This window comes from Streptomyces sp. NPDC054887 (assembly GCF_053610585.1).
The window spans coordinates 109,213-165,585 of sequence record NZ_JBSGYQ010000006.1; the positions used below are offsets into that span (position 1 = coordinate 109,213).

The window sequence follows — 56,373 nt, forward strand, 5'->3', positions numbered from 1 at the left end:
GGAGTGCTCCTCGGCGGAGAGGTCGGCCACCGCGTCCGCCACGACGAACGGCTGTATGTCGTGCAGGGAGGCGTCCGCGGCGGTCAGCAGGACGCCGAGGTGCGCGTACACACCGCAGATGATCAGCTGGTCGCGGCCGGTGGACCGCAGCAGTCTGCCGAGATGGCCGCGGAGGAAGGCGCTGTGGCGGGCGTTCGCCATCAGGTGTTCGCCGGGCCGTGGCGTGAGCGGCTCGACGATCGCGGCGGCGTCGTGGTCGTCGCCGGAGCCCGGGCCCCACACGTCGGCCGGCAGACCGTTCTGACCGGGAGGCCGGACGGCCGGTTCGGCGCTGAAGACGACCGGGATGCCGAGCGTCCGCGCGCGTTCGCGCAGGGCGGCGATGTTGCCGACGAGTTCGACCACGGGCGGGCGCTCCGGCGGGAAAGCCCGGACGAAGTGGTTCTGCATGTCGTGGACCAGCAGCGCGGCCCGTGCGGGATCGATCCTCCACGGAACGCACGAGGCAGGGATCGCCGCACGGTCGGGCATGGGGTAGGAGCCGATGACCGGCAGTCCCATGCGTGTTCTCCTCCCCCGTCGACGGCGTGTCCGCGTGCGGACCGTGAGCGCCCCCCGGGACCGGGGGACGCGCGCGGACAGCGCGTGGCGCGGCCGTCCAACCCCGTGCCGCGGCGGGCCGGTTGGTCACTTAGCTTAGCCTAACCTTATGGGGGGTCCGATCCAGGCCCCGCCCCCGGCTTGAGGAGACGAAGAGCATGACGGTCACCACGTACCGGGACGCCTGGGGCATCCCGCATCTCCGGGCGTCCGACCCGCTCCAGCTGGCGTACGGCCAGGGCGAGAACGCCGCGGCGGACCGGGCCTGGCAGATCGAGGTCGAACGGCACCGCTCCCGGGGCACCACCGCCTCGTTCCTCGGCGCGGGCGCCGTCCCGTGGGACGTGCTCGCCCGCCGGGCCAGGCTCGACGACACCGCACGGCGCTGCTTCGACCGGCTCGACGGGCACACCGCGGCCTGGGTGTCGGCGTACGTCGACGGGGTCAACGCCGGTCTGGAGCGGGGCGCGGCGGCCGCTCCGCAGTTCGCGCGGACCGGACTCGCCCCGCAGCCGTGGGAGCGGTGGACCCCGCTCGGCGTCTGGCTCGCCCACCACATCCTCTTCGCGGGTTTCCCGACCAAGCTGTGGCGCGAGGAGGTCGCCCGGCGGCTCGGCGACGAGGCCGTCGACCTGTTCGCCACCGACGACCCCGGCACCGCGGGGTCGAACGGCTGGATGGTCGCGGGCGAGCGCACGGCAGGCGGCGCGCCGCTCATCGCGGGCGACCCGCACCGCTTCATCCAGGACCCCGGCTTCTACCAGCAGATCCACCTGTCCTGCCCGGAGTTCGACGTCGTGGGCCTCGCCGTTCCCGGCGTACCCGGGATCGCCCACTTCGGCCACACCGGGACGGTCGCGTGGGCCATCACCAACGCCATGTCCGACTACCACGACCTCTACCGGGAGCGGCTGCGCCGTGCGGAAGGCGGCATCGAGGCGCTGGGGCCCGGCGGCTGGCGGCCGGCGGCCCTCCACCGGGAGACCGTCGAGGTCGCGGGAGGCGAACCGGTCCGGATCGACGTGATCGAGACGGAGCGCGGCCCGCTCGTCGTCGACGGCCTCGAAGACGCCCCGGACCCGGGTACGGAACCGACGGACATGCCCGGGGGGATCAGCCTGCGCTACCCGCCGCGGGTCACCGCGGACCTCGGGTTCGACGTGCTCCCCGACCTGCTGAGGGCACGCACGGTCGCGGACGTGGACCGGGCCCTCGACCGCTGGATCGAGCCCGTCAACGTGGTGCACGCCGCCGACTCGTCCGGCGGGCTGCTGCACCGGGTGGCCGGGCACGTACCCGCCCGGCACCGCGACAACTGGCTGCGGGTGGTGCCCGCCTGGCAGCCCGGCCACGACTGGGACGGCCGCGTCGGCACGCCCCGCGCCCCGATCGACGGCGTCGCCGTGATGGCGAACGCCCGGGGCATCGCCGCCCCCCTCGGGGTCGAGTTCGCCCCACCGCACCGCGCCGACCGTATCGACGCCCTGCTGCGCGCGTCACGGGACTGGACGGCCGCCGGCATGGCGGCCGTGCACATGGACACCTACCTGGCGGCGGCCGGTCCGCTGCTGGAGCAGGTGGCGCGGCTCGACGCCCTGGGACCCGGCGCCGAGCGGGTCAGGGAACGCCTGCTGTCCTGGGACCGCCACATGGACGCGGGCAGCACCGCCGCGGCGGACTACGCGCGCCTGCGCTCGGCGGTCACCCGCCGGATCGCGGCGGCCCCGCACCTCGCGGGCCTCGCCGTGCCGCTGCCGTACCCGGCGGTCTTCGCACCGTGGCTGACCCTCACCTCGAAGGTCGCCTTCGCGCTGGAGACCCTGCTGACCACCGACCGGCTGCCCGGACTCGACGTGCCGGGCTGTGTGCGCTCCGCCCTGGACGAGGTCGCCGCCGCGCCACCGGCGCCCTGGGGCGAACTCCACCGCCTGGCAACCTGCCAGGCGCTGCCCGCCGCGGAGGAGGAGCCGTGGCCCGGACTCGGCGGCGACCACGACTGCGTACTGGCGACGTCCAGCACGCCCGGTGTCACCGACCTCAGCGCGCGCGGCCCGTCCGCCCGGTACGTGTGGGATCTGGCCGATCGCGAGAACAGCCTGTGGGTCGTTCCGCTGGGCGCCCTGGGGACTCCGGGCGGCCACCTTCGCGACCAGCTGCCGCTGTGGCTGCGCGGCGAACTGGTGCCCGTCGTCACCGATTTCGGCCGGCTCACCGAACACGGCACCGTCCGCTGGGAAGGGACGAAGCGCGGCCCCGGCATGTGACGGTGCGTCACCGCCGGGCCGGCACGCGAACACACACAGGCAGGCACGCGCCCAGGCACTCCCACGGGCCGAAGAATCTTGCTACCGACCAGTAGAGGCAGCACCTCGAACGCTCCATCATAAGACGCGTACATGCCAATGGCTCGCCCTCCTCACCGGAGGGGCGGGCCATCCGTGCGCCGTGACTCGAAGGAGCACCCCCCATGCGTACTGGCGAACGGAGAACCCGGGCAGCGGCCACCGCGACCACGCTGGTCCTGTCCGTGGTCACCGCCGTCACCGTGACGGCGCCGGCCGCCGCGGCCCAGCCGCAGGAGCCCGCGCTCCAGCCGCGGACCGCGTCCTCGGCGCGGCTCCTGGCCGTCGACTACCGGACCTGGCAGCGCGATGTGGCCGCCGTCGTCGCCACCGCCCGCCCCTACCTGGAGCAGCGGACCTCGCAGCCCTCCGACGAGAGGCGGGCCATCGTCCTCGACATCGACAACACCTCGCTGGAGACGGCGTTCCACGACTTCTGGGACTTCCCCACGCCGGCGGTCGCACCCGTCCGCGACCTCAGCCGCTTCGCCGACTCGCGCGGCGTCGACGTCTTCTTCGTGACCGCCCGGCCCGGCATCATCCACGCGCTGACGGAGTACAACCTCCAGAAGGCCGGCTATCCGGTCGCGGGGCTGTACGCGCGCAGCCTGCCCGACCTCTTCGACGAGGTGAGCGCGTACAAGACCGACATGCGGGCGAAGATAGAGGCCAGGGGCTACACGATCATCGCCAACATCGGCAACAACACCAGCGACCTGGTGGGCGGGCACGCCGAGAAGACGTTCAAGTTGCCCGACTACGGAGGTCAGTTGTCGTAGGGCCGCCTCAGTCCTTGGTGGCCGCCTTCATGAGCGCGCTGTAGGCCAGTTGCAGCGCGTCCGCCCCGGCCACCGTGGCGAGGGCGGCCACCACGACGCGTGTGGGCCGCGGCCAGAGCACGTGGCTCGCGGTCAGCGCGGTCCCGACCCAGACGCTCATGCAGAAGGGGCAGGTCAGCAGTTCGCCGGCCGTCCGCCGCGCCCCGTCGCGCGGCTTCTCCGCCAGCTCGGCCGGTCCCTGCGGGCCCTCGTACTCCGTGAACGGCGCTCGCAGCGGACTGGTCACCGACGCCTTGGTCAGCAGGCGGCTGAGCCGGAACGTCGCGACGGACGTCAGCGCCACGTCGGCCGGTGCCGCCCTGGCCGGCAGCGGCCGCCCGCTCCTGTGGACGGCCGTCGCCCAGGCCGCCGCGAATCCGCAGTAGGCCGCCGAGGCCGCCGCGTACCCACCGAGGTGGCGGTTCTCGGAGCGGGAATAGGCCGCGCGTGTACGCCGGAAGAGATCCACCATGCATCGCACCTTCTCACTGGGGCATTCCGCTGCCCGAGTGCCACTCGCGGCCGGACCCAAACCCTCGGCCGTCGGAGCGGGGGCCGGCGCGTCCGGGCGCCGGTGCTCACGACCACACGCGCATCACCGGTGTGCGGTCCTCGATCGCCTGGGCGGCGTCGAGCACGGCTTCCTCCTCGAAGCGCCCGCCGATGAGCTGCGCGCTCAGCGGAGGACCGTCGCCGAGGGCGACGGGGACCGTGACGGCGGGGAAGCCGAGGACGGGCACGGCGGTCATCGGCCACATGGCGCCGAACAGTCCCAGGGCCCGGTCGCGTCCGTCGATGTCGGCGTCCTGCTCGAACGCGGGCTCGGCGCAGACCGGCGTGAGCAGCAGCCGCTCGGCACCGAGGAGTTCCTGGAGACGGGTGACGAGGGTCGCCCGGCGCGCCCAGCCGTTGATGTAGGTCTCCAGGCCGGGGCGCTCCCCCCACACGGTGGCCGCGGCGGCGAAGTGGTGGTCCAGGGCGGTGCGGATGTCCGGTCCGCCGACCTGCGCCACCAGGGGCAGCAGCTGGCGCATGTCCTCGGTGATCAGCAGGGACCACAGGCGGCTCGCCTCGGCGAGCAGCGGCATGCCGTCCAGTTCCTCGACCTCGTACCCGGCGTCGTCGAGCCGTGCGGCGGCGTCGCTCACGGCCCGGTCGACGTCCGGGTGGTTCTTGACGGTGTCGATGCTCCGGACGACGCTCACCTTCCGGGGCCCCGCGCCGTGCGCGCGTTCGGGGATCGCCGGGACACCGTGCGGGTTGCGCAGATCGGGTGTGGTCATCACGCGCAGCGCCAGCCGCGCGTCGGCCACGGTCCGCGCGAGCGGTCCCTGTACGGCGCAGGCGTGGACGGTGGGCGGGAAGTCGAGCTCGACGAGCCCGCCGGGGGTCTGGGCGAAGGCGGGCGGGCCCCAGTCCGAGACCCGGCCGACGGTGGGGCGGACGCCCACGACGCCGCAGCAGGCGGCGGGGAAGCGGATGGATCCGCCGATGTCGTTCCCCTGGGCCAGCGGGGTCATGCCGGCGGCGATGCCGGCCGCCGCACCGCCGCTGGAGCCGCCGGGCGTACGGGCGTGGTCCCAGGGGTTGAGGGTGCGGCCGTGCAGGTCGTTGGTGGAGAACCAGCGGAGGGAGAAGGCGGGTGCGTTGCTGCGCCCGAGGAGTACGGCGCCGGATTCGCGCAGGGCGGTGACGCAGGCCGCGTCGCCCTCGGCGGGGCGGTCGGCGAAGGCGCGCACCCCGTTGCTGGTGGCGTGGCCGCGCTGATCCGTGTTGATCTTGATGGACACGGGCACGCCGTGCAGCGGCCCCAGTTCGGCGCCGGCGGCCACGGCTTCGTCGGCGCGGCGGGCCTCGGCGAGCGCTTCGTCGGGGCGGACGTCCACCAGCGCGTTGACCTCCGGGTTCACCTCCTCGATGCGGGCGAGACAGGACTCCAGCACCTCCACGGCGGAGACGTCACGGGCCCGGACGGCGGCGGCGAGTTCCGTGGCGGTTCGCTGCCACAGAGGGGCCGACGGGGTTGCTGAGTTTCCCATGGATACCTCTTCGACAAAGGGCCCCCGGCCGCCGCGACAGCGCGGCGGGCACACGGGTGGGCGGGATCGGGGAGGAGCGGCGGCGGCACGGGGCCGGCAAGGGCGTGCGGCACACGGCGTGGCGGCACGCCCGGCGGGGCTGTCATACAACGACGTTTTATCTCGGGGGTCAGCCTGGGACCGCCCGGCCGAACTGTCAACCCCGTTCCCGCGGCGCGGGACGACGCGGGGAGCGTCAGTCCCGCGCGGGCCGCCCGCCGAGGAGGTCCAGCAGGGCCAGGGCGGTCCGGGTGCCGCGTTCGGTGGACCAGCTCTCCGGGTCTTCGAGGGTGGAGAGCCAGTACCCGCGGAACAGCAGGTGGAGGATGTCGGCGCCCAGCGCCGGATCGGGCAGGCCGGCCTCCGCGGCCAGCGCGCCGAACTCGGCCCGGCTGCGCCGCGACGTCGCACGCCGGAGCTCCTCGACCTCGGCGCCGGCGCCGGGCCCCGCGCTGGCGATCTCCATGAGGAGCCGCCGCTGCACTTCGTCGTCACGTTCGGTGGTGCACATCCAGCGGGCCGCCGCGCGCAGCCGGTCCGGCCCCGCGACGCCTTCGAGGACCTGCTCCATCTCCCGCGTCCAGCCCTCCTCCGCCCGGCGCAGGGCGTTGATCATGAGCGCGGAGCGGCTGGAGACGTAGTTGGTCACCATCGCCGTCGATCCGCCGAGCTGGGCGGCGACCGCCCGGATGGTGACGGAGCGGACGCCGCGTTCGCGGGCGACCTGGATGGTGGCGTCGGCGATCTCGTCGAGCCGCCGCTCCTCGTCTACCTCAATCGGCATGTCGCAGACCTTAACCCAAGGGGTTGACCCCGTTTGCATGGAGCTGCAATGTTGTCATACAACGCCGTTACATGACGTCGTTGTTCAACGTTCGCGCCGCACGTTTCCCGATTCCGGAGATCACATGAGCCTTCCCTTCGAACGGATCCGCCCGGCCCCCGTGCCGGAGCGGGCCCGCCAGCACCTGGTGCGGATGCGCGACGGAACCCGGCTTGCCACCGACGTGTACCTCCCCGACGACCGGAGCGGCGACGGGAGCGACGAGCGGGGCGGCGACGGGAACAAAGACGGCATCCCCGCCGTGCTGGTCCGCCTGCCGTACGACAAGAACAGCCGGTACGTCTACTTCGACAAGGTCGCCCCGCTGTTCACCGCCCGCGGTTACGCCCTCGTCGTGCAGGACGTGCGCGGCAAGTTCCGTTCCGGGGGCCGGACCTTGCCGTTCGTACGGGAGCCCGAGGACGGCTACGACTCCATCGAGTGGATCACCCACCAGCCCTGGTCCGACGGCGTCGTGGGCATGTTCGGCGACTCCTACTACGGCTTCACGCAGTGGGCCGCCGTGGCCGCCCAGCACCCCGCGCTGCGCGCCATCGTCCCCCGGGTGACCACCGTGGACTTCAACGCGACCAGCCAGGGCGACCCGGCCGGCCCGGGGCGCCCGGTCTGGCTGGAGGGCATCGAGTACTACGCGCACCACTGGGTCGACCAGGACAGTTACGAGTACGAGCCCGACCGCTCCGTCCGCCCGGTCATCGAACAGTACGAGCAGGCGTTCCGCGCCATCGGCGCGCGCTCCGCGTGGTTCGACCTGCTCGCACCCCGCTACACGAACCTGTTCCACGCGGTGGGGCGCCACCCCTTCGACGCACGGCCCGTGCCGGTGCTGCACTGCGTCGGCTGGTTCGACAACATCGGCGTCCCGCACATGCGCGACTACACGGAACTGGCCGCCCGGCCCGGCTGGGACGCCGTGCAGTACCTCTGGGCGGGCGCGATCGACCACGAGAACTACCACCTCGGCCTCGCGCCGGCCGGGGAGGACGACGACCACGCGGTCAGCGAGGCGGCCCTCGACCGCATGCTGGCCGGCTACGCCGGTCCGGCGCTCGACTTCTTCGACGTGTTCCTCAGGGGCGTCCGCCCGGCGTCGTCGCTGCCGAAGGTGACCTGGGAACTCGGGCACGCCGGCTGGCGGACGTCGAGCACGTGGCCCCCCGCCGGGAGCGTCGAGCGCACCTTCTGGCTGGCCGCTCCGGCCGACGCGGCGGGCCCGCCGCCGGGCGGGGCGCTGGCCGAGGCCCCCGCTGCCGGCGAGAACGACGTCCGGTGGGCCTACGACCCGGACGCCCTCGTCCCGTCGCTGGTCCCCAACTCCTTCGCCCTCCTCCAGACCCACCCCGACGCCGCCGCCACGGCCGCCCGCGACGACGTCCTCGTCTTCAGCGGACCGGTGGCGTCGCAGCCGCTCGACCTGGCCGGCCCGGTCGGACTCGACCTGCGGGTCACCAGCACAGCCCCGGTGTTCGACGTCTTCGCGAAACTGCTCGACCTCGCCCCCGACGGGCGGGCCCACCTGGTCGTACGGGGCGAGGTCTCGGTCCGCGGCGGGGCCGCGCCGGAGAGCGTGCACATCGAACTCGGCCACACCGGCTACCGGTTGCGGCCGGGGCACCGGCTGGCGCTGCTGCTCGCGAGCAGCGACTACCCCATGTTCCTGCCGTCCTCCGGCACCGACGAGAACCCCTGGACCACGACGGCCCCCAAGGCCGCCACGCAGACCCTGCGCACCGGCGGCGCGGACGCGTCCCGCCTGACCGTCACGGTGCTTCCCCCGCCCTCGACGTGAGCGCCCGGTCCATCCGTACCGCCGCACGACCCCTCTCCGAAGGACCCCGCCACCGCACCAGCACTCCCCCATCAGGAGCACCGACATGCACGCTCCCCGGTCCGTCCCGGCCCTCACGGCCGTGGCCGCCCTGCTGACCCTGTCCGCCTGTACGGCGAACGGCCCGAGCCCCGCCGGCCCGGCGGCCGGTCCGCCGAAGCTGACCACCACCACACCCGCCGCCACCGGCACCCTGGACCACGTCACGTGGAACCTCCCGTTCGGTGAGCCGGCCACGCTGGACCCGGCCAAGGTCGGCGACTACTCGCCGAGCACCGTGCTGTCCAACCTCTGCGACCCCCTGCTGCGGCTGAGGCCCGACTACTCCGTCGCACCCGGCCTGGCGCGGTCCTGGCACCGGCCGGACGACAAGACGCTGGTGCTGAACCTCCGTACGGACGTGAAGTTCTGGAACGGCGCACCCATGACCGCCCGGGACGTCGTGGCCAGCCTGGAACGCCAGCGGGACCCCGCCACGCAGAGCGTCAACGTGCAGGTGATGGCCGGCGTCACCACCATTACCGCCACCGGCGACCACCGCGTGACGATACGGTCCAAGGCCCCCGACCAGCTCCTCCTGAAGTACCTCGTGAACGGCTTCGGGGCGGTCAGCGAAGCGGCGTACCTGAAGAAGGCCGGCTCCTCCTACGGCACCGCCAAGGGCGGCCTGATGTGCACTGGTCCCTTCGAGCTCACCCGCTGGAAGTCCGGTGACTCCATCACCGCCGTGCGCAACACCGCCTACTGGGACGCCGCGCTGCGGCCGAAGGCCAAGAAGCTGACGTTCAGGTTCATCACCGACAACAGCACCCTCACCAGTGCCCTCATGTCCGGCCAGATCGACGGCAGTTACGAGATCCCCTCCACGGTCGCCAGGGCGCTGCGCTCCTCCGGCGCCGGCACCGTCCACTACGGCCCCTCGGCGCAGACCGTCTTCCTCTACCCCACCGGGCCCCGCTCCCCGCTCGCCGACCGCCGCGTCGCCGACGCGCTGTCCCTCGTGCTCGACCGCGACGCCCTCGTCAAGAACGTCTTCGACGGCGCCGCGCAGCGGCAGAAGACCTTCATCCCCTCACTGGTGTGGAAGAACAGCGAGGCGGCGGACGTCTACGCGGACGCCTACGACGCGCTGCCCCCCGTACCCGACGTCGACGTGGCCGAGGCGAGGAAGCTGGTCGACCGGGCCGGACCCGGACAGCGCACCATCACCGTGGCCATGGGCGCCGGGGACCAGCAGTCGCTCCAGATCCTGACCTTCCTCCAGGCCGCGGCGAAGAAGATCGGCCTGAAGATCGTCATCAGACAGCTCCAGCCGACGCAGATGTCCGGGCTGTTCTACAACCCGGCCCTGCGCGAGGGCCTGGACGCCACCATGGTCCTGGGGTACGTCGAGATCCCCGACCCCCTGTCGTACGCGGAGATGCTCACCGCCCCCGAGTCGCCCCTGAACTGGACCCGTTACGACAACGACGAGGTGACCTCGCTGATCCGGCGGGCGAAGGCCACGCTCGACCCCCACCGGTCGGCGACGCTGTTCACGCGGGCCCAGGCCCTCTACTCCAAGGACCTGCCGGTCGTCCCGATCGTCTGTCCGTACGAGCGCCTCTTCCTCAACAAGCGGCTCAGCGGGGCTCCCGCGTCCTTCGCGTACATCAACATGCCGTGGGCCGCCCGCCTCGGCGGCACCGGTGGGGGCGGCTCATGATGTGGCGCTTCGCCGCCCGCCGCACCGCGATGCTCGCCGTGACCGCGCTCGTGGCCAGCATCGCCGTCTACGGCGCGCTGTTCGTCTCCCCCGGCGACCCGGCCACGCTGCTGATCGGCGGCGGCAAGCCCCCGAGCCCCGCGCTGCTCGACGAGATCCACCGCCAGTACCACCTCGACGATCCCTTCGCCCGGGGCTACTGGCGCTGGCTGACCGGCATGCTGCACGGCGACGCCGGCCAGTCCCTCACGTACAAGGACTCCGTCACGCACCTGATCGCCGACCGCGTCGGCAACACCGTGTTCCTCGTCGCCTACGCGGCGGTCCTGATCATCGTCCCCGGCGTCGCCCTCGGCGCGCTGGCCGCCCTGCGCGGCGGCTGGAGCGAGACGGTGGTGACCGTGGCGACCACGGCCCTCATGGCGATCCCCACGTTCGTGATGTCGGTCCTGCTGATCTGGTGGCTGTCCGTGCTGTGGGGCTGGTTCCCGGCGTACGGCGCCGGCGAGGGCTTCACCGGGCGGCTCGAACACCTCACCCTGCCCGCCCTCGCGCTCGCCGCCTCCTGGCTCGCGTACGTCGCCCAGGTCACCCGGTCCGCGGTCCGCGCCGAGCTCGGCTCGGAGCACGTCCAGACCGCGCGCGGCCGGGGCATCCCCGAACGCGTCCTCGTGCGCAAGCACGTCCTGCGCAACGCGTCGGCGCCGATCTTCTCGGTCTCCGGTGTGGCGGTGGCCGGACTGATCGCCGGGTGCTCCGTCGTCGAGCAGGCGTTCGGCGTCAACGGTATCGGCGCCCTGCTCATCCAGAGCGCGGCCAAGCAGGATCTCGCGGTGGTCCAGGCGCTGGCACTGATCACGGTGGTGGTCTTCGTCGCGGTCAGCACCCTCGTGGACGTGGTCACCGCCGCGCTCGACCACCGCGTATCGCTGGAGGGCGGCACATGAGCACGTACGAGATCGTGACGCCGGGCGGCGGGCGGGCGCGCCCCGGCCGGGTCCGCGCCCTCACCAGGGGCGACGGGACGCTGGTCGCCGCAGCCGCCGTCGTGGCCCTGGTCGTGCTGGCCGCCGTGTTCGCGCCGCTCGTCGCGCCCTACGACCCGAACGCGGTGAATCCGGCGGCCGTCTTCCAGGGCAGTTCGGCGGCGCACTGGCTCGGTACCGACGAGGCCGGGCGCGACATCCTGTCGCGGCTGCTGCACGGCGCCCGGCCCAGCCTGCTCGCTCCGGCGATCGTCGCCGTGACGGCCGGACTGGCCGGCACGGTGCTCGCGGTGACGGCGGCCTGGCTCGGCGGCTGGTACGACCGGGTCCTCTCCGGGACGCTGGGGGTCGTCTTCGGCTTCCCCGGCCTGGTCCTGGCCGTGCTCGGAGCGGCGGTCTTCGGCGCCGGACTGCACATCGCGGTGGTGACGCTGTCCGTCGCGTTCCTCCCCTACATCGCCCGTGTCGTACGCGGCGCGGCCCTGCGGGAGCGCCAACTGCCGTACGTCTCGGCGCTCCACCTGCTGGGGATGTCCGGGTGGCGCATCTGCCTGCGCCACCTCGCCCCGAACCTGCTGCCCCTGGTGCTGGTGCAGGTGACCACCTCGTTCGGCTACGCGCTGCTGGACGTCGCGGCGTTCTCCTTCATCGGTCTCGGCGCCCAGCCGCCGACCGCCGAATGGGGACTGATGGTCGCCGGCGGCGCGTCCGGCATCCTGGCCGGCCGTCCCGAACAGTCCCTGTACGCCGGTCTGGTGATCGTCGTCTTCGTCATCGCCTGCAACCTCCTCGGCGGCGGCCTGTCCCAACGGCTCCTGGGAGACCAGCGATGAACCGTCCCCGCGCCCTCCTCGAAGTCGAGGGCCTCCACGTCACCCTGCCGGTCGCGGGCCGGCCGCGTACGGTCCTCCACCGGGTCGACCTCGCACTGCCCGCGGGTTCGGCCCTGGGGCTCGTCGGCGAGTCCGGATCGGGCAAGTCGGTCACCGCCCGGTCGGTGCTGCGGCTGCTGCCCGGCGGCGCGCGCACGGGCGGAGACCTCCGGTTCGACGGCGTGTCCGTACCGGCCATGGGCGCGGCCGAACTGCGCGCACTGCGCAGCCGGGACGTCGCCATGGTCCACCAGGACCCGCGCGCGCACATCAATCCGGTCCGTACGATCGGCGACTTCCTCACCGAGGGGCTCGTCACCACCCGGGGCGTCCGCCCCCGCGAGGCCGAGGCCACCGTCACCGCCCTGCTGCGGGACGTGGGCATCCCGGACGCGCGGCGCCGCCTGCGCCAGTACCCGTCGGAGCTCTCCGGCGGCCTCCTCCAGCGCGTCATGATCGCCGCCGCGCTGGCCTGCGGGCCCCGGCTGCTGCTCGCGGACGAACCGACCACGGCGCTCGACGTCACGACCCAGGCGGAGGTGATGGCCGTCATCGACGAGAGCCGCGCCGGGCGCGGACTCGCGATGCTGTTCATCACGCACGACCTGGCCCTCGCCGCCGCCGTCTGCGACCGCGTCGCGGTCATGTACGCGGGGTCGGTGGTGGAGGAACTGCCCGCCGGACGCCTGCACACCAGCGCCCGCCACCCCTACACCCGCGCCCTGCTGGCCTCCCGCCCCGATCCCGGCGCGGACGCCCAGCCGCTGCGGGCCGTCGCGGGCAAGCCGCTGCCCGCGTACGCGGTGGGGCCGGGGTGCGCCTTCGCGCCCCGCTGCTCCCTCGCCGAGGACGTGTGCCGGACCGAGCGGCCGGAGCCACGGCCCGTGGGCGACGGCGTGGCCGCCTGCCATTTCCCCGTGCGGGTCCCGGTACCGGGCGAGAGGAGCACCGATCATGGCTGACGCGCCCCCGCCACTCGCCCTCGAAGTCACCGGGCTGCGCAAGACGTTCGGTCCGTACGTCGCTGTCGACGGCGTCGATCTGGCCGTGGAGCCGGGCGGGGCGCTGGCCGTCGTCGGGGAGTCCGGCTCGGGCAAGACGACCGTCGCCCGGATGATCACCGGTCTGGAGACACCGACGGCCGGGACCGTCCGGCTGGGCGGGCGGGGCCGGCCGGGGGGCCGGCTCCGCGCCGCCGAGCGCAGGCTCTTCGCCCGGGAGGTGCAGATGGTGTTCCAGGACCCCTACGCGTCGCTCGACCGGCACCAGCGGGTCGGCGACTGCGTCGGTGAGGTCCTCGCCCTCCACACGGACCTGCGCGGCTCGGCCCTGGACGGGAGGGTGGCCGAACTCCTCGACCAGGTCGGGCTCGACGAACGCCAGGCGGCCTCGCTGCCGCGCGCGCTGTCCGGCGGGCAGCGCCAGCGGGTCGCCGTCGCCCGGGCGCTGGCGGTCCGCCCTCGTGTCCTCGTGCTCGACGAGGCGGTGGCCGCCCTGGACGTGTCCGTCCAGGCGCAGATCCTCACCCTCCTGCGCGGCATCCGCGAACAGACGGGGGTGGCGTACCTGTTCATCACGCACGACCTCGGCATCGTGCGGCACGTCTGCGACGACATCGTCGTGATGCACCGCGGCCGTGTCGTCGAGAGGGGTTCCGCCGCCTCCGTGCTGTCCGCTCCGCAGGACCCCTACACCCGCGAACTGCTCGACTCCGTACCGCGACCGGGCTGGAAGCCTGCCCGGCGAAACCCACCGAAAGGAATGTCCCGATGACCTCCACCCCGCCGCCGGCCCCCTCCCTGTCCTTCGCCTTCGAGATCAGGGCCGAGATCGCCGAGCCGCTGCACATCGGCCACGGCGACGGCGAGCGCACCGAGTTCACCCCCATCACCGGCGGCAGCGTCGAAGGACCCCGACTGCGGGGAACCGTGCTCGCGGGGGGCGGCGACTGGTCCAGCACCCGCGGCGAGATCTGCGAACTGGAGGCCCGCTACCTCATCCGCGCCGAGGACGGCGCCGTGATCGACATCGTCAACCGCGGCTACTTCCGTGCCGGGAGCGACAGCGGCGACCAGTACGACGGTGCCCTGAAGGTGGCGGAGGCGGGCTACTACTTCCGTACGTCGCCCGTCTTCCGCACCGACGCCCCCGCGCACCGCTGGCTCGCCGAGACCGTCTTCGTGGGGCTGGCGCGGGAGGAGGACGGGGACATCGTCATCCGCCTCTACAGCGTCGACTGAGCGTCGGCCGGGCCGCCCAGCGGCCCGGCCACGCGCACCAGGAGCTCGTGCAGGGTCCGGCGCTCCCCCGGGTCGAGGGGGCCGAGCAGCTGCTCGGTGACGTGTGCGGCGTCGGCGTCGCTGTCGTGCAGGAGCCGCCGGCCGGCTTCGGTGAGGACGACGACGCGGTTGCGGCGGTCGTCCGGGTCGGGCCGCCGCTGCGCCAGCCCGAGGCGCTGGAGGTCGTCGACGAGGCCGACGACGGCGCTGGGGTCGTAGCCGAGCCGGTTGCTGAGCTCCCGCTGGCGCGCGCCCTCCACGGCGGCCAGGTAGCGCAGCACCGCGTAGTGCCGCAGGCGCAGGCCGTGCCGCGCGAGCGCGCTGTTGAACAGGCTGCCGGAACGCAGGCCGAGGCGGTAGAGGACGTACCCGGTGTCCTCCCGCAGGCCGCTCATCCAGGGTTCGTCGGTCATGTCGCTGATCGGGGGCTCCGGTGGGTGTGGCGGACGGATTTCGCCGCCCAGTTTCCCAGTTGTCACTGACGAGAACAACCATTGACGTCAGCAATGATTGCTCTTAACTTCGATTTATCGCGGTGCGTCCGTCGCACTTCTCCCTACGAAACGAGAACGCGCATGTCTGTGGATCTGACCGGCAGGGTCGCCGTGGTGACCGGCAGCGGTCGCGGGCTGGGACTCGCCTACGCCGCCGCACTGGCCCGCGCCGGGGCGGCGGTGGTCGTCAACGACGTGGACGCCGGGGCGGCCGCCCGCGCGGCGGAGGCCATCGGCTCGCAGGGCGGCCGGGCCGTCGCCGAGGCGGTCGCGGTGGGAACATCCGAGGCGGCCGAGCGCCTGGTGGGGCGCGCGGTGGAGGAGTTCGGCCGGCTGGACGTGATGGTCACCAACGCGGGCATCCTGCGCGACGGCGTGCTGTGGAAGATGACCGACGAGGACTTCGACGCCGTGATCACCACGCACCTGCGGGGGACGTTCACCTGTGCGCGCGCCGCGGCGGTGCGGATGCGGGAGCAGGGCGAGGGCGGCAGCCTGATCATGGTGGGCTCGCCCGCCGGCCAGCGCGGCAACTTCGGCCAGACCAACTACGCCGCCGCCAAGGCGGGCATCGCCGCCATGGTGCGCACCTGGTCCATGGAGCTGTCCCGTGCCCGGATCACGGTCAACGCCGTCGTGCCGGTCGCCGCCACCGCCATGACCGAGACCGTCCCCGCCTTCGCGCCCTACGTCGACGCCCTGCGGCGGGGCGAGCCGCTGCCGGACTTCCTGCGCAAGGGCGAGGGCTTCGGCACCGCCGAGGACTGCGCCGCCCTCGTGCCCTTCCTCGCCTCCGACGCCGCGCGGGAGGTCACCGGGCAGTGCGTCGGCATCGGCGGCGACCGGCTGGCGCTGTGGTCGCACCCCGCCGAGACGGCGGTGGCGTACGCGGACGGCGGCTGGACCCCGGACGGCATCGCGGCCGCGTGGGCCACCTCCCTGGGGCGCGAGCCGCAGAGCGTCGGCATCCCCGCCCCTCGGATCCCGGGAGCCTGACCATGTCCACCGCACCCACCGCGCCCATCGACCTCGCGGCCCTGACGGCGATCGACGTCCACACGCACGCGGAGGTCTCCCGGAACGGGCACGGCGCACTCAGCCCCGAGCTGTTCGACGCGTCCGAGGCGTACTTCAAGGCGCACGGGCACCGCCGCCCCACCATCGACGAGATGGCCGACCACTACCGGCGGCGCGCCATGGCCGCGGTGGTCTTCACCGTCGACGCCGAGCACGCCACGGGGCATCCGCGGATCTCCAACGAGGAGATCGCCGACAACTGCGCCGCCCACGCGGACGTCCTCATCCCCTTCGCGAGCGTCGACCCGTGGAAGGGCCGGGCCGCCGCCCGCGAGGCGCGGCGGCTGGTGGCGGATTACGGCGTACGCGGCTTCAAGTTCCACCCCAGCGTCCAGGGCTTCTTCCCGAACGACCGGATGGCCTACCCGCTGTACGAGGTCATCGAGGAGACCGGCACGATCGCCCTGTTCCACACCGGCCAGACCGGTATCGGGGCCACCGTGCCGGGGGGCGGCGGGATCCGGCTGAAGTACTCCAACCCGATGCACGTGGACGACGTGGCCGCCGACTTCCCGGAGTTGAAGATCATCCTGGCGCACCCGTCGTTCCCCTGGCAGGACGAGGCGCTGGCCGTCGCCACGCACAAGCCGGGGGTGCACATCGACCTGTCCGGCTGGTCCCCGAAGTACTTCCCCGAGGTTCTCGTGAAGTACGCCAACTCCCTGCTCCAGGACAAGGTCCTCTTCGGCTCCGACTACCCCGTGCTGACGCCCGACCGCTGGCTGGCCGACTTCGCGCGGCTGCCCGTCAAGGACGAGGTGCGGCCGAAGATCCTCAAGGACAACGCCGCCAGGCTGCTCGGACTGACCTGAACCTCCTCCCCCTGTCTCCGGCCCTTGAAGGAGCGGCCCCATGCGCAACGAGGGACTCGGGTCCTGGCCCGCACGACGGGCCCGCAAGACCCCGCACCGCCCCGCGCTCGTCCAGGACGGCGCCACCTTCACCTACGCCCGGTTGCACGAGCGCACCACCCGCCTCGCCCACGCGCTGCGCGCGCGGGGCGCCAGGCGCGGCGACCGCGTCGCGTACCTCGGCCCCAACCACCACACGTTCCTGGAGACGCTGTTCGCCGCCGGCGTCCTGGGCTGCGTCTTCGTCCCGCTGAACACCAGACTGGCCGCCGCCGAGATCGACTACCAGCTGCGCGACAGCGGCGCCCGCTTCCTCGTGCACGCGCCCGGCCACCACGACGTGGTGACCGCCCTGGACGCGGGCCGGCCGGACACCGTGGTGACCGTCGGCCAGGACTACGAAGCCTGGCTCGACGGGGCCGACGACACGCCCTTCGACGAACCGGTCGGCGGCGACGACCTCTGTCTGATCATGTACACCTCCGGCACCACGGGCCGGCCCAAGGGCGCCATGCTCACGCACGCGAACCTGACCTGGAATGCGGTCAACGTCCTCGTGGACCACGACCTGACCGCGGGGGAACGCGCCCTGGTGGCCGCCCCGCTCTTCCACGCCGCCGGGCTCGGCATGCTCGCCCTGCCCGTCCTGCTCAAGGGCGGCACCTGCGTCCTGGCCGGCCGCTTCGACCCGGCACAGGCCCTGCGGACCATCGCCGAGCAGCGCATCACCTTCATGTTCGGGGTGCCGACGATGTTCGACCTCATGAGCCGCCGGCCGGGCTGGGAGTCGGCCGACCTCAGCTCCCTGCGCCTGCTCACCTGCGGCGGCGCCCCCGTGCCGATTCCGCTCATCCGTACGTACGAGCGGCGGGGCCTGACCTTCCAGCAGGGGTACGGCATGACGGAGGCGGCCCCCGGTGTCCTGTTCCTGGACGCCGAACACGCCGTCTCCAAGGCGGGTTCTGCGGGTGTCCCGCACTTCTTCAGCGATGTCAGGGTGGTCCGCCCCGACTTCACCGAGACCGACGCGGGTGAAGTGGGGGAGGTCGTGGTGCGCGGCCCGCACGTGAGCCCCGGCTACTGGGGGCTGCCCGAAGCGGGCGCCGCCGCGTTCACCGACGGCTGGCTCCGCAGCGGCGACGCCGCCCGCCGGGACGCCGACGGCTGCGTCACCATCGCCGACCGCATCAAGGACATGTACATCTCCGGCGGCGAGAACGTCTACCCCGCCGAGGTGGAGAGCGCCCTGCTGGCGCACCCCGCGATCGCGGAGTGCGCCGTGGTCGGCGTGCCCGACCCCAAGTGGGGCGAGGCGGGTCTCGCCGTGATCGTCCCCCACCCGGGCGCCCGGCCGGACCCGGACGGCGTACGGGAATTCCTGGCCGGCTCCCTGGCCAAGTACAAGATCCCCCAACGGGTGGTGGTCGCGGACGCACTGCCCCGCACCGCCTCCGGAAAGCTCCTCAAGCACCCCCTGCGCACCCAGTACGGACCCGACTCCCCGCCCCGCACCGCACGAGAGGAACAGCGATGACCATCACCGTCGACAGCCTGGACGAGCTGAGGGCCCTGGCCGGCAGCGACCTGGGCACCAGCGCGTGGACCGCCGTCACCCAGGACCGGATCAACACCTTCGCCGACGCCACGGACGACCACCAGTGGATCCACGTCGACCCCCGGCGGGCACAGAAGGGTCCGTTCGGCGCCCCCGTCGCCCACGGCTACCTCACGCTGTCGCTCTTCATCCCCCTGTTCACCGGCCTCCTCGACGTCCGGGGCGTCAGCACCAAGGTCAACTACGGCCTCAACAAGGTCCGCTTCCCCGCGCCGGTCACCGCCGGCTCCCGCATACGCCTCGCCGCCCGTCTCACCGACGTGACCGACGTTCCCGGCGGCGTGCAGATCACCGTCGACGGGGCGATCGAGATCGAGGGCGGGGCCAAACCGGCCGCGGTGCTCCAGAGCCTGTCCCGCTTCTACGCCTGACGCCCCACGCCCACGGCCACGGACCGGCGCCGGAAGCGGCGCCGGCCGGTGTCACGCGCGGCCGGGTTCGGAGGGCTTCCGGCGGGCCTCCGCCTCCGCCTCCGGTGCGTACGCCGCGCAGTCGGGATTGCGGCAGGGGCCCGGGCGCCAGACGGGCACGAAGACCCCGAGGGACTTGTGCCGTTGAATCTCGGACGTGACGGGATGCTTGCAGACCGGACAGACGTGCCGGGCCCGCGTTTCGGTCTCACGCTCATTGCTGCCCATGCCTCCACGGTATGCCCGCCTCCGCGAATAGGACAGACCGGCACATCTAACCCAGCGACTTGTCCCGCCACCGCACGAACAGACTCTCCGCGTCACCGGTGTACGACCAGGGGACGCGGGTCGCCCGGTTGTCCAGCAGGCGGAAGACCGCCGGGGCCTCCTCCGCCATGCCGGCCTGCACCAGACCGTGGACCAGGCAGTTGAGATCGGCGACGTCCTGGGCCAGCGGGACGGTCCGGTGGCCGATCCACTTCTCCAGGGCGGTCCGCAGGTCCCAGCGCGCCCGCTCCCCGTTCCAGTGGAAGGCCAGTCCGATCGACGTCCTGCCGCCGTCCTCCGTCTGCCTGCGGTACTGCTCCGCACGCGCTGTCTGCGGCAGGATCGCGAGCGGCGAGCCGGCGGGCGCGTACGACGCCGCCTCCCAGGCGAAGTTGTTCGCCTCGCCGTGCGAGCCGTGCCAGCGGTCGGAGAGGTAGCGCAGCGCCTGGTGGTGGCCCTCCCGGTGGTACGGGTCGCGGTCCCTCAGCTCCTTCCACCAGTGGCCCATGTTCGGGTCGCCGCCCTCGTACAGCCGGCCGAGCGCGACCAGCGAGACGTACGGGTGCGGGTCGTCGGGGGCCAGGTCGGACGCCTGGAGGCACATCCGGGCCGCCCGGTCCAGGCCGTCCCTGCCGGGCGGCGTCCCGGCCCGCGCCCCGGCGAACATCCGCATCACCTCGGTCTCGGCGCGCAGCACGGCCGCGTCCGGGTTCGCCGGGTCACCGGCGTGCCAGACGTCCACGGTGCGCCGGTTCGCCGCCGCGTCGGCGAGCAGGCGGATGCGGTGGGTGCGGCGGTCCCAGTCGTCGCGGGGGTGGTCGGCGAGCAGGTCGCGGGCGCCCTCCCAGCGGCCCATCACCATGTCCTGGCAGCCCTCGGCGAGGGCCCGGTCACCGTACGCGGGGTCGTACAGCGGTGCTCCGGAGCGGCGGCGAAGCCAGGCTGGCATGGACGGGTCCCCCATCGGGTCGGAAGGCCGGACGGCCGGGCGCGGTCAGAAGTCGCTGAGGATCTCGTCCCCGCGACGGGCGTCCGCCGGCACCGGGTGCTGCCCCGCCGCTCCGTACAACTCGTCCGCCGCCCGCGCCCGCTCGGGGTCCAGGGGCCTCGGCCGGTAGTACGGGCTGCCCCGGAACCAGGACAACAGCATGGGCACCACGCCGAGGCCCAGGGCGCCGAGGCCGATGGCGAGGGCGCCGGCGCTCAGCTCCGGGAGCGACCGCGCGAAGATCCAGATCATGAAGAGCGCCCCGCCGAGCGGCCACAGCCCGATGAAGACCAGGTTGCCCACGGACCGGAACAGCACCTTGCGGTGGGCCACGACGGCCGAGAGTCCGGCGAGCGCGTAGTAGAACGCGATGTGCAGGCCGATGCCGCCGACCGCGTCCTCGACGAACCGGGCGCCGGACCCCGCGGTGACGGAGACGAGGATGAGCAGCAGCGCGACCAGCGCCACGGCGCCCGTGGCCACCCAGGGCGTCTGCCACGTGCGGTGCGTACGGGCGAACACCGCCGGGACGGTGCGGTCGCGTCCCATGGCGAAGAGCGTCCGGGTGGCCTGGAGGAGCGTCGTCTCCAGGGTCGCGATCATGGAAAGCATCACCGCGAGCACGAGCAGCCTGCCGCCCGGGCCCGGCCACACGGCCTCGCCGAGAACGGTGAGGAACCCGCCGGGGTCGTCCCGCACGGCGTCCGTGCCGATGCGGACGTTGGCGGCGACGGTGAAGACCACGAAGACGGCGAGGGACACCAGTACGCCGATGACCCCGCCGAGACCGAAGCCGCGACGGCTGCCGCGGGTCTCCTCGCTGAGGTTGCTGGTCACGTCCCAGCCCCAGTAGCTGACACCGGCGACGAGGGCGCCCGCCACGAAGGTGTGCGAGTCGTCGAAGTGGCCGAAACCGAACCAGGAGAGCGAGAAGTCCGCGACGTTGCCGTCCTGGACCAGGGCGAGGACGGCGAACAGCAGGAGCAGTCCGAGCTGCGTGCCGGTGAGAACGGTCCTGGCGTGCGGGCTGATCCGCGCCCCGAGGGCGGCGACGAGCGCCATGACCAGGAACCAGCCGACCCCCACGGCGGTGGCCGGGCCGGTGCGCCCGGCCAGGTCGGGGTCGATGAGCGCGAGCGTGGCCGTGCCCGCGGGCAGGGTGGCGGAGACGAGGAAGACGGTCGTGGCCACGACCAGCGCCCAGCCGCTCAGGAAGCCGAGGAACGGGTGGAGGGCACGGGCCGCCCAGGTGTAGGTGGCTCCGGCGTTGACTTCCAGCCGTCCCAGGTGCCGGAAGGCCAGCGCGATGCCGATCATGGGGATCGCGCAGTACAGGAGCACGGCCGGACCCGCGACGCCCACCGCGAGCACGAGCGCCGGGATGGTGGCCGCCACCGTGTAGGCGGGGCCGCAGCCCGCGACCGCCATGACCACGGAGTCGAACGTGCCCAGGGCGCCCGCCCGCAGGCCGCCCCCCTCGCTCTTGCTCAACGGTCGCGCCTTTCCGGTGACGTACGTGCGGTATCTGCCTCGGGCAGGAGACAGATAGTGCCCGTGATCACCGGGTCGACACAAGGGGTTCGGTGCGGATTCTTTCGAATCTTCGGAGTGAAGTAGACGAAATAGTCCGCACCGGCGGACTAGACCTGCGGATTTCGTTGCGGCGCGGTCGGCGTACCGACGGCGGCTCAGCGGCCCGTCGCGACGCCCTCGCTGCCGCGTCCCGGCATCCGGTTCTCCGGCGGCATGATCGCCGGATGCGCGAGCCGGACCAGTTCCAGCGCCTGCTCGGGGAACCAGACGCCCGCCTTCGGGTCGACCGTGCCGCGCTCCGGGTCCTTGGGGCCCTTGGTGCCGCGCAGGCACGCGCCGTCGGACTCCCCGGGTGTCTTGATCCAGAGGTTGCCGTCGTTGAGCGGATCGCCGGTACGGGTCGTCGGGCGGGCGCCGAGCCCGCGCCCCGGCGGGTTGCACCAGTCCTGCGCGTCGCGGTACTTGCCGGCGGGCGGGGTCCACGGGCCCTGCCCGTTGCGGCTGGTGTCGGTGACGAAGTGCTTCATCCGGCCCGGGTCGAGCGGTACGTGGCGCTCCAGCCAGCGCCGGGCGTCGGCGCGCTTCCACTTCTGGGTGGGGCAGGCCGATGCCTTGCCGCCCTTGTCGACGTGGGCGAGGCAGGACGAGATGAGCCTGCCGTACCAGGAGTTGGCCTCGTCGGTTCCGTAGTTGGAGACGTTCACGGCGAAGCCCGTGGCGTGCGCGACCCCGCCCTTGATCAGCCGGGGCACGATGCTGTCCACGGTGTGCCAGGCCGGATGTCCGGCGTCGACGTACACCTTGGTGCGGGGCAGGGTGCCGAGGGTGGTGACCGCTTCGGTGACCTGGGCGTAGCGTGCGGCGGTCCTGGCGGCCTTGACGCGCTTCGCCTCCTTCGGGTCCTTTCCGCCCCCGGTGTCCTTCGCGTCGCCGTCCGGGCAGTCGGCCGGCACCAGCGCCAGCGCGTCCGGTTCGATCACGACCAGCGCGCGACCGCGGCCGATGGCCTCGGCCACCGCGCCGACCCAGGCGCGGTAGGCGGTCGAGTCGCGCAGGCCGCCCGCCGAGTACAGGGAGCAGTCGCGGCCGGGGACGTTGTAGAGCACCAGCGTGGGCGTCGTGCCGCGGCGGGCGGCGTCGCGCACGACGCGGCGGGTCTCCTTGCGGACCTCGTCCGGCGTGCGGCCCGCCAGCCAGACGGCGTGCGGGGTACGGGCCATGGCCCGCAGCCCGGCGGCCTCGCGCGACTGCTTCGCCCCCTCCAGTTCGTCGGCCTGGCGGTACGCCGCCGGGTTGGCCCGGGGGGCGTAGAGGCCGGTGGTGACGGCGTCGACCGGGTCCTCGGTGGCGAGGGCCGGCGACGAGCCGGCGAGCAGCGCCGACGCGAGGCCGGCGGTCACGGCGAGCGGCAGGGCGGGGTGGGGGAACGGTCGTCTGTGGGGCACGGTTCACTCCTGGATCGCGGGCGCGCCGGGCACGGTGGGAGCGCTCCCACAGCAGTCGGGCGCGGCCTCGTCGAATGCGACGGTTCGAGAACGGGATCCGGTCGTCCGGACGCGGCGCGCACCGGGATCGGCCGGAAGGGCGTGGGGGCGGGGCCGCGTCGCTAAGCGGGTCGCGGGCCGCCCGGCCGGGGAACCACGGTGCGTATGAGCAGGAAGAGGCCCGCCCCGGCCGCGTACCAGAACAGGTCGGGCGCGTTGAAGGTCGAGCCGAGTACGAGCCGCGCCGGGGCGCTGCGCTCGGCGAGCGCCGCGGGTACGCCGGTGAGCTGGGCGCATTCGACGGCCCAGCTCAGCGCGAGACCGACACCGGCGGCCGTCCGCGCCCGGCAGGCGGGCGCGAGCAGGACGACGAGCGTGCACAGGAGGACGGTGTAGAGCGCGTCCCCCGCGTACGCGGCGAAGTCGCCGTGCGCGGCGCTCCGGACGCCGAGCCCGGCGCACACGGTCGCGCCGGCGGCCAGGGCCGCCGGGACGCGCGTACGCCGAAGGTCACTCACGGCGGACACTGTACGTCCGCACCGCCGTCAGGCGACGGAACCTATCCGTCCGGCCGGCGCCGCGGGACCCTCGTGGTGGATCGGGGTGTGCGCGCCGGTGAGGGACACGCCGCTGCCGCCGCGCCGGGCCGCCACGATCTCCGCGGCGATGGACAGCGCGGTCTCCTCGGGCGTGCGCGCGCCGAGGTCGAGGCCGATGGGGCTGCGCAGCCTGGCGAGTTCGAGTTCCGAGACGCCCACGTCCCGCAGCCGCCGGTTGCGGTCCTCGTGCGTGCGGCGGGAGCCCATCGCGCCGACGTACGCGACCGGGAGGCGCAGCGCCTGCTCCAGAAGGGGTACGTCGAACTTCGCGTCGTGGGTGAGGACGCAGAGCACCGTACGGCCGTCGGTCTCGGTCGACTCCAGGTAGCGGTGCGGCCAGTCGACGACGATCTCGTCCGCCTCGGGGAAGCGCGCGGCGGTGGCGAAGACGGGCCGCGCGTCGCACACGGTCACGTGGTAGTCGAGGAACTTGCCGACGCGCACCAGCGCGGAGGCGAAGTCGATGGCGCCGAAGACGATCATGCGCGGTGCGGGGACGCTCGACTCGACGAGGAGCGTCAGGGGGCGGCCGCAGCGCGAGCCGTCCTCGCCGATGAGGACGGTGCCGGTGCGTCCGGCGTCGAGCATGGCACGGGCCTCGCCCGCCGCCGTGCGGTCCAGCTCGGGGTGCCCGCCGAGGGCGCCCACGTACGAACCGTCGGGGCGGACGAGCAGGGCGCGGCCCATGACGTCGGCCGGCCCGTCGGTGATCCGCGCGACCGCCGCCGCATCCCCACATGCGGCGGTGGCCAGCGCTGCCGCGAACACCTCCCCGCCGGGAGAGTCCGCGCGTACCGGGGCGACGAGGATGTCGATCACGCCGCCGCAGGTCAGGCCCACTGCGAACGCGTCCTCGTCGCTGTACCCGAAGCTCTCCAGGACGGTCTCGCCGTCCTCGAGGGCCTGCCGGCACAGGTCGTACACCGCGCCCTCCACACACCCGCCCGAGACAGAACCGATCGCCGTGCCTTCGGAGTCGACCGCGAGGGCCGCTCCCGGCTGCCGGGGCGAACTGCCGTGCGTCGCCACGACCGTGGCCACGGCGAAGTCACGACCCTGCTCGACCCACCGGTTGAGTTCTTCGGCGATGTCCAGCATGACTGTCTCCTTACGGTGTGTGGAGGGCGGGCCCGGGGTTAACCGACGCCGAGCCAGGACTCGATGGGGTGGATCGCGAAGTACACGATGAAGATCGCGGTCAGGCCCCACATGAAGGCGCTCACCTCGCGGGCCTTGCCCTGCGCCACCTTGATGACGACGAAGGAGATGACACCGGCGGCCACACCCGTGGTGATGGTGTACGTGAACGGCATCAGGACCACGGTGAGGAACACCGGGATGGCGACGGCGCGGTCGCTCCAGTCGACGTGCCGGGCGTTCTGCATCATCATCGCGCCGATGACCACCAGGGCCGCGGCAGCGACTTCCTGGGGCACGATCGCGGTGAGCGGGGTGAAGAAGAGGCAGGCCGCGAAGAACGCGCCGGTGACCACGGAGGCGAGACCCGTACGGGCGCCCTCGCCGACGCCGGTCGCCGACTCGACGAAGACGGTCTGGCCGGAGCCGCCGACCCCGCCGCCGATGACGCCGCCGGCGCCGTCGATGAACAGCGCCTTGGACAGGCCCGGCATGCGGCCCTTGTCGTCGGCGAGCTTGGCCTCGCTGCCGACACCGATGATGGTGGCCATGGCGTCGAAGAAGCCGGCCAGCACCAGGGTGAAGACGATCATGGTGACGGTGATGTAGCCGACGTCGCCGAGGCCGCTGAAGGACACGTCGCCGATGAGCGAGAAGTCCGGTGCCGAGACCGCGCTGCCTTCGAGCTCCGGGGCGCCGGAGAACCAGGCCTTGCCGGGGATGTCGGCGATCGCGTTGAGGATGGCCGCGATGACGGTGCCGGCGACGATGCCGATCAGGATGGCGCCGGGGATGTTGCGGGCCTGAAGGGCGAAGATGAGCAGCAGCGTGACGGCGAAGATCAGGACGGGCCAGCCGGCCAGTTCGCCCGCCGGGCCGAGGGACACGGGGCCGCCGCCGGGAGCGGGGTTCTCGTGCACGAATCCGGCCTTGACCAGGCCGATCAGCGCGATGAACAGGCCGATGCCCATGGTGATGCCGTGCTTGAGGGCGAGCGGGATCGCGTTCATGATCAGCTCGCGGAGACCGGTGACCACCAGGAGGCAGATCACCGCGCCGTAGGCCACGCACATGGCCATGGCCTGCGGCCAGGTCATGACCTGGATGACCTGCGAGGCGAGCACACCGGAGACGCTGAGACCGGCCGCGAGAGCCAGCGGGACCTTGCCCCAGAAGCCCATGAGCAGGGTGGTCGCGGCAGCGGCGAGAGCAGTCGCGGTGATGAGGGCGGGCTGGCTGAGGACATTGCCCGCCACGTCCTTGCCGCCGAGGATCAGCGGGTTGAGCAGGAGGATGTACGCCATCGCCATGAAGGTGGTGATGCCGCCGCGGACCTCCGTCGCGACGGTGGATCCTCTGTCGGTTATGTGGAAGTACCGGTCGAGCCAGGACCGGCCGGCGGGCTGGCGCGTACCCGCGCCGGCGTCTTCCGCCGTGGTCGTCGGCTCTGTGGACTGCTGGGTCATGGTGCCTGTCTCCCAAGGTTCAAAGGGGCACCCGCATGGAGATTGGAAACGCGGGATTTGGGATGCTGCGAGGGCTGCACGACCCGGGGGACGGCCCGAGACGAACGGGGGTTTTCCTGGGGTGATGCGGTGAGCGGTGTTGCGGTGAGCGGTTGGGGAACCGATGGTGCTTTGACCGCGAGCGGTGCGGTGTTTGGAAGGCCCCGGGCGGTGTCGGGCGGGGAAGTGTGACGTTCCTTGGAGGCACGGCACCGCCCGGGGAGCATGCGGTGGAACTCGGTGGGGATCAGGTACCGGTGAGGTGCTCGGGCCGCACCGGCGTCCTGTTGAGTTCCAGACCCGTCGCGTTCCGGATCGCCGCGAGGACGGCCGGGGTCGACGAGAGTGTGGGGGCCTCGCCGATGCCGCGCAGACCGTACGGCGCGTGTTCATCGGCCAGTTCGAGCACGTCGACGGGGATGGTCGGCGTGTCGAGGATGGTGGGGATCAGGTAGTCCGTGAAGGAGGGGTTGCGCACCTTCGCGGTCTTCGGGTCGACGATGATCTCCTCCATGACCGCGACGCCCAGGCCCTGGGTGGTGCCACCCTGGATCTGGCCGACGACGGACAGCGGGTTGAGCGCCTTGCCGACGTCCTGCGCGCAGGCCAGCTCGATGACCTTCACCAGGCCGAGCTCGGTGTCCACCTCGACGACCGCGCGGTGCGCGGCGAACGAGTACTGGACGTGGCCGTTGCCCTGTCCGGTCCGCAGGTCGAACGCCTCGGTGGGCCGGTGGCGCCACTCCAGCTCCAGGTCGACCGCCTCGTCCTCCAGTACGTCGACCAGGTCGGCCAGCACCTCGCCGCCGTCGGTGACGACCTTGCCGCCTTCGAGCAGCAGCTCGGCGGTGGCCCAGGCGGGGTGGTAGGAGCCGAACTTCGCGCGGCCGATCTCCAGGACCTTCTCGCGGACGTTCTCGCAGGTGTTCTTGACCGCGCCGCCCGTGACGTAGGTCTGGCGGGACGCGGACGTGGAGCCCGCCGATCCGACCTGGGTGTCGGCCGGGTTGATGGTCACCTGTGCGACGCCCAGCTCGGTACGGGCGATCTGCGCGTGGACGGTGACGCCGCCCTGGCCGACCTCCGCCATCGCGGTGTGCACGGTGGCGACCGGCTCGCCGTTGATGACCTCCATCCGCACACGGGCGGTGGAGTAGTCGTCGAAGCCCTCGGAGAAGCCGACGTTCTTGATGCCGACCGCGTAGCCGACACCGCGTACGACGCCTTCGCCGTGCGTGGTGTTCGACAGACCGCCGGGCAGGGCGCGTACGTCGGCCTGCTCGCCGGCGGCCAGCCACTGCTGCTCGGGCGGCAGCGGCATGGCCTTGACGCGGCGCAGCAGCTCGGCGACGGGCGCCGGCGAGTCGCACGGCTGGCCGGTGGGCAGGAGCGTGCCCTGCTCCATGGCGTTGAGCCTGCGGAACTCCACCGGGTCCATGTCGAGCTTCGCCGCGAGCTTGTCCATCTGCGCCTCGTACGCGAAGCACGCCTGGACCGCGCCGAAGCCGCGCATGGCGCCGCAGGGCGGGTTGTTCGTGTAGAGCGCGATGGCCTCGATGTCGACGTTGTCGATGACGTACGGGCCGGCGCTCAGCGACGAGGCGTTGCCGACGACCGCCGGGGAGGCCGACGCGTAGGCGCCGCCGTCCAGGACGATCCGGCACTTCATGTGCGTGAGCTTGCCGTCCTTGGTCGCGCCGTGCTCGTACCAGAGCTTCGCCGGGTGGCGGTGCACGTGGCCGAAGAAGGACTCGAACCGGTTGTAGACGATCTTGACCGGCTTGCCGGTGCGCAGGGCGAGCAGGCACGCGTGGATCTGCATCGAGATGTCCTCGCGGCCGCCGAAGGCGCCGCCGACGCCGGAGAGCGTCATGCGGACCTTCTCCTCGGGCAGGCCGAGGACGGGGGCGATCTGCTTGAGGTCCGAGTGCAGCCACTGGGTGGCGACGTACAGGTCCACGCCGCCGTCCTCGCCGGGTACGGCCATGCCGGACTCGGGGCCGAGGAACGCCTGGTCCTGCATGCCGAAGACGTACTCGCCGGAGACGATGACGTCGGCCCGCTTGGCGGCCTCGTCGGCGTTGCCGCGGACGATCGGCTGGCGGTGCACGATGTTCGGGTGCGGGACGTGACCGATGTGGTGGTCGTCGCGGCCCTCGTGGATCAGCAGCGCGTCGGGCGCGGTGGCCGAGGCCTCGTCGGTGATGACGGGCAGTTCGACGTAGTCGACCTTGATCTTGGCGGCGGCGCGGCGCGCCGTCTCCGGGTGGTCGGCGGCGACGATGGCGACCGGCTCGCCGTGGTGGCGGACCTTGCCGTGGGCGAGGACCGGGGTGTCCTGGATCTCCAGGCCGTAGTTCTTGACGTCCGTCGGGAGGTCCTCGTACGTCAGCACGGCGTAGACGCCGGACATGGCGAGCGCCTCGGACGTGTCGATCGACCGGATCTCGGCGTGCGCCGTGGTCGAGCGGAGCGTGTAGCCCCAGAGCATGTCCTCGTGCCACATGTCCGAGGAGTACGCGAACTCGCCGGTGACCTTCAGGGTGCCGTCGGGGCGCAGCGTCGACTCGCCGATGCCGCCCTTGGTCTTCGACCCCTGGTTGATGCTGGTGGGGGTGCCTGTGACGCCCATGATCAGACCGCGCCTTCCTGGAGTCCCTGGCGGTCCTGGCGGGCGGCCGCCAGGCGCACCGCGTCCAGGATCTTCTCGTAACCGGTGCAGCGGCACAGGTTGCCCGAGAGCGCCTCGCGGATGTCCGAGTCGGACGGCTCGGCGTTGCGCTCCAGGAGCTCGTCGGCCGCGACCAGCAGACCCGGGGTGCAGAAACCGCACTGCACGGCACCGGCGTCGATGAACGCCTGCTGGATCGGGGCCAGCTCCGTGCCCTCGCCGGTCTGCGAGTCGGTCCCCTTGGCCTGCCACTGCTGGGCCGCCTGGAGCGACGTACCGCCGCCGCAGGCGCCGCTCGCGCAGCCCTCTTCGCGCTGCTTGGCGAAGTCGGCGAGGCCCTCGACCGTGACGACCTCGCGGCCCTCGACCTGGCCGGCGGCGACGAGGCAGGCGCAGACGGGGACGCCGTCGAGGCGGACCGTACAGGAGCCGCACTCGCCCTGCTCGCACGCGTTCTTGGAGCCGGGCAGGCCCATGCGCTCGCGCAGGACGTAGAGCAGGCTCTCGCCCTCCCAGACGTCGTCCGCTTCCTGCTTACGGCCGTTGACCGTGAAATTGACGCGCATTGCTATGCAGCTCCTTCAAGCGTGCGGCCGGTGCCGCGGTACTGCTCCCAGGTCCAGCCCAGCGTGCGGCGGGCCATGATCCCGACCGCGTGGCGGCGGTACTTCGCGGTGCCGCGCACGTCGTCGATCGGGTTGCAGGCGCCGGAGGCCAGCTCCGCGAACTGCTTGGCGATCGAGGGGGTGATGATCTTCCCGCTCTCCCAGAACCCGCCCTCTTCGAGCGCGGCGTTCAGGAAGTCCTCGGCGGCGCGGGCGCGCAGCGGGGTCGGGGCGGCCGAACCGATGCCCGTCTTGACCGTGCGCGTCTCGGGGTGCAGCGCGATGCCGAAGGCGCAGACCGCGATGACCATGGCGTTGCGGGTGCCCACCTTGGAGAACTGCTGGGGGCCGTCGGCCTTCTTGATGTGGACGCGCTTGATCAGCTCGTCCGGCTCCAGCGCGTTGCGCTTCACCCCGGTGTAGAACTCCTCGACCGGGATGAGGCGCGTGCCGCGCACCGACTCCGCCTCGACCTCGGCGCCCGCGGACAGCAGGGCCGGGTGCGAGTCACCGGCCGGGGAGGCGGCGCCGAGGTTTCCGCCGACGGAGCCGCGGTTGCGGATCTGGGGCGACCCGACGGTGTGGGCGGCGAGCGCGAGGCCCGGCAGTTCCGCCCGGAGGTGGTCCATGATCTGGGTGTACGGGACGGAGGCACCGAGCTGCACCGTCTCCTCCCCGACCTCCCACTCGCGCAGTTCGCCGATGCGGTTCAGGTCCAGGAGGTACTCGGGGCGGCGGTGGTCGAAGTTGATCTCGACCATGACATCTGTGCCGCCCGCGATGGGTACAGCCGTGGGGTGCTCGGCCTTGGCGGCGAGCGCCTCCTCCCAGCTGGCGGGGCGAAGGAAGTCCATGAGGCTCTCTTCTTCTCAATCGGGTGGTTCGCGTATCGCTGGGGCTGGAGACGGCCAACCGCCTGCTGTCGACCTGGTTCTTCTGAGCCGGTCCGCGTCGCTCTGGGGCGTTCATCTGCTGTTCACGTGGCTTGGCCCAAGTACACCGCCGGGGCTCCGCCTGGTGCAGTCACCGAAACCATGAAGGAGTTGGCTGGTGGCCGCTCACGTCTTGTAGATTCGAACGAAAGGCGAAGCTCAGTTGCCTCAACGCTTTCCTCCGGAAACAACAAGCACCCGTGCTTGATCCGCCCCCACCATCCATCCACACCAAGAGACAGATCGGCGGCGAACACCCATGCGGCTGCGCGCACTGCTCGAAACCGACGCGCTGGGCCTGCGGCTGCTCGGCGGCGAGGACGAACTGGACCGCACCGTGCGCGGTGTGATGACCACCGACCTGCGGGACCCCAGCCGCTATCTGTCCGGCGGTGAGCTGGTGCTCACCGGCCTGGCCTGGCGGCGGGACGCCCACGACTCCGAACCGTTCGTGCGCATCCTGGCGAGCGCGGGCGTCGTCGGCCTCGCGGCGGGCGAGGCCGAGCTCGGCGCGATCCCGGGCGACCTGGTCGAGGCCTGCGTACGCCACCGGCTGCCGCTCTTCGCGGTCAGCGAGGCCGTCGCCTTCGCGACCATCACCGAGCACGTGGTGCGCCAGGTGTCCGGCGAGCGGGCCGGCGACCTGGCGGCGGTCGTCGACCGGCACCGCAGGCTGATGACCTCCGGGCCGACGGGCGGCGGCCCCGAGGTGGTCCTCGACCTGCTGACGTCCGACCTGGACCTGCGCGCCTGGGTGCTCTCGCCCACCGGACGGCAGATCGCGGGCGCGGGCGATCCGCTGCCGCCGGCCGTGGGGCCCGTCCTCGCGGGCGAGCACCTGGCCGCGAGCCGTACGGGGCGCCGGGCGCCGCACCGGGCCGCCGTGCACGGCACGACGTACTCGCTCTTCCCGATCAGGAGCGGCGGGCGCGCCGCCGTGGCCGCCTCCCGCGACGTGCGCGAGAGCGTGCTGTCGGACTGGCTGCTGGCGGTGGAGGCGGACGCGGGCGACTGGCCCGCCGCCCGTTTGGACCTGCTGCAAGGAGTGACGCAGCTGATCGCCGTCGAACGCGACCGGCGCGACGCGGCGCGCACGGTCCGCCGCCGCCTCGCCCAGGAGGTCCTGGAGCTGGTGCAGACGGGCGCCGCCCCCGCCGAGATCGCCGCCCGCCTGCGGGTGGCCGCGCCGGTGCTGCTGCCGGGCCTGGGCTCGGCGCCGCACTGGCAGGTCGTCGTGGCGCGGGTCGACTGGCTGGAAGCCGGTCCTGGCGCGGCCGGCGGGCCGGCCGGCTCGGCCGCCGCCATCCAGGCCGGGCCCGTGGCCCAGACGCTGTTGGAGGAAATACTGATCGACCCGGCGGTGGCCGGATCCGACTCCTCGGACCGCATCGCGGTGGCCCACGCGGGCGACGAGGCGATCGCGCTCGTACCGCTGCCGGCGGTGACGGCGGACGGCGACGGCGAGAGCGCCGAGGACGGCCCCGCTCCGGCCGCCCGTACGGGACTGCACGCCGACGTGCTCCTGGAGGCCGTGCGCGAGCCGCTGTCCGGCGGCCTCGCCGACGACGGGCGGCTGACACTGGGTGTCAGCGCCGCCGTGCACTCGGCCGAGGGGTTGCGCGGGGCGCTGGAGGAGGCCCGGCACGCCCGCCGGGTGGCGGCCGCCCGGCCCGGCCGGGTCTGCGCGGCGGGCCACCACGAGCTGGCGTCCCACGTGCTGCTGCTGCCGTTCGTGCCGGACGACGTGCGCCGGGCGTTCACCGCGCGCCTGCTCGATCCGCTCCGGGACTACGACCGGCGCCACCGGGCGGAACTCATCCCCACCCTCGAGGCGTTCCTCGACTGCGACGGTTCGTGGACGCGCTGCGCGGCCCGGCTGCATCTGCACGTGAACACCCTGCGCTACCGGGTGGGCCGGATCGAGCAACTGACGGGTCGTGACCTGTCGCGTCTGGAGGACAAGCTGGACTTCTTCCTCGCTCTGAGGATGAGCTAGCACGGACGGCGGGGGCTCATCGGCGGTGCCGGGCAGGGATCATTTCCGGCCAGGGAGCTCACCGGAGCCGGAGCCGGGGAGCCGCACGCCGGGCGGGGGCGCCGCCGAGCCGCGCACGCCGCCGCGACGCCGGCCGGGGTCACCCGCACGTATGACGGTCCACCGGGCGGGCCTCCCCCGGGCGGTGGTACCGAAGGCGCCCCCCGCGACGGTTGGGGCGACCCCGCCCGGGCCGTGGTCCCCGGCAGGGGCCTGCCCCGACGGGGGCGATTGTGAATTCGTTCACCAGAGGTCTTGGCCCGGAGTGCCAATCCGTGCTGAGATTCGCCCACTGGGCACGAGCGACAATCACGGTTCGACCGATCACGGCTCCATCACTCACAGCTCAATGACGTGCTGCTCGGGGAGGGCAATGTGGCGCATCCCGCCATGTCTGGTTCTGGTACGACGGCAGGGGACGGAAGCCCACTCCAGACCGCGGTATGGCGGCTGCGCTCGCGCGGCTGCTGGACCGACGCCGCGGCCCTGCTGGAACCGCATGGGGACGACGGCCCGAGACCGGCGGTCGCGCTCCAGCGGGCGTCGCTGCTCGTGGAGCGCTGCCTCTTCACGGAACACGGCTGGGCGGAGGCGGAGGACGCCCTGCGTACGGCGGAGGCGGTGGCCAGGACCGACGACGAGCGGGGCGCGGCGGCGTGCGAGCGCGGCCAGCTGGCGTACGCGTCGACGGTGCTCGGGGCCCGCGACCGCGCGGACGAGGCGCGCTCCGCGCTCGGCAGGGCGGCGGCGCTGCTGGCCCCCGACGCGCCGGGGCGTGCGCTGCTGGACTTCCGCCGGGGCCTGGTCGCCGAGCACATCGCCGACTCGCCGCAGTCGGCCCGCGCCGCCTACCGCCGCGCGCACGCGGGCGCGACGGCGCACGGCGAGACGCTGCTGCTGTCGTTCACGTGGCGGCACCTGGCCGGACTCTCCCTGCGGGAGGGCGAGTTGGCGGACGCCCGGCACGGCTTCGCGGAGTCCCTGCGGATACGGGAGGAGCTGGGCTACCTGGTCGGTACGGCCCCGGCCCTCGCGGCCCTGGCCGACGCCGAACCGGAGCCGGAGGCGACACGCCTGCGCGCCGAGGCGGGCCGGCTGTTCCGCCTGCTGGACGGCGTACCGACCTGGCTGGCGGCCCAGCTCGCGCCGACCGCGGCGGCCTGAGACACCCGGCCCGGTCCGGCGGCGGCGGCGCGGCGCGCTCAGCGGCCCGGGACGCCCGCCGTCGCGCTCAGCGGTCGGCGCCCGCGAAGTGCTCGCGGACGAGGGACTGCACCACCGTGAGGTCCTGCGCCGCCAGGGCGTCCAGCAGGGCGAGGTGCTCGGCCGCGTCCGCGAGGAGGTCGGCCCGGCGGCCCAGCGGGTCTCCCGTCGGCAGGGGCCACTGGGACCGGCGGTGGAGGTCGTCCGCGACGACGACGAGCTGGTGGTTGCCCGCGAGGGAGAGGACCGCGCGGTGGAAGGCGCGGTCCGATTCGGCGTACGCCGCCCGGTCGCCCGTGGCCGCGGCCGCCGTGGTGGCCTCGGCCAGGGGCCGCAGCGCGCACCAGCGGCCCGCCGGGACCGTGCGGGCCAGCCGCAGCATGACGGGGACCTCGATCAGCGCCCGTACCTCCGCGAGCTCGGCGAGTTCCGTCGCGCTGCGGACCGTGACCCGGAAGCCGCGGTTCGGCACAACCTCCACCGCGCCCTCCAGTGCCAGCTGCTGCATGGCCTCGCGCACCGGGGTGGCGGAGACGCCGAAGCGGGCGCCGAGGGCCGGGCCGGAGTAGACCTCGCCGGGCGCCAGCTCGCCGCTGACCAGAGCGCAGCGCAGGGCGTCGAGGATCTGGCCGCGTACGGAGTGGCGCCGGACGGCCCGGGGGGCCGGGGGCTCACCGTGGGTGTGCTCGCCGCGCGCCTGTTCCGGAACGGGCACGGGAGGCGGCGCCTGCGCGGCGGGCGCGTGCCCGTACGCCGCGTCGCGCGGTCTGCCCTGCTGCTCCATGGTTCCTCCGGTGCCGTGTCCCCCGAGCACGATAGGGGGGCGCGGTCACAGTTCAAACATCGGATTGATCGGGTAAGGTAAGCCTTACCTGCAAACGATCGCGATTCGGTGGTCCCCTGCATGACCGTGCCCGCACTGTTCCCCGCCGTCGCCGCCTCTCCCGTCGCGGCCTCCTACGACCGCCTCACCGAGGTCTTCGCCGGACTGCGTGTGACCGAACTCGCGGACGGGGAGCAGGCGCCGCGCGGCGGCGGCTGGGTCGGGGCCGCGGAGCTCGCGGCCGGCGGCGCGGCCCTCGACGCCTTCCTGGCCTGGGACAACGCCCAGGTGCTGCGGGACTACGGTCAGCAGGCCAGGCCCGACGTCGTCGCCAGTTTCGGGCTCCACCGCTACGCCTGGCCCGCCTGCCTGCTGGTCACCGTGCCGTGGTTCCTGCACCGCCGGGTGCCGCGCGTGCCCGTGGAGGACGTCGCCTTCCAGCGGACGCTGGGGCGCATGACCGTACGGGTGCGGGAGTTCGCCTGCCTGCCGGGCGACCCCGCCGCCGCCCTGCCCGGCGCGCGCGTCGTACCGGACGCCGAGGCGCTGCGCGGCGAGGTGCGGGACGCCGTCGCCCAGCACCTCGGCCCCGTGCTCGACGGCTTCGGCCCGCGCATGCGGCGCGGCAAGCGGGCGCTGTGGGGCATGGCGACGGACGAGATCGTGGAAGGGCTCTGGTACATCGCGCACCTGCTCGGCGAGGAGCGGCGCGCGATGCGGGAGCTGGAGGAGCTGCTGCCGGGCACGACCAAGCCGTACGCCGGGACGGCCGGCTTCCGCGACCTGACCGGCCCGAACGGCGAGGCGCTGCCGACCCGCGACCGCGCGAGCTGCTGCCTCTTCTACACGCTGCGCCCCGAGGACACCTGCGTGACGTGCCCGCGCACGTGCGACGCCGAGCGTGTCCGGAAGCTGAGCGAGGAAGCCGCCGCCGCGTCCTCGGTCGCCGCCGTCTGACGGCACGCCACCCGATCGGGTGGCTTAAATCGAACTTAACAGCCTTGCACCGTACGGTGGTTCGACCAATTCGTACCTATTCGCGCGCCCTGGCACCCCCTTGGCGTTCTCTTGCACCGAAAGCCTCTTCGGGCCACTTGGCTTCCGCCAATATGGCGCCCGAACGCCTACCGCGATGCAAGGGACACCGCATGAGACTGACCGACATATCGCTGGACTGGCTGCTTCCGGGTGGCGTGATGCTCGCGGGGGTCCTGGCGGCGGTTGCGGTGCTCGCGCGCGGCAAGCGCGCCGGTGGCAAGGCCGCAGCCGACGACTCCTGGGAACGCACGGAGGAACGGCGCAGGCGGAAGGAAGCGATCTACGGGATCGCCTCGTACCTGCTGCTCTTCTGCTGCGCCGCCGTCGCCGCCGCACTCTCCTTCCACGGCCTGGTCGGCTTCGGCCGGCAGAACCTCAACCTCTCCGGCGGCTGGGAGTACCTCGTACCGTTCGGCCTCGACGGCGCCGCCATGTTCTGCTCGGTGCTCGCCGTGCGCGAGGCCAGCCACGGTGACGCGGCACTGGGTTCGCGCCTGCTGGTGTGGACGTTCGCCGGCGCGGCCGCCTGGTTCAACTGGGTCCACGCCCCCCGGGGTCTTGGACACGCCGGGGCCCCGCAGTTCTTCGCCGGGATGTCGCTCTCGGCCGCCGTGCTGTTCGACCGGGCGCTGAAGCAGACCCGCCGGGCGGCCCTGCGCGAGCAGGGCCTCGTGCCCCGGCCACTGCCGCAGATCCGGATCGTACGGTGGCTGAGGGCGCCCCGGGAGACCTTCGGCGCGTGGTCGCTGATGCTCCTCGAAGGCGTGCGCACGCTGGACGAGGCAGTCGAGGAAGTACGGGAGGACGTACGCGAGAAGGAGCAGAACCGTATCCGCCGACGGGACCACCAGAAGCTGGAACGCGCCCAGCTGAAGGCCATCAACCGGCAGCACCGGGCCTGGGGGCGCGGGCGCGGCGGCCGGCAGGTCGTCGAGGTGTCAGCACTGGCTCCGGGCTCCGCACCGCAGCAAGCGGTCGCGGAGCCCGCCATACCGGAACCCGGACAACTGCCGCTTCGACAAAGGCCCTCCCTTCAGGCCGTGAGAGGTTCTGAGACGGTGACGACCGTCGACCTCACCGCCGAGGACGACACGCAGGCGCTGCCACGGCTCGATTCGCTGGAACGCAAACTCAAGGATCTTGAGCAGCAGTTCGGCTGAGCGGCGTCCTCGTGAGAACGGCGGCGGATCGGGGGATCACCCCGGTCCGCCACCGTCCACGTCGAGTTCGAACCAGACCGACTTCCCTACGCCCTGCGCCTGCACACCCCACGCGTCCGCGAGCGCCTGCACCAGGACGAGGCCCCGGCCGTGCGTACCGTCGTCGGCGACCGGTAAGCGCAGTTGGGGATGGTCACGGGCGAAGTCCCGCACCTCGACCCGGAGCCGGGAGGCGGCGACGGTGGCCGTGATCTCGGCGTCGTGCTCCGTGTGGATCAGGGCATTGGTGACCAGCTCGGTGGTCAGGAGCTCGGCGACGTCTGTACAGGTCTGCGCCCCCCGGTGCCGCAGGAGTTCGCGCAGAGCGCGCCGTATCTCCGGGACCGCTGTGAGATCCGCGTGCCCGAGTCTGCGCCGCAGCTGAATGAGAGCCCCCTCGCCGTCCGTCCTCTCCTCCCCCGCCGTACCCACCGGCCCTCGCGCGGCGGCACCGCGTCCGCCCGCCTGTTGCCCTGTCATAACCCCCACCCGCACGCCGGATCGACCCTTCCTCTCGAACTGGTTCACGGGATGCATGCCCCGCACGCTCGACGGCACTCATGTTCAGCGGTCAATCAACGGATGTTGGGGGCATGTCCGGATCTGTGTGGATGCACGCCTCCGAGGGCCGTCGGCCGATCCGATGACCGACGGCTGCCGTGTTCGCCGTACCCGATGTCCCCCGGCCGGTGGTGCGCCCGTACTACCGGTCGCGGCGGGGCTCCAGGCCCAGTTCGTCGTCCAGGTCCAGCGCGTGCGCGAGGCCGACGTCCAGGTCGGCTCCTGCCTCGAACGTCGCGTCGACGGCCGTGCCCGCGGCGGAGCCGCCGAAGGCCGCCGTCCGCAGCCCGGCGTCGATCCGTTCCCCCGCCGACTTGTCGAGCACCAGCCGTCCGCCGATCGCGATGTTCGCCTCCTCGGGCGTCGCGCGCGGGAGGAGGCGGGTGGTGGTGCCGGTCAGCACGCCGAGGCGCGTTCCCGGCCGGCCCGTCCCCACCGTGGCCGTGACGACGCGCGTGTGGAGGTCGACGGCGAAGTCCCTGACGATGACGACCGCCCGGTCGCCCTTCGACAGCCGTACGCCGCCGTCGAGGAGGACCTTGCCGCTCGTCAGCCTGCCGCCCCCGTGCGCGAACCTGCTGCCCGCGCGGGTCCTGAGACCGACCGCGTCCTGCGCCGGCTGGACCGCGCCGCCGACGGGGGCGACGGCGACGCCCTGCCCGGCGGGTCCCGAAGCGGCGCCCAGGTCCAGCCTCAGCAGGCCCGCCCTGATCGGGGTGCCGGGCGCGGGGGCGCCCGCCTCGGCCGAGGGCGCCTTGTGGGCCGCCGGGCCGGGCGGGGAGCCCAGGACCGAGGTGAACGCGTCGGGGAGCACGGCGATCGCGGCGGGGGTGGCGATGACGACGGCGGCCGCCGCGGCGGCGGAGATACGGCCGCGGCGGAAGCGGCGGGGGAAAGACATGCGCGGGAACATGCGCGTCACAGGCCCTTTCGCTGGCTGAGGTGAATAGCAGTCGCTCCCCGTGAGACCTTCCGCGACACGCCGCCGCCGCCCCGCCCCGGCCCCTCGTTCCACTCGTACGGACCTACGGCCTCGGCACATTGCGCAGGTTCGAGCGGGCCATCTGGAGCATCCGCCCGACCCCGCCGTCCAGCACCATCTTGCTCGCCGACAGGGCGAAGCCGCTCACCATCTCGGCGCGGATCTTCGGAGGAATGGACAGGGCGTTCGGGTCGGTGACGACGTCCACGAGCGCCGGCCCCTTGTGCTTGAAGGCGTCCTTGAGGGCCCCCGCGAGCTGCTTGGGCTTCTCCACCCGCACGCCGTACGCCCCGCAGGCCCGCGCGACGGCCGCGAAGTCCGGGTTCTTGTTCGCCGTGCCGAACGACGGCAGGCCGTCGACCAGCATCTCCAGTTCCACCATGCCGAGTGAGGAGTTGTTGAAGACGACGACCTTCACCGGCAGGCCGTACTGCACCAGGGTGAGGAAGTCGCCCATCAGCATGCTGAAGCCGCCGTCGCCCGACATCGCGATCACCTGGCGGTCCGGGTCGGTGAACTGCGCCCCGATCGCCTGCGGCATGGCGTTGGCCATCGAGCCGTGGGTGAAGGATCCGATGATGCCGCGGCGCCCGTTGGGGGTGATGTAGCGCGCCGCCCAGACGTTGTTCATTCCCGTGTCGACCGTGAACAGCGCGTCGTCGTCGGCCAGTTCGTCGAGGACCGAGGCGACGTACTCGGGGTGGATCGGCACCCGCTTGTCGACCTTGCGGGTGTACGCCTTGACCACGCCCTCCAGCGCGTCGGCGTGCTTCTTCAGCATCCGGTCGAGGAACCTGCGGTCGGACTTGGCCCGCACGCGCGGCGTCAGGCAGGTCAGCGTCTCGCGCACGTCGCCCCAGACGGCGAGGTCCAGCTTGGACCGCCGGCCGAGGCGTTCGGGCCGCACGTCGACCTGGACGATCTTCACGTCGCCGCCGTTGGGCAGGAAGTCGTAGTACGGGAAGTCGGTGCCGAGCAGGATCAGCAGGTCGCACTCGTGGGTGGCCTCGTACGCCGCGCCGTAGCCGAGGAGCCCGCTCATGCCCACGTCGTACGGGTTGTCGTACTGGATCCACTGCTTGCCGCGCAGCGCGTGTCCGACGGGCGACTTCACGCGCTCGGCGAACCGCATGACCTGCGGGTGGGCGCCCGCCGTTCCACTGCCGCAGAACAGCGTGATCCGCTCGGCCTCGTCGACCATGCGGGTGAGTTTCTCCAGCTCCGCCTCCCCGGGGCGCACGACGGGGCGCGAGGTGACGAGCGCGTGTTCGCCGGCGCGCTCCGGCACCGGTTCGGACGCCACGTCACCGGGCAGGGCGACCACACTGACGCCGCTGCGGCCGACGGCGTTCTGGATCGCGGTCTGAAGCACGCGCGGCATCTGCCGGGGACTGGAGATCAGTTCGCAGTAGTGGCTGCATTCGCGGAACAGCCGGTCGGGGTGGGTCTCCTGGAAGTAGCCGAGACCGATCTCGCCCGACGGGATCTGCGAGGCGAGGGCGAGCACCGGGGCCATGGAGCGGTGCGCGTCGTACAGGCCGTTGATCAGGTGCAGGTTGCCCGGGCCGCAGGAGCCCGCGCAGGCGGTGAGCCGCCCGGTGACCTGGGCCTCGGCGCCGGCGGCGAAGGCCGCCACCTCCTCGTGCCTGACCTGGATCCAGTCGATGCCGGGGGTGCGGCGGACGGCGTCGACGACCGGGTTGAGGCTGTCGCCGACGACACCGTAGAGGCGTTGCACGCCCGCCTTCACGAGGATGTCGACGAACTGCTCCGCCACCTTCTGCTTGGCCATGGGGTGCGCGCGCCTTTCGGGAGACGGTCGGCCGGTCGCGCACGGTGCCGCGCGCCGTGCGGTGCCGCTTCCATCAACCCACGGGGTACGCCGTTACGCCTCCCAGACGGCCGCCGCCGTACGGTCGTCGGCGTACCCCTTCACCCGCAGGCCGGTGTCGGCGAGGAAGTCCGCGAGGCCGGGCGGTTCGGCGGTGGCCCACCGTTCGGCGAGTTCCTTGGCCAGGGCCGGCTCGCCGCGCAGGGGGTCGGCGAGGCCGCCGCTGCACAGCAGCAGGGTGTCACCCGGCCGGGCGACGGAGGCCCGGAAGCGGAAGGGCTCGCTCGGCGGCGGGGCGCTTTCCACGTACGGCGACGGGGGCGTCGTGATGCCCAGGTCCATGGTGAGGCGGTCGCCCTCGGGCGTCTCGGCGGGGACCGCGCCCGGGCCGTCGGAGGGCGGCGAGCCGAAACCCACGACGGGTGCGCCGATGACGGCGGCGGGCTCCGGGACGGCGGGTTCGATGTCCTGCCAGACGCCGCCGCGCAGCCGGAACAGGCCCCCGCCGCCGATGCCGAAGAAGACGCGGGTGCGGCACCGGGGGTCGGCGGGCAGGAGCAGGCAGCGCAGGCTCACCGTGTAGGCGCCCGGGTCGAGTCCGAGTTCGGACGCGCGGGCGCGCAGCTTGCCGTAGCCGCGGTCGGTCAGCCGGTGGAGGCCGGACTTGAGGTCGCCCCTGCGGCCCGCCCGTATGTCGTCGGCGAGGCGGGCGTGGCTGCGGCCCACGGCTTCGCCGATCCAGCGGCAGGCGTCGGCGCCGGCCAGGTGCGCGCTCTCGGCGGCGCGCGCCCCGCCGGCCACCGCGACCAGGACGAGGGCGTCCTCGCCGCGGCCGAAGCGGGCGGTGAGCAGGGAGTCGCGGCGGGGTTCTCCCCGGTAGCGCGCGGAGTCGCCGCGGACGGAGGCGGCGCGCAGGGTGAACGAGCCGTAGCGGGCGCCGTCGAGCACGGTGTCGGCCACGAGCGTGTCGAGTTCGTGCGGGTCGGCGGCGGGCAGGGCGGTGGGTTCGGCGTCGTAGGTGGGCGGCCGGTCACCTACGAACGCGACCCGGGCGGCCGGGCGCCGGGCGCCGCTCTCGGGCGCCGGCCCCGCGCCGCCGCGCGGGCCGGGTGCGGCGTCGCCGTCCGTTCTGCCCGTCGTCTCCGGCGACGGGTCGGCGTACGGGGAGGCCGGTGCGGGGGACGTGCGGGCGGCCGGGCTCCGGTCCGTCGGGCGTGCGGGCTGCGGCGGTACGGACGGGGTGGAGCGCGCGGCGCGCCAGGGGGCGCGGGGCAGTCTGGTCCGACGGCCCTCCGGCGGCGTGTCCGCCGACTCACTTGCGCTGGACGGTGGTTGGGACACTTCCGGCGCCTCCCAGGGGGCACGGCGGGGTGCGGCGACGGAGGGCGCGGGCCCGGGCGGCGCGGGCGGGACGGGCGGTGCCTGCGGCGCGGAGCCCGGCGGCGCCGGTCGCTGCGACTCCGAGGCGGCGCGCCCCGGCTCGGACGGCTCCTGGCGGTGCGGTGCGGGCGGGACCGGAGGTGAAGCGGGCGCCGGCTCGGACGGCTCCTGGCGCGGTGCGGGCGGGACCGGGGCTGAAGCGGGCGCCGACTCGGGCGGCTCCTGGCGGCGTGGTGCGGGCGGGACCGGAGGTGAAGCGGGCGCCGACGGGAGCCGGGGCCCGGCGAGGGGTTCCGTGACCGGCGGCGGGGGCGCTTCCGGCGGTGCGGGCGGTGGGGCGGGGCGCCGCGCCGCCGGACGGCGCGCAGGCTCCGGTGCCGAGGCGGCTCCTCTGGTCGCCCACCACGGCGGGGCGTCCGGGGGCGGCTGCTGTGCGTCCCGTGGCCCCGGCGGCGGGGGTGCGGCGTACTCCCCGCCCGCCGCGCCGGGGCCGGCCGACGTCTCGGAACGCCGCTCGCCAGGTGCCGGCGCGGGCGGAGGTGCCGGCGTGTCCGGTGCCGCGTCGGCGGGGGCGTACAGGGTGCCGTCGGCGCCTTCGGTGCCGTCGCCCCCCGGCGCGGGCCCCCCGTCCGGAACGGGATCGTCGTCGTACAGCCGGTCCCACCACTCGTCCTCGCCGGTGGTGCGCCTGTCCCCCTGCTGGCTCATGCCCCTATTGTCCACCTCAAGTGCCGTACGAAAACGGGGCATCGGGAAAAATAAGTCCGCCGGGCGACCCCGCCCCCGCGGCGGGAACGTCCGACGGGCGGTGGGCACGGACGCACCGCACCGAAGCGGTGCGCGAAATCGGGCGCATTCCCACGCTCTGCCGCATTCGACGCGAAAGCCGTGCCATCAGCGGCTGTTGGTGCTTTGGGGCACCCCCTTGGCAGAGTGGCCCGTGGTGCGGGGATGATGCGCACGGCGGGTTCACGCCGTGGCCGCTTCCCGCCAGGAGTCGGTGGGCAGAGTCGGGGCGCGGGCGCGGAACCGATGCGTCCGGGGAGGGGTGTGGAGGGGTGCTGGGAGCCATCGGCCTGGACGAGGCCCAGGAGTCGACGTACCGCGCGCTGGTCGCGCTCGGCGCGGCCGAGGTCCCCGATCTCGCGCACCGGCTGACGCTGCCGGAGGCCGACACGGAGCGCGCGCTGCGCCGCCTGGAGCGGCGGGGACTCGCGGCCAGGTCGTCGTCCCGTGCGGGTCGCTGGGTGGCCGCCCCGCCGGAGGTCGCGCTGGGCACGCTGCTGGTCCGGCAGCGGCGGGAGCTGGAGCAGGCGGAGCTGACGGCGGCCCGGCTGGCGCGGGAGTACCGGGCGGAAGCGGCCGAGCCCGCCGTGCACGACCTGGTGGAGGTGGTGACGGGGGCGAGCGCGGTGGCGCACCGCGACCTTCAGTTGCGGCGCGGCTCCACCAAGGAGGTGTGCGCGCTGGTCACCGGAGATCCGGTCGCGATCGGCGGCATGGACAGCGAGGCGCGGGAGGAATCGGCGGCACGCGGAGTGACGTACCGCGTGGTGCTCGAACGGGAAGTGCTCAGCACGCCCGACGGGCTCGTCGAGCTGGCGGCGGCGCTGGGGCGCGACGAGCAGGTGCGGGTGGCGGAGAAGGTCCCGACGAAGCTCGTGGTCGCGGACGGCGCCGTGGCGATGGTGCCGCTGACCGGCGGCGGCTCGGAACCCGCGGCGCTCGTGGTGCGCGCCGGCGGGCTGCTGGAGTCACTGACCGGCCTCTTCGAGGCGGTGTGGCGCGAGGCGCTCCCGCTGCGGCTGGTGGCGGAGGGGGCGGTGGCGGAGGAGGGACGGCCGTACCCGGACCCCACGGATCTCCAGGTGCTGTCCCTGCTGCTGGCCGGAATGACGGACGCGAGCGTGGCGAAGCAGCTCGAACTGGGCCTGCGAACGGTGCAGCGGCGGGTCAGGGGGCTGATGGAACTGGCCGGCGTGACGACCCGGCTCCAGCTCGGCTGGCACGCGTACGAACGGGGCTGGGTGGCGAGGCGCTGACCCGGGACCACGGCCCCCTGCCGGGGACGGCGGGGCCCGACCTGCGGTGACGGCGTGCGTCGCGCACCCTGGACAGATGGGCGTGTGGCAGCTCCTTCTGGTCGGCCTCGTCATGCTGCTCGGCCTGCTCGGCGTACTCGTGCCGGGCGTACCGGGGCAGGCGATCGTCTGGGCGGCCGTGCTGTGGTGGGCGCTGGAGGACAAGACGGTGCTCGCCTGGGGCGTGCTGATCGGCGCGACCGGCCTCCTGCTGCTCAACCAGGCGCTCAAACCGCTGCTGCCGGCCCGCCGCCCCCAGGAGTCCGGTGCTCCGCCGCGGACGCTGATGGCGGGCGGGATCGCCGGGATCGCGGGGTTCTTCCTCCTGCCGGTGCTGGGCGGGATCGCGGGGTTCGTCGGGGGCATCTACGCCGTGGAGCGGGCGCGGCTGGGCAGCCACGGCGGCGGCTGGGCCTCGACCCGCACGGTCATGCGCGCCATCGGCTACCCGGTGCTCGTGGAACTGTTCGCCTGCCTGCTGGTGGTCGGCACGTGGACCGGCGTGCAGCTCTGGGGCTGACCTCCGCCACAAGTACTGGGCCCGCGGACCGATGTGCGGGGCGGGTCGCGCGTGTGAGGGTGGCGGCATGACCGCATTCAGCGATGCCGAACGCGCGTACCTCAGGACGCAGCGCCTGGGCAGGATGGCGACCGTCGACCCCGAGGGCCGGCCGCAGGCGAACCCGGTCGGATTCTTCCCGCAGGACGACGGGACGATCCTGATCGGCGGGCACGCCCTCGGAACGACGAAGAAGTGGCGGAACCTGCTGGCGAACCCGAAGGTCGCCCTCGTGGTCGACGACATCGTCAGCCTGAGTCCGTGGGCCGTGCGCGGAGTGGACATCCGGGGCGAGGCCGAGCTGCTGACCGGGCCGCACGAGCTGGGACCGCACTTCAGCGAGGAGCTGATCCGGATCCACCCGCGGAAGATCCACAGCTGGGGCCTGGACGCGGACTGACCGGTCGCTCACGCCGCCCGGAGATGGCGGACGGCGTACGAGCGCCACGGCCGCCACCGGCCCGCGTTCCCGGCCCCCGCGACACCGTCCGGCGCGACGTCCGGGTCGCCCAGGGACCGCATGCGGATCAGGCCCGCGGTCCTCGGGGTGATGCCCGGCAGCGCGCGCAGGGCCCGTTCGGCCTCGTCGCGGTCCGCGCCGGGGCCGAGGCGTACGACACCGTCGGCGAGGGCCGCTGCCAGCGCCCGCAGGGCCGGGTCGTCGGCCCCGGTGAGGGCGCCCGGCTCGGGGAACACGTGCGTCAGCCCGCCGCACGGCTGGTCGAGCGGCTTCCCGTACGCCTCGACGAGTCCGGCCGCCGCCTGTGCGCCCACCAGTGCCCGTACGGCGTACTCGTCGGGGTCGGCGGCGCCGGGCGAGCGCAGCCCCGGCCGGGCCGCGACCAGCGGCGCCAGCACCGGGTCGGCGGCGAGACGCTCGTCGACGGCGTACGGGTCGGCGTCCAGGTCGAAGAGCCGGCGCAGCCGCTGGACGGCGGTGGTCAGGTCGCGCAGGTCGGTGAGGTGCACGCGCGCGTCGAGCCAGCCGGGGTGCGGGGTCTCGTCCACGGCGGCGATGCCGGTTCCGTACGGCAGGCGCAGGGTGCGCCGGTACGTACGGCCGCCCGGCTCGCCGGACACCTCCTCGACGCCCGGCACGGCCTCGCCCGCGAGCAGGTCGAAAACCTCGGCGGCGGCGTACGCCCCGCGGTGGGCGAGTCGCAGCGGGATCCCGGCGGCGGCGCGGGCGCCGGTCCTGGTCCCCGACTCGGCGCGCAGTCGGCTGGGGGTGCAGGCGTAGATCCGGCGGACGGTGTCGTTGAACTGCCGCACGCTCGCGAAGCCGGACGCGAAGGCGATCTCGGTGACGGGCAGCCCGGTGGTCTGGAGCAGCACACGGGCGGTGTGGGCGCGCTGCGCGCGGGCCAGGGCGACGGGTCCGGCCCCGAGCTCGGCGGTGAGCTGGCGCTGCACCTGCCGGGTGCTGTAACCGAGCCGCTCGGCCAGGCCCGGCACGCCCTCGCGGTCGACGATGCCGTCGCCGATCATGCGCATCGCGCGGCCGACGACGTCGGCGCGCGCGTTCCAGTCGGCGGATCCGGGTACGGCGTCGGGGCGGCAGCGGCGGCAGGCCCGGAAGCCGTTGCTCTGGGCGGCGGCCGCGCTGGGGTGGAAGCGCACGTTCTCGCGCTTGGGGGTGACGGCGGGGCAGCTCGGCCGGCAGTAGATGCCGGTGGTCACCACACCGAAGAAGAACTCCCCGTCGAAGCGCGCGTCACGGCTGGCCACGGCCTCGTACTTGCTGTCCTCGTCCATCACACGGCCCAGTGTGCACCGCCCCCCACCACGAAACCGGCGGCATTCGGACACGAAGACCCCAGCTGCGAACCACCCTCCCACCAGTACCGGACGCGCGGGCCACGCAGCCCCCGGCCAAGCCCTCCACGACGCCCAAGGGAAATGCGGGACCACGCCCTCCACCGCACCGACCCCACGGCTCCCCAGCCCTCCAAGACGCCCGGGGAGGGGACGTGCGGGGGCGCTCCCCACGATGCCCGAGGAGACGCCCCGGCACGGCACCGACCCCGGGGCCCCGCACGCCTCCAGGGACACGTAGACCCGGCCAAGCCCTCCGCGGTGCCCGAGGGGACGTGTCGGGGCGCTCCCCGCAGGGTGTCGAACGCAACCACCCCGAAGACCACACCACCCCGCACGTTCGGCACCCGAGGAGACGCCCCGGCACGGCACCGACCCCAAAGCCCCCGCCATGGCAAGCCACCACCCCGCAGCACCCCAATAAACCGCAGCGCACCAGGGCCGGGGCACGGCAAGCCGCACCCCCGCAGCAGACGGGAGCACAGCAGCAGGCCGCACCTAGCGGCGCCGGCCTCCGCCCCCGCGCTTGGCCTCCATGCTGGCCCGGCCCTGCGCCGTCTTCAGCCGCCACTCGCGCCCGATCTCCGCACGCAGCCGCGCGTCGGTCTTGGCGACGATGCGCCGGTTCTCCCGCAGCAGCTTGCGGTAGCTCTCCAGCCGGCGCTCCGGCAAAGAGCCCTCCTCCAGCGCGGCCAGCACGGCGCAGCCCGGCTCCGACTCGTGGGCGCAGTCGTGGAACCGGCACTGTGCGGCCAGCTCCTCGATCTCGGAGAAGACCTGCCCGACACCCGCCTCGGCGTCCCACAGCCCGACGCCCCGCAGCCCCGGCGTGTCGATGAGGACGCCCCCGCCGGGCAGGGCGAGGAGGTTGCGCGTGGTGGTGGTGTGCCGGCCCTTGCCGTCGACGTCACGGATGGCTTGCACCTCCATGACGTCGACGCCGAGCAGCGCGTTGGCCAGCGTCGACTTCCCCGCACCGGACACCCCCAGGAGCACGCTCGTCCCACCGGACACGACCGCGGTGAGTACGTCGACGCCGTCGCCCGTCGCGGAGCTGACGGGCAGCACCTGGACGCCGGGCGCGGTGGTCTCGACGTCGTCGACGAGGTAGGAGAGCCCGGTGGCGTCCGGCACGAGGTCGGACTTGGTGAGGACGACCAGCGGCTGGGCGCCCGACTCCCAGGCCAGCGCCAGGAAGCGCTCGATCCGCCCGAGGTCCAGCTCGACGGCGAGCGAGACCGCGATGATCGCGTGGTCGACGTTGGCCGCGAGGATCTGCCCCTCGGACCGGGTGGAGGAGGTGGAGCGTACGAAGGCGGTACGGCGCGGCAGGTACGCCCGTACGAACTGCGGGTCGCCGGCGGGGTCGACGGCGGCCCAGTCACCGGTGCAGACGACCCGCAGCGGATCGTGCGGCGTCACATAGGTGGTGTCGGCGCGTACGACACCGTCGGCGGTGTGCACGTCGCACTGCCCGCGGTCGACCCGTACGACACGGCCGGGCAGCAGCCCCTGAGCGGCGTACGGGGCGAACTCGGCTTCCCAGGCCGCGTCCCAGCCATAGGGAGCGAGAGCGTGCCGGGCATCAGAAGTGGTGGAAGAAGACGTGTGGAGCGAAGCGTGGGACAAGGGAAACCCTTCGAAGGGCGGCCCCGGCGGCGCGCTGTGCGCGCGGAAGTCGAGTGAGTGTCAGCCGGAGGCCACAGGGGTGGAAACGATGATGAACTCCTGAATGCGGGCAGCGCCCGTCACCGTGACAGTCATCAATGTCCTCACCTCCTGCTTCTTCTTCGACGTACCAACACGAACCAACACGTCCACGCGGAGGCGGCGCAGGGCCGCGTCCCGGAACGGACAGAACCATAACCCCGCGCCGGAACACGGCGCCACTGATTTACGGGAGCGGAACCGCGACGCCCAACCCGCCGCACACAGCGCCCAGTTGGAATGCGCCACAGCGAGCCCCGCGGCCCGGCGTACCGGACGCACGGCGCACAGCGCAGGCCGCACGGCGCACGGGCGCGTACTCAGCCGGCCCCGTCTCCAGGGAAGGACTGCTCGGTCCAGATGGTCTTGCCGGACCGGGTGTAGCGCGTGCCCCACCGCTGGACGAGCTGCGCGACGATGAACAGGCCCCGGCCGCCCTCGTCGTCCTCGCGGCTGTGGCGCAGGTGCGGTGAGGTGTGGCCGGTGTCCGCGACCTCGCACAGCAGGGTCCGGTCGCGGATGAGGCGCAGGTGCAGCGGCCCGGCGGCGTACCGCACCGCGTTGGTGACCAGCTCGCTGACGACCAGTTCTGTCGAGAAGGACAGCTCGTCGAGCCCCCAGTCCCGCAGCTGACGTATGGCGAGCTCGCGGGCGCGGCCCGGTGCCACGGGTTCGGCGGGCAGTTCCCACTCGGCGACCCGCTCGGCGCCGAGTTCCCGGGTGCGGACGAGGAGCAGGGCGGTGTCGTCGGCCGTCGTGCCGTCCGGCAGGAGCTGGGCGACCGCGCGGTCGCAGAGTTCCTCCAGGGAGGCGTGTCGGTCGGCGAGGATCCGCCCCAGGGTGTCGAGCCCGTGGTCGATGTCACGGTCGCGCGCTTCGACGAGGCCGTCGGTGAAGAGGGCCAGCAGGCTGCCCACCGGGAGTTCGATCTCCATGGACTCGAACGGCAGGCCGCCGAGCCCCAGGGGCGGCCCCGCCGGAAGGTCCGGAAAGGTCAGCAGGCCGTCCGGGTGGACGACCGCGGGCGGCAGGTGCCCGGCGCGGGCCATGACGCACCGGCGTGTGACCGGGTCGTAGACGGCGTACAGGCAGGTCGCCCCGGTGGTCACGTCGTCGAAGGCGCCGTCGAGCGTGCCGGGTTCGCCCCACTGTTCCTCGGCCGACTGGCCCACCAGGTCGTCGAGCCGGGTCAGCAGCTCGTCGGGGGCCATGTCCATCTGGGCGAACGCGCGGACGGTCGTGCGCAGCCGTCCCATGGTGGCGGCCGCCTGGAGACCGTGCCCGACGACGTCGCCGACCACCAGCCCGACCCGGGTGCCCGACAGCGGGATGACGTCGAACCAGTCGCCGCCGACCCCGGAGAGGTCGTCCGTGGGCAGGTAGCGGTACGCCAGGTCGACCGCCGACTGCCGAGGTACGTGCTGGGGCAGCAGCTGGCGCTGGAGGGCGAGGGCGGCGGTGCGTTCACGGGCGTAGCGGCGGGCGTTGTCCAGGGATACGGCCGTACGGGCGACCAGTTCGTCGGCGAGCGCGATCTCGTCGGCGTCGAAGACGGCCGCCCCGGGGTCGCGGACGAAGGTGACGAGCCCGAGGGTGCTGTTCCCGGCCCGCAGCGGCACGACGAGGGTGGTGTCGTCGAGCACACGCCCGCCCGAGGCGAGGCTGCGCCGCTGCGGGGAGCCCGGCGGGTAGGCGATCGCGGGAGGGGACCCCGGTCCCGGCGACTGCCCGCCGTCGGGGGAGCCGTGGTCGGAGCCGTGGTCGGAGCCGTAGTCGGAGCCGACCGTGGCGCCGGGCGGCCCGGCGGCCGCCCCGGCCGACCGGTGGGCGGCCCGTACGAGAGCCGTCGCCGCCGGGCCGCCGGTGGGCGTGTCGCCCTCCAGGACCGCCGTCGCGAGGTCGACCGTGACGGCGGAGGCGAACTCCGGGACCGCCACCTCGGTGATCTTCTCGGCGGTGACGAACACGTCGAGGGCGGCGCCGATGCCGCGCCCGGCCTCGACGAGCAGGGCCAGCCGACGCTGGGCCCGGTAGCGGTCGGTGATGTCGAAGGCGTCCTCGCACACCCCGAAGACGTGTCCGTCGGCGTCCTGGAGGCGGTAGTACGAGCAGGACCACAGGTGGTCCGTCCCCGGGTCGCTGGGGGGCCGGCCCAGGAAGTGCAGGTCGAGGACGGGTTCGCCGGTGTCCAGGACGTGCCGCATGACGGCGTCGAGCGTGCGCGGGTACCCGTGGGTCACGAAGCGGCCCTCGGAGTACAGCTCGTCGGCCCGCCGGCCGCTGAACTCGGCGAACGGCCGCCCGATCTCCCGTTCGTACGCCGTGTTGCACCAGGTCAGGCGCAGATCGCTGTCGTAGATGGCCAGGCCGACGGGTGACTGGGTGGCGAGCCCGTGCAGCAGGGCGAGCCGGGACTCCCACACCCGCAGGTCCTTGAGCCCGGTCGCCGCGACGACGCGCTCGGCCGGGCCTGGCCCCGAAAGGTGGCACACCGCCGTCGCGACCAGCAGCTCGTGCCCGTCCCGGTGCCGGGCGACGCGGATCTCGTTGCCCCGGAAGGGCGCGACCAGCGGTGACGCGGGCTCCTCCGGGGGAGGGGGCGCGGCGCACCAGCGCGGTGGCAGGACGACGTCGAGGGGGCGCCCCACGATCTCGTCCGGGCGGTAGCCGAGGAGTTCCTCGGCCGCGGCACTCCATCCGATGACCGTGTCCCGGGCGTCGACGACCGCCGTGGCCGCCCTTGTGACGTCGAGGGGACCACGGAAATCGGCACGCTGCGCCGCGTTCCACGCACTCATGGCGCCACACCAGCCCGGTTCATCCCCTACAGAATCCGCCGGGCCGGGTGCGGGCACAACCTCGGTGCGGCCGTTCCGCGCGTGCCGGAGGCCCGCGGGACAGGGGCGTACACCCGTACGGGTGCGGGTCGCTCGGCGTGCGGCTGTGCGGAGCGCGCCGCGGAGCGTACGCCGCTCCCTCAGCCCGTACGGCCGACGACCAGCCACTGCGCGGGCAGCTCTATACGGGTGCCGTCCGCCCGGAACTCCGTCTGCGCGAGCGTCGTACGGCCGGCCGCCAGGACGGTGAGACCGCACGCGCGCAGCAGGTCCGGCACCTCCGTGTCCGCGGACTCGGCCGGTTTGAGGCCGTGCGCGAAGACCCGTGCCAGCTTCGGGGGCGGTCCGCCCGGCTGCCGCATCAGCTCCGCCAGTACGTTCTTCGCGCCGGCGGTCAGTTCCGCCACGAAGGCGCGCCCGCGCTCCCCCAGCAGCTCCGCGACCGCCGCCGCGACCAGGGGCCGGTCGGACGGGTCGCTCTGGTGCATGACGGCGCGCAGGTAGACGTTGCTGTCACCGAGCTGCTCGTGCAGGCGCCGCACGGCCCCGGTGTCGGTCACGTCCATCTGCCGGAAGTCGACCGTCCGTCCGGTGTCCGCCCCGCGCGCGCGGGCTATCCCCGCGTGGGAGAGGTCGAGGCCCACCGCGAGGGGGAAGTGCCGCGCCAGGTGACGGGTCTGCGTGCCGTTCCCGCATCCGACGTCGACGACGGGCCGCGACGGGTCGGCGTACGGCGCGAACAGCTCCAGGTGGGGCGCGGCGGCCAGCGACGGGTCGCTGTCCCAGATCGCCGCGCCGGGGGTGCTCGGGGTGTCGCCCCAGTAGCTTTCCCATGCGTGCACGTAACGGCCGGTCGGAGTCATCAGTGGGCCCCCGGGTGCGGACGAGGTCGACGGAACGCGAAGGACGGCGGAACGCGAAGACGCGGACACGGGGACCGCCGGACGCGCGGGCGGCCGGACGGCATCGTGCTGACATCGCGGCGCCGCCCCCCTCGCCGTGCGGACCCCGCCCGTGGTTCCTACCCCGCCGCCCCCCTCCGGGACACCCCGGGCCGGGGGTCAGCCGTTTCGCGCACCCCGGCGTGCCCCCGACGGCAGTGCCTGTTCGAACCAGACGACCTTGCCCGGCCCCGAGTGGCTGGCCCCCCACCGGTGCGCGAGCCGGCTCACCAGCCGCAGCCCGCGCCCGGACTCCTCGTCCGGCGCCGCGTCGCGCATCGCGGGCAGCGTGTGGTTCGCGTCCGCCACCTCGCACAGCAGCGTGTCCGCGCGCACCAGCCGCAGTTCCACCGGCCGCCCGCCCGCGTGCCGTACCGCGTTGGTGACGACCTCGCTGACCAGCAGCCGTGTGGTGTCGGCCAGTTCGGGCAGCCCCCAGCGCGCCAGCTGGCCGTCCACCAGCCGCCGGGCCCGGCCCACGTCGGCGGCCGTGGGATCCAGGCGCCAGGCCGTCGCGTCCTCCGCCGGCATCCCGTTCAGCCGGGCCACCAGCAGGGCGATGTCGTCGGCGCGCCCGCCGGACCGCTCGGCCGTCGGCCCGGTCAGCGCCCCGACGATGGCGTCGCACGCCTCGTCGACGGAGGCCGCCGGGCGCGCCGCCGCCTCGCACAGCGCCGCCAGGCCGGTCCCGATGTCCTGCCCGCGCACTTCGACCAGTCCGTCCGTGCACAGCACCAGCCGGTCGCCCGGCGACACCGGGACCCGGGCGGTGGCGAACGGCACTCCGCCGAGGCCGATCAGCGCGCCGCCCGGCACGTCGATCAGCTCGGCCCGCCCGGTCGCGGCCCGTACGAGTACGGGCGGCAGGTGTCCGGCGCTGGAGATCAGCAGCTCGCCGGCGACCGGGTCGTAGACCGCGTACAGGCAGGTGGCGAGGTAGTGGTCGCCGAAGCGGTGCGCCAGATCGTCGAGGTCGCGCAGCAGTTGGGCCGGGGGGATGTCCAGCGCGGCCATCGTGTGCACCGCCGTGCGGAGCTGTCCCATCCTGGCCGCCGCCTCCAGTCCGTGCCCGACCACGTCGCCCACGACCAGGGCCGTACGGGAGCCGGGCAGCCGGACGGTGTCGAACCAGTCGCCGCCGACGCGGTCCAGAGCGGTGCCCGGCAGGTAGCGGGTGGCGATGTCGCAGCCCGCCGTGCGGGGTTCGACCTGGGGCAGCATGCTCTCCTGGAGCGTCTCCGCCACCTGCTGCTGGCGCGCGTACATCCGGGCGTTGTCCAGGACGAGTCCGGCGCGGGCGGCGAGTTCCGCGCCGGTTCTCCGGTCCATGTCGGTGAACGGTTCGCGTCCCGGGCGGCGCATGAGCACCATGAACCCCAGTACGGCCGTGCGCGCGGTGAGCGGGACGACCAGCAGGGACCGTCCGCCGATCAGAGGACGCAGGTCGCGCTCATCGAACCGGCCGGCGATGCGCTCGCTCAGCTCGCCGCCGATGTGCGGGACGAGCACGGGTTCGCCGGTGACCATGCACTGGAAGAACGGGGTCTGCTCCGGGAAGGTCAGCTCCTCGCCGACGGGGACGGTGTCGTCCCAGCGGCCCGGCTCGTCGTTGTGCTCCACCCAGACCCGGCGCCACGCGGTGGTTCCGTCGGGCGGGCCGTCGTGGAAGCCCTCGCCGGAGAGCACCTGGGACCGCAGGTGGGTGCCCGCGAAGTCCGCGAAGCGGGGGACGGCGGCGCTGGTGACCTCGCGGATCGTACGGGCCAGGTCGAGCGAGGTGCCGATGCCGGCGCTCACTTCGTTGAGGAACTCCAGCCGCTCGCGGACGGCGGCGTGTTCGAGTTCCTGGACCCGGTCGTGGGCCGCGTCCTGGCCGTGGTCCTTGCCGGCGTCCCGGTCCCGGACCGGTGCCACGGCCCTGCCGTGGCCCTCGTCGCCTGCCGGGGTGCCGGGCGTGCGGTGGCGGGGATGTTTCGGCACGCCCCAGTCCGGTGTGACCGGGAAGCGCTCGCAGGTGCTCATCTCCAGGACCGGATAGCCCAGTTCGAGCATCTGCGCCACGATGCGGCTCGCGGTGGCCGGGCCCATGTGGGGCAGGATGTCCGGCAGCCGTTCGGCGAGGCGGCCCGCCTCGGGGAACTCCGTGTGCAGCGCGAAACCGGGTGCGACCCGCCGGTACGGGTCCCCTTCCCCGCCCAGCCGCGAGGCGTCGGCGGCGAGCACCAGCAGCCGCTCGGGCCCCGGCACGGCCAGCGGGTACGCCCACCACAACACGTCCAGCGAACCGCTCTCGCCCGGCGGGTACGGCCCGTCGCCCGACCGGGGGCACTTGGCGCGCCCGGACGTGAGGTGGCCCGTGAATCCGTCGCCGGGCCGCCCGTCGGGGGCGAGGGCGTCGGGGGCGAGCGCGTCGTACTCGTACGGCGTGCCGAGGGCGCCCGACACGGGCAGCAGGTCCGCGGCCGGGGCGCCCACGGCGTCCTCCCTGCGGTGGCCGAACAGCCGCTGCGCGCCGGAGCTCCAGTGCGAGACGAGGCCGTCGCCGCCCACCACGACGACGGCGAGCGGAACCCGGCCGGGCACGGCGCGCTGCCGTGGAACCAGAGCTTCCATGGGGTTGCGTTCCCTCCCGGCGGCAAGATCCTCCGACATCGCCCTCACCGTACGGGCGAGTAGCGGCCGGTGCGGTGCGTACGGCGGGAAATGCCTCCATCGGGTTGCGCGGCGGGCCGCGAGCGGCCGGCGGAGGGCGCCTCCCTATGATCACGGAGAGGGTTGACGACCACGACGGAGGGTGCGAACAGCCATGACGGAGCAGCGAGTTGTCATCGTCACGGGCGGCGGGACGGGCATCGGCGCGGCCACGGCCCGGCTGCTGCGCGGGGCCGGACACCAGGTGGTCGTGTCGGGGCGCAGGCCCGAACCGCTGCGCCGCGTCGCCGAGGAGACGGGGGCGCTCGCGCATCCGTCGGACGCCGCCGATCCCGACGCCGTACGCGGCCTGGTGGACGCGGCCGTGGCCGCCTACGGGCGGGTGGACGGGCTGGTGCTCAACGCCGGGATCGGGCGGCCCGGAGCCGTGGGCGACCTGACGGCGGAGGACTGGGAGGCCGTCCTGCGGACGAATCTGCACGGCCCCTTCCTCCTGCTGCGCGCCGCGCTGCCGCACCTGCTGGAGACGCGCGGCGCGGTGGTCGCGGTCGCCTCCGTCTCGGCGCTGCGCAACGGGGTGGGCAACGCCGCGTACGCCACGTCGAAGGCGGCCCTGCTCCAGCTCTGCCGTTCCCTCGCCGTCGACTACGGGCGGTACGGGCTGCGCGCCAACACCGTCTGCCCGAGCTGGGTCCGTACCGGGATGGCGGACCGGCGCATGGCGCGGTTCGCCGAGGAGGCGGGGCTGGACGGCGTCGAGGCGGCGTACGAGGAGGCGACCCGGCTGCTTCCGGGGCGGCGGCCCGGCGAGGCGCGCGAGGTCGCCGAGGCGATCGCCTGGCTGCTGTCGCCCGCCGCCTCCTACGTCAACGGGGCGGTGCTCACGGTCGACGGCGGGGTGACGGCGCTGGACCCGGGGACGGCGGCCTTCGACTTCCGCGTCGAGCCGCGCGAGCGGGGCTGAGCACCGGCCCCGCGCCGGAAGGACCCGGCCGGGTTCAGAGCGGCGGCGGTGTCAGGGCGGCCGGGTCCGGCAGGAGGTGCGGGTGGTACGCGGCCAGTCCGGCGCCCGCGAGCCACCAGCCCCGGTACACCAGCGCCCGGCACAGGCCGGCGTCGAGGCGGTCGAAGACGGTCGGTACGAGCGCGAGGTCCCGGCCGTCGTGCGCGCGGTGCTCGTCGAAGGCGTCCCGCCACCCGCGGAGCGGAGCGGAGCCGTCGGGCGGGAAGTCGGTGGAGAGTCCGACGAGTACGCCCCGGCGCGCGCCGGGCGGCACGTCGCCGTCGCCGCCGGCGCCCTGCTGGAAGCGCTCGACGATGGCGCGGGTCCGCAGGGCCGTGCTCTGGCGGTACAGCAGGGAGTTGGCCCGGGCGAGGTCGCGGATCACCGGGACGCGGCCGTACACGCCGGGCCGCAGCAGCCCTCCGGCGTTGAGCACGAGGACGAAGGCGTGCCGGTAGCGCTCGCTGTCGATCGCCTCAAGGCCGGTGTTGTCGTACGTTCCGCCGTCCAGCAGGGCCGGTGGGTGGGCGGCGCAGGGGAAGTGCGCCCGGTCCAGGACGAGGGGCGGGAACGCGCCGGGCACGGCGGCGGAGGCGGCCACGGCGAGGCTCAGTCTCAGACCCGTGCCGGAGGTCCGGGCGAGTCCGGTCGTGTAGTCGCCGAAGACGTCGCGTTCGAAGGTGAACCGTGCCCCGGTGGTGAGGTTCGCCGCGTTCAGGATCCAGCGGGCCTCCGGGTCCAGGTCCGCCAGCTCGATCCCGTCGAAGAACCACTCGTCCAGACGCCGTGCCATGAGTTCGGTCCGGGTGGTCGGGCCGGCCGTCCGCCACAGGCCGCGCAGGAGCGCCCTCTTGAACGAGCGGGAGGAGACGCGCCGCAGAACCGGTTCGACGACGAGTTCGTCGACCGCCTCGGTGCTCCAGGCCCGCTCCCTGAGGGCCGGCCAGGCTGTCGCGAGGAACGCGTTCGCGACGGAGCCGCCGGACACGGAGGAGGCGTACCGCAGACCGGACAGCAGCCCGGCGTCGGCCAGCAGGCGTACGAATCCCAGCGCGGAGAGCGTGGCGCGGAAGCCGCCGCCGGAGAGGGTGAGGGCGACGGGCCGGGTCGCGGGGGGCGGTTCGGCCGGGCGGAGCGTGTCGCCGCACGGCCGTGCCTTCAGGCCGGTGCCCACGGCGGGTGAGTCCACGACCCAGGGGGTCGCGG

General features: G+C 73.6%; 47 protein-coding genes and 1 pseudogene (2 of these 48 cut by a window edge). 21 read left to right on the forward strand and 27 right to left on the reverse strand.

The features are described from left to right. On the reverse strand, positions 1-561 hold the 5' portion of the coding sequence (locus ACWGH0_RS05400) for an isochorismatase family protein (protein WP_453402803.1). Its footprint begins 90 nt before the window's first position; only the first 561 of its 651 coding nucleotides appear in the window; it begins with the start codon at positions 559-561; the stop codon falls past the left edge of the window. 197 nt (positions 562-758) lie between these two features. Here ACWGH0_RS05400 and ACWGH0_RS05405 point away from each other — a divergent pair, with 197 nt between their 5' ends. Both ACWGH0_RS05405 and ACWGH0_RS05410 read left to right on the forward strand, forming a co-directional pair. Then, positions 759-2,864 (forward strand): penicillin acylase family protein, encoded by a 2,106-nt coding sequence (locus ACWGH0_RS05405; protein WP_453402804.1) that lies wholly within the window; start codon positions 759-761, stop codon positions 2,862-2,864. A gap of 203 nt (positions 2,865-3,067) precedes the next feature. Continuing rightward, positions 3,068-3,721: an HAD family acid phosphatase gene (locus ACWGH0_RS05410; protein WP_453402805.1), complete on the forward strand. Its 654-nt coding sequence runs from the start codon at positions 3,068-3,070 to the stop codon at positions 3,719-3,721. 7 nt (positions 3,722-3,728) lie between these two features. Here the strand turns inward: ACWGH0_RS05410 and ACWGH0_RS05415 are convergent, their stop codons facing one another. The 3 genes from ACWGH0_RS05415 to ACWGH0_RS05425 form a co-directional block, all read right to left on the reverse strand. After that, entirely contained in the window at positions 3,729-4,232 is a 504-nt protein-coding gene (locus ACWGH0_RS05415; RefSeq protein WP_453402806.1) for a DUF1360 domain-containing protein, read from the reverse strand. A gap of 106 nt (positions 4,233-4,338) precedes the next feature. Continuing rightward, a complete protein-coding gene (locus ACWGH0_RS05420; RefSeq protein ID WP_453402807.1) occupies positions 4,339-5,799 on the reverse strand; it encodes an amidase in 1,461 nt (486 codons plus the stop codon). A gap of 235 nt (positions 5,800-6,034) precedes the next feature. Beyond that, positions 6,035-6,622, reverse strand: coding sequence for a TetR/AcrR family transcriptional regulator (locus tag ACWGH0_RS05425; RefSeq protein ID WP_453402808.1), 588 nt, complete (start codon positions 6,620-6,622; stop codon positions 6,035-6,037). A 124-nt stretch (positions 6,623-6,746) separates the two neighbouring features. Between ACWGH0_RS05425 and ACWGH0_RS05430 the strand changes: the two genes are divergently transcribed. The 7 genes from ACWGH0_RS05430 to ACWGH0_RS05460 all read left to right on the forward strand — a co-directional run bounded on the left by ACWGH0_RS05430 (position 6,747) and on the right by ACWGH0_RS05460 (position 14,313). Further along, on the forward strand, positions 6,747-8,471 hold the full coding sequence (locus tag ACWGH0_RS05430) for a CocE/NonD family hydrolase (protein WP_453402809.1): 1,725 nt from the start codon (positions 6,747-6,749) through the stop codon (positions 8,469-8,471). 85 nt (positions 8,472-8,556) lie between these two features. Beyond that, positions 8,557-10,215 carry an ABC transporter substrate-binding protein gene (locus ACWGH0_RS05435; RefSeq protein ID WP_453402810.1) on the forward strand — a complete coding sequence of 553 codons (1,659 nt, stop codon included), beginning with the start codon at positions 8,557-8,559 and terminating at the stop codon, positions 10,213-10,215. Continuing rightward, positions 10,212-11,162 (forward strand): ABC transporter permease, encoded by a 951-nt coding sequence (locus ACWGH0_RS05440; protein WP_453402811.1) that lies wholly within the window; start codon positions 10,212-10,214, stop codon positions 11,160-11,162. Before ACWGH0_RS05435 ends, ACWGH0_RS05440 begins: the two co-directional genes overlap by 4 nt. Further along, on the forward strand, positions 11,159-12,034 hold the full coding sequence (locus ACWGH0_RS05445; protein ID WP_453402812.1) for an ABC transporter permease: 876 nt from the start codon (positions 11,159-11,161) through the stop codon (positions 12,032-12,034). Before ACWGH0_RS05440 ends, ACWGH0_RS05445 begins: the two co-directional genes overlap by 4 nt. Next, positions 12,031-13,035, forward strand: a complete 1,005-nt coding sequence (locus tag ACWGH0_RS05450) for an ABC transporter ATP-binding protein (protein WP_453402813.1) — start codon at positions 12,031-12,033, stop codon at positions 13,033-13,035. Before ACWGH0_RS05445 ends, ACWGH0_RS05450 begins: the two co-directional genes overlap by 4 nt. Next, positions 13,028-13,846, forward strand: coding sequence for an ABC transporter ATP-binding protein (locus ACWGH0_RS05455; RefSeq protein WP_453402814.1), 819 nt, complete (start codon positions 13,028-13,030; stop codon positions 13,844-13,846). Before ACWGH0_RS05450 ends, ACWGH0_RS05455 begins: the two co-directional genes overlap by 8 nt. Beyond that, a complete protein-coding gene (locus ACWGH0_RS05460) occupies positions 13,843-14,313 on the forward strand; it encodes a DUF3237 domain-containing protein (RefSeq protein WP_453402815.1) in 471 nt (156 codons plus the stop codon). Before ACWGH0_RS05455 ends, ACWGH0_RS05460 begins: the two co-directional genes overlap by 4 nt. Here ACWGH0_RS05460 and ACWGH0_RS05465 read toward each other — a convergent pair. Next, on the reverse strand, positions 14,298-14,765 hold the full coding sequence (locus tag ACWGH0_RS05465) for a MarR family winged helix-turn-helix transcriptional regulator (RefSeq protein WP_453402816.1): 468 nt from the start codon (positions 14,763-14,765) through the stop codon (positions 14,298-14,300). The genes ACWGH0_RS05460 and ACWGH0_RS05465 overlap by 16 nt on opposite strands. Before the next feature lie 162 nt (positions 14,766-14,927). On the opposite strand from ACWGH0_RS05465, the gene ACWGH0_RS05470 reads away from it, so the two are divergent. The 4 genes from ACWGH0_RS05470 to ACWGH0_RS05485 are packed head-to-tail and all read left to right on the forward strand — an operon-like array spanning position 14,928 to position 18,760. Further along, positions 14,928-15,842, forward strand: a complete 915-nt coding sequence (locus ACWGH0_RS05470; protein WP_453402817.1) for an SDR family NAD(P)-dependent oxidoreductase — start codon at positions 14,928-14,930, stop codon at positions 15,840-15,842. A 2-nt stretch (positions 15,843-15,844) separates the two neighbouring features. After that, positions 15,845-16,735 (forward strand): amidohydrolase family protein, encoded by an 891-nt coding sequence (locus tag ACWGH0_RS05475; RefSeq protein WP_453402818.1) that lies wholly within the window; start codon positions 15,845-15,847, stop codon positions 16,733-16,735. A gap of 40 nt (positions 16,736-16,775) precedes the next feature. Then, positions 16,776-18,308, forward strand: a complete 1,533-nt coding sequence (locus ACWGH0_RS05480; RefSeq protein WP_453402819.1) for an acyl-CoA synthetase — start codon at positions 16,776-16,778, stop codon at positions 18,306-18,308. Next, entirely contained in the window at positions 18,305-18,760 is a 456-nt protein-coding gene (locus tag ACWGH0_RS05485) for a MaoC family dehydratase (RefSeq protein ID WP_453402820.1), read from the forward strand. Before ACWGH0_RS05480 ends, ACWGH0_RS05485 begins: the two co-directional genes overlap by 4 nt. Positions 18,761-18,811: 51 nt before the next feature. Here ACWGH0_RS05485 and ACWGH0_RS05490 read toward each other — a convergent pair whose 3' ends face one another. From ACWGH0_RS05490 to ACWGH0_RS05535, 10 genes are all read right to left on the reverse strand, one after another. Continuing rightward, positions 18,812-19,027: a hypothetical protein gene (locus tag ACWGH0_RS05490; protein ID WP_453402821.1), complete on the reverse strand. Its 216-nt coding sequence runs from the start codon at positions 19,025-19,027 to the stop codon at positions 18,812-18,814. A gap of 46 nt (positions 19,028-19,073) precedes the next feature. Then, the gene (locus ACWGH0_RS05495; protein ID WP_453402822.1) at positions 19,074-20,015 is read right to left on the reverse strand and encodes a hypothetical protein; all 942 of its coding nucleotides are present in this window, start codon (positions 20,013-20,015) and stop codon (positions 19,074-19,076) included. Positions 20,016-20,060: 45 nt separating this feature from the next. Beyond that, complete coding sequence (locus tag ACWGH0_RS05500) at positions 20,061-21,545, reverse strand: APC family permease (RefSeq protein ID WP_453402823.1); 1,485 nt, start codon at positions 21,543-21,545, stop codon at positions 20,061-20,063. A 197-nt stretch (positions 21,546-21,742) separates the two neighbouring features. Further along, on the reverse strand, positions 21,743-23,032 hold the full coding sequence (locus tag ACWGH0_RS05505) for a glycoside hydrolase family 6 protein (protein WP_453402824.1): 1,290 nt from the start codon (positions 23,030-23,032) through the stop codon (positions 21,743-21,745). Between the two features lie 161 nt (positions 23,033-23,193). Next, positions 23,194-23,589 (reverse strand): ribosomal maturation YjgA family protein, encoded by a 396-nt coding sequence (locus ACWGH0_RS05510; RefSeq protein ID WP_453402825.1) that lies wholly within the window; start codon positions 23,587-23,589, stop codon positions 23,194-23,196. Between the two features lie 27 nt (positions 23,590-23,616). Next, on the reverse strand, positions 23,617-24,768 hold the full coding sequence (locus ACWGH0_RS05515) for an XdhC family protein (protein ID WP_453402826.1): 1,152 nt from the start codon (positions 24,766-24,768) through the stop codon (positions 23,617-23,619). A gap of 38 nt (positions 24,769-24,806) precedes the next feature. After that, positions 24,807-26,273, reverse strand: coding sequence for an NCS2 family permease (locus tag ACWGH0_RS05520; RefSeq protein ID WP_453402827.1), 1,467 nt, complete (start codon positions 26,271-26,273; stop codon positions 24,807-24,809). Between the two features lie 286 nt (positions 26,274-26,559). Then, positions 26,560-28,944 (reverse strand): xanthine dehydrogenase family protein molybdopterin-binding subunit, encoded by a 2,385-nt coding sequence (locus tag ACWGH0_RS05525; protein WP_453402828.1) that lies wholly within the window; start codon positions 28,942-28,944, stop codon positions 26,560-26,562. Positions 28,945-28,946: 2 nt separating this feature from the next. Then, the gene (locus tag ACWGH0_RS05530; protein ID WP_453402829.1) at positions 28,947-29,549 is read right to left on the reverse strand and encodes a (2Fe-2S)-binding protein; all 603 of its coding nucleotides are present in this window, start codon (positions 29,547-29,549) and stop codon (positions 28,947-28,949) included. Positions 29,550-29,551: 2 nt separating this feature from the next. Further along, positions 29,552-30,442 carry an FAD binding domain-containing protein gene (locus ACWGH0_RS05535; RefSeq protein WP_453402830.1) on the reverse strand — a complete coding sequence of 297 codons (891 nt, stop codon included), beginning with the start codon at positions 30,440-30,442 and terminating at the stop codon, positions 29,552-29,554. 337 nt (positions 30,443-30,779) lie between these two features. On the opposite strand from ACWGH0_RS05535, the gene ACWGH0_RS05540 reads away from it, so the two are divergent. Continuing rightward, entirely contained in the window at positions 30,780-32,516 is a 1,737-nt protein-coding gene (locus ACWGH0_RS05540) for a PucR family transcriptional regulator (protein ID WP_453402831.1), read from the forward strand. Between the two features lie 429 nt (positions 32,517-32,945). Next, positions 32,946-33,719, forward strand: coding sequence for a hypothetical protein (locus ACWGH0_RS05545; RefSeq protein WP_453402832.1), 774 nt, complete (start codon positions 32,946-32,948; stop codon positions 33,717-33,719). A gap of 67 nt (positions 33,720-33,786) precedes the next feature. Here ACWGH0_RS05545 and ACWGH0_RS05550 read toward each other — a convergent pair whose 3' ends face one another. Then, positions 33,787-34,542: a GntR family transcriptional regulator gene (locus tag ACWGH0_RS05550; RefSeq protein ID WP_453402833.1), complete on the reverse strand. Its 756-nt coding sequence runs from the start codon at positions 34,540-34,542 to the stop codon at positions 33,787-33,789. A gap of 120 nt (positions 34,543-34,662) precedes the next feature. On the opposite strand from ACWGH0_RS05550, the gene ACWGH0_RS05555 reads away from it, so the two are divergent. Then, a complete protein-coding gene (locus tag ACWGH0_RS05555) occupies positions 34,663-35,538 on the forward strand; it encodes a (2Fe-2S)-binding protein (protein ID WP_453402834.1) in 876 nt (291 codons plus the stop codon). A gap of 191 nt (positions 35,539-35,729) precedes the next feature. Further along, positions 35,730-36,779 carry a DUF2637 domain-containing protein gene (locus ACWGH0_RS05560; protein WP_453402835.1) on the forward strand — a complete coding sequence of 350 codons (1,050 nt, stop codon included), beginning with the start codon at positions 35,730-35,732 and terminating at the stop codon, positions 36,777-36,779. Positions 36,780-36,815: 36 nt separating this feature from the next. Here ACWGH0_RS05560 and ACWGH0_RS05565 read toward each other — a convergent pair whose 3' ends face one another. The 4 genes and pseudogenes from ACWGH0_RS05565 to ACWGH0_RS05580 all read right to left on the reverse strand — a co-directional run. Beyond that, a complete protein-coding gene (locus tag ACWGH0_RS05565; protein WP_453402836.1) occupies positions 36,816-37,298 on the reverse strand; it encodes an ATP-binding protein in 483 nt (160 codons plus the stop codon). A gap of 223 nt (positions 37,299-37,521) precedes the next feature. Continuing rightward, a complete protein-coding gene (locus ACWGH0_RS05570) occupies positions 37,522-38,280 on the reverse strand; it encodes a hypothetical protein (protein ID WP_453402837.1) in 759 nt (252 codons plus the stop codon). Between the two features lie 124 nt (positions 38,281-38,404). After that, positions 38,405-40,153, reverse strand: a complete 1,749-nt coding sequence (locus tag ACWGH0_RS05575) for a pyruvate dehydrogenase (RefSeq protein WP_453402838.1) — start codon at positions 40,151-40,153, stop codon at positions 38,405-38,407. A gap of 93 nt (positions 40,154-40,246) precedes the next feature. Beyond that, positions 40,247-41,719 (reverse strand): annotated as a pseudogene (locus ACWGH0_RS05580) (protein phosphatase 2C domain-containing protein); the annotation flags it as partial. A 911-nt stretch (positions 41,720-42,630) separates the two neighbouring features. Between ACWGH0_RS05580 and ACWGH0_RS05585 the strand changes: the two are divergent. From ACWGH0_RS05585 to ACWGH0_RS05595, 3 genes are all read left to right on the forward strand, one after another. Then, on the forward strand, positions 42,631-43,614 hold the full coding sequence (locus ACWGH0_RS05585; RefSeq protein ID WP_453402839.1) for a helix-turn-helix domain-containing protein: 984 nt from the start codon (positions 42,631-42,633) through the stop codon (positions 43,612-43,614). Positions 43,615-43,690: 76 nt separating this feature from the next. Then, on the forward strand, positions 43,691-44,173 hold the full coding sequence (locus tag ACWGH0_RS05590) for a DUF456 domain-containing protein (protein ID WP_453402840.1): 483 nt from the start codon (positions 43,691-43,693) through the stop codon (positions 44,171-44,173). 67 nt (positions 44,174-44,240) lie between these two features. Beyond that, entirely contained in the window at positions 44,241-44,612 is a 372-nt protein-coding gene (locus ACWGH0_RS05595; RefSeq protein WP_453402841.1) for a PPOX class F420-dependent oxidoreductase, read from the forward strand. An 8-nt stretch (positions 44,613-44,620) separates the two neighbouring features. On the opposite strand, the gene ACWGH0_RS05600 is transcribed toward ACWGH0_RS05595, so the two are convergent. From ACWGH0_RS05600 to ACWGH0_RS05625, 6 genes are all read right to left on the reverse strand, one after another. Continuing rightward, entirely contained in the window at positions 44,621-45,967 is a 1,347-nt protein-coding gene (locus ACWGH0_RS05600) for a DNA-3-methyladenine glycosylase 2 family protein (RefSeq protein WP_453402868.1), read from the reverse strand. A gap of 558 nt (positions 45,968-46,525) precedes the next feature. Then, complete coding sequence (gene rsgA / locus ACWGH0_RS05605) at positions 46,526-47,656, reverse strand: ribosome small subunit-dependent GTPase A (RefSeq protein WP_453402842.1); 1,131 nt, start codon at positions 47,654-47,656, stop codon at positions 46,526-46,528. 60 nt (positions 47,657-47,716) lie between these two features. Further along, positions 47,717-47,983: a hypothetical protein gene (locus tag ACWGH0_RS05610; protein ID WP_453402843.1), complete on the reverse strand. Its 267-nt coding sequence runs from the start codon at positions 47,981-47,983 to the stop codon at positions 47,717-47,719. Between the two features lie 71 nt (positions 47,984-48,054). Further along, positions 48,055-50,532 (reverse strand): SpoIIE family protein phosphatase, encoded by a 2,478-nt coding sequence (locus ACWGH0_RS05615; protein ID WP_453402844.1) that lies wholly within the window; start codon positions 50,530-50,532, stop codon positions 48,055-48,057. A 179-nt stretch (positions 50,533-50,711) separates the two neighbouring features. Beyond that, positions 50,712-51,434, reverse strand: coding sequence for a class I SAM-dependent methyltransferase (locus tag ACWGH0_RS05620; protein WP_453402845.1), 723 nt, complete (start codon positions 51,432-51,434; stop codon positions 50,712-50,714). Between the two features lie 198 nt (positions 51,435-51,632). Further along, positions 51,633-54,125: an ATP-binding SpoIIE family protein phosphatase gene (locus tag ACWGH0_RS05625; RefSeq protein WP_453402869.1), complete on the reverse strand. Its 2,493-nt coding sequence runs from the start codon at positions 54,123-54,125 to the stop codon at positions 51,633-51,635. A gap of 193 nt (positions 54,126-54,318) precedes the next feature. Between ACWGH0_RS05625 and ACWGH0_RS05630 the strand changes: the two genes are divergently transcribed. Beyond that, positions 54,319-55,128 (forward strand): SDR family NAD(P)-dependent oxidoreductase, encoded by an 810-nt coding sequence (locus tag ACWGH0_RS05630; RefSeq protein WP_453402846.1) that lies wholly within the window; start codon positions 54,319-54,321, stop codon positions 55,126-55,128. 34 nt (positions 55,129-55,162) lie between these two features. On the opposite strand, the gene ACWGH0_RS05635 is transcribed toward ACWGH0_RS05630, so the two are convergent. Further along, positions 55,163-56,373, reverse strand: the 3' portion of a protein-coding gene (locus tag ACWGH0_RS05635; protein ID WP_453402847.1) for a patatin-like phospholipase family protein. The gene runs 25 nt beyond the window's last position; only the last 1,211 of its 1,236 coding nucleotides appear in the window; its start codon lies off the right edge, out of view; the stop codon is at positions 55,163-55,165.

Coding starts and splice junctions, on each gene's coding strand:
- ACWGH0_RS05530 (WP_453402829.1), bottom strand. CDS start 29,549: ATGCGCGTCAATTTCACGGTCAACGGCCGTAAGCAGGAAGCGGACGAC.
- ACWGH0_RS05470 (WP_453402817.1), top strand. CDS start 14,928: ATGTCTGTGGATCTGACCGGCAGGGTCGCCGTGGTGACCGGCAGCGGT.
- ACWGH0_RS05485 (WP_453402820.1), top strand. CDS start 18,305: ATGACCATCACCGTCGACAGCCTGGACGAGCTGAGGGCCCTGGCCGGC.
- ACWGH0_RS05440 (WP_453402811.1), top strand. CDS start 10,212: ATGATGTGGCGCTTCGCCGCCCGCCGCACCGCGATGCTCGCCGTGACC.
- ACWGH0_RS05405 (WP_453402804.1), top strand. CDS start 759: ATGACGGTCACCACGTACCGGGACGCCTGGGGCATCCCGCATCTCCGG.
- ACWGH0_RS05435 (WP_453402810.1), top strand. CDS start 8,557: ATGCACGCTCCCCGGTCCGTCCCGGCCCTCACGGCCGTGGCCGCCCTG.
- ACWGH0_RS05515 (WP_453402826.1), bottom strand. CDS start 24,768: ATGCTGGACATCGCCGAAGAACTCAACCGGTGGGTCGAGCAGGGTCGT.
- ACWGH0_RS05475 (WP_453402818.1), top strand. CDS start 15,845: ATGTCCACCGCACCCACCGCGCCCATCGACCTCGCGGCCCTGACGGCG.
- ACWGH0_RS05550 (WP_453402833.1), bottom strand. CDS start 34,542: ATGGAGCAGCAGGGCAGACCGCGCGACGCGGCGTACGGGCACGCGCCC.
- ACWGH0_RS05540 (WP_453402831.1), top strand. CDS start 30,780: ATGCGGCTGCGCGCACTGCTCGAAACCGACGCGCTGGGCCTGCGGCTG.
- ACWGH0_RS05570 (WP_453402837.1), bottom strand. CDS start 38,280: ATGTCTTTCCCCCGCCGCTTCCGCCGCGGCCGTATCTCCGCCGCCGCG.
- ACWGH0_RS05420 (WP_453402807.1), bottom strand. CDS start 5,799: ATGGGAAACTCAGCAACCCCGTCGGCCCCTCTGTGGCAGCGAACCGCC.
- ACWGH0_RS05595 (WP_453402841.1), top strand. CDS start 44,241: ATGACCGCATTCAGCGATGCCGAACGCGCGTACCTCAGGACGCAGCGC.
- ACWGH0_RS05480 (WP_453402819.1), top strand. CDS start 16,776: ATGCGCAACGAGGGACTCGGGTCCTGGCCCGCACGACGGGCCCGCAAG.
- ACWGH0_RS05465 (WP_453402816.1), bottom strand. CDS start 14,765: ATGACCGACGAACCCTGGATGAGCGGCCTGCGGGAGGACACCGGGTAC.
- ACWGH0_RS05535 (WP_453402830.1), bottom strand. CDS start 30,442: ATGGACTTCCTTCGCCCCGCCAGCTGGGAGGAGGCGCTCGCCGCCAAG.
- ACWGH0_RS05630 (WP_453402846.1), top strand. CDS start 54,319: ATGACGGAGCAGCGAGTTGTCATCGTCACGGGCGGCGGGACGGGCATC.
- ACWGH0_RS05620 (WP_453402845.1), bottom strand. CDS start 51,434: ATGACTCCGACCGGCCGTTACGTGCACGCATGGGAAAGCTACTGGGGC.
- ACWGH0_RS05565 (WP_453402836.1), bottom strand. CDS start 37,298: ATGACAGGGCAACAGGCGGGCGGACGCGGTGCCGCCGCGCGAGGGCCG.
- ACWGH0_RS05625 (WP_453402869.1), bottom strand. CDS start 54,125: ATGGAAGCTCTGGTTCCACGGCAGCGCGCCGTGCCCGGCCGGGTTCCG.
- ACWGH0_RS05520 (WP_453402827.1), bottom strand. CDS start 26,273: ATGACCCAGCAGTCCACAGAGCCGACGACCACGGCGGAAGACGCCGGC.
- ACWGH0_RS05575 (WP_453402838.1), bottom strand. CDS start 40,153: ATGGCCAAGCAGAAGGTGGCGGAGCAGTTCGTCGACATCCTCGTGAAG.
- ACWGH0_RS05410 (WP_453402805.1), top strand. CDS start 3,068: ATGCGTACTGGCGAACGGAGAACCCGGGCAGCGGCCACCGCGACCACG.
- ACWGH0_RS05560 (WP_453402835.1), top strand. CDS start 35,730: ATGAGACTGACCGACATATCGCTGGACTGGCTGCTTCCGGGTGGCGTG.
- ACWGH0_RS05430 (WP_453402809.1), top strand. CDS start 6,747: ATGAGCCTTCCCTTCGAACGGATCCGCCCGGCCCCCGTGCCGGAGCGG.
- ACWGH0_RS05445 (WP_453402812.1), top strand. CDS start 11,159: ATGAGCACGTACGAGATCGTGACGCCGGGCGGCGGGCGGGCGCGCCCC.
- ACWGH0_RS05545 (WP_453402832.1), top strand. CDS start 32,946: ATGTCTGGTTCTGGTACGACGGCAGGGGACGGAAGCCCACTCCAGACC.
- ACWGH0_RS05555 (WP_453402834.1), top strand. CDS start 34,663: ATGACCGTGCCCGCACTGTTCCCCGCCGTCGCCGCCTCTCCCGTCGCG.
- ACWGH0_RS05590 (WP_453402840.1), top strand. CDS start 43,691: ATGGGCGTGTGGCAGCTCCTTCTGGTCGGCCTCGTCATGCTGCTCGGC.
- ACWGH0_RS05490 (WP_453402821.1), bottom strand. CDS start 19,027: ATGGGCAGCAATGAGCGTGAGACCGAAACGCGGGCCCGGCACGTCTGT.
- ACWGH0_RS05460 (WP_453402815.1), top strand. CDS start 13,843: ATGACCTCCACCCCGCCGCCGGCCCCCTCCCTGTCCTTCGCCTTCGAG.
- ACWGH0_RS05525 (WP_453402828.1), bottom strand. CDS start 28,944: ATGGGCGTCACAGGCACCCCCACCAGCATCAACCAGGGGTCGAAGACC.
- ACWGH0_RS05615 (WP_453402844.1), bottom strand. CDS start 50,532: ATGAGTGCGTGGAACGCGGCGCAGCGTGCCGATTTCCGTGGTCCCCTC.
- ACWGH0_RS05450 (WP_453402813.1), top strand. CDS start 12,031: ATGAACCGTCCCCGCGCCCTCCTCGAAGTCGAGGGCCTCCACGTCACC.
- ACWGH0_RS05600 (WP_453402868.1), bottom strand. CDS start 45,967: ATGGACGAGGACAGCAAGTACGAGGCCGTGGCCAGCCGTGACGCGCGC.
- ACWGH0_RS05415 (WP_453402806.1), bottom strand. CDS start 4,232: ATGGTGGATCTCTTCCGGCGTACACGCGCGGCCTATTCCCGCTCCGAG.
- ACWGH0_RS05495 (WP_453402822.1), bottom strand. CDS start 20,015: ATGCCAGCCTGGCTTCGCCGCCGCTCCGGAGCACCGCTGTACGACCCC.
- ACWGH0_RS05425 (WP_453402808.1), bottom strand. CDS start 6,622: ATGCCGATTGAGGTAGACGAGGAGCGGCGGCTCGACGAGATCGCCGAC.
- ACWGH0_RS05455 (WP_453402814.1), top strand. CDS start 13,028: ATGGCTGACGCGCCCCCGCCACTCGCCCTCGAAGTCACCGGGCTGCGC.